12 protein-coding genes and 1 tRNA gene (1 of these 13 only partly in view) are annotated in these 57,671 nt (G+C 73.4%); 7 read left to right on the forward strand and 6 right to left on the reverse strand.

What is annotated here, in order from left to right; all coding sequences use genetic code 11:
• Positions 1-269: 269 nt before the first annotated feature.
• Complete coding sequence (locus tag ACFO0B_RS21065; protein WP_378614238.1) at positions 270-1,226, reverse strand: IS481 family transposase; 957 nt, start codon at positions 1,224-1,226, stop codon at positions 270-272.
• Between the two features lie 56 nt (positions 1,227-1,282).
• Here ACFO0B_RS21065 and ACFO0B_RS21070 point away from each other — a divergent pair.
• Positions 1,283-2,460 (forward strand): IS3 family transposase gene (locus ACFO0B_RS21070; RefSeq protein ID WP_378614239.1). Its coding sequence is split into 2 segments (ribosomal slippage): positions 1,283-1,567 and positions 1,570-2,460, totalling 1,176 coding nucleotides; the frame shifts between segments, so codons are not numbered across the junction.
• 465 nt (positions 2,461-2,925) lie between these two features.
• Here ACFO0B_RS21070 and ACFO0B_RS21075 read toward each other — a convergent pair.
• The 3 genes from ACFO0B_RS21075 to ACFO0B_RS21085 form a co-directional block, all read right to left on the reverse strand.
• Positions 2,926-3,001 (reverse strand) — tRNA-Arg (locus ACFO0B_RS21075).
• Between the two features lie 78 nt (positions 3,002-3,079).
• The gene (locus ACFO0B_RS21080) at positions 3,080-4,378 is read right to left on the reverse strand and encodes a hypothetical protein (protein WP_378614240.1); all 1,299 of its coding nucleotides are present in this window, start codon (positions 4,376-4,378) and stop codon (positions 3,080-3,082) included.
• Positions 4,379-4,449: 71 nt separating this feature from the next.
• The gene (locus ACFO0B_RS21085) at positions 4,450-5,913 is read right to left on the reverse strand and encodes a flavin-containing monooxygenase (RefSeq protein ID WP_378614241.1); all 1,464 of its coding nucleotides are present in this window, start codon (positions 5,911-5,913) and stop codon (positions 4,450-4,452) included.
• 506 nt (positions 5,914-6,419) lie between these two features.
• Between ACFO0B_RS21085 and ACFO0B_RS21090 the strand changes: the two genes are divergently transcribed.
• On the forward strand, positions 6,420-8,057 hold the full coding sequence (locus ACFO0B_RS21090; protein WP_378614242.1) for a long-chain fatty acid--CoA ligase: 1,638 nt from the start codon (positions 6,420-6,422) through the stop codon (positions 8,055-8,057).
• Positions 8,058-8,062: 5 nt separating this feature from the next.
• Here ACFO0B_RS21090 and ACFO0B_RS21095 read toward each other — a convergent pair whose 3' ends face one another.
• On the reverse strand, positions 8,063-8,632 hold the full coding sequence (locus tag ACFO0B_RS21095; RefSeq protein WP_378614243.1) for a hypothetical protein: 570 nt from the start codon (positions 8,630-8,632) through the stop codon (positions 8,063-8,065).
• Positions 8,633-8,759: 127 nt separating this feature from the next.
• Complete coding sequence (locus ACFO0B_RS21100) at positions 8,760-9,806, reverse strand: nitronate monooxygenase (protein ID WP_378614244.1); 1,047 nt, start codon at positions 9,804-9,806, stop codon at positions 8,760-8,762.
• Positions 9,807-10,022: 216 nt separating this feature from the next.
• Here ACFO0B_RS21100 and ACFO0B_RS21105 point away from each other — a divergent pair, with 216 nt between their 5' ends.
• From ACFO0B_RS21105 to ACFO0B_RS21125, 5 genes are all read left to right on the forward strand, one after another.
• On the forward strand, positions 10,023-10,856 hold the full coding sequence (locus tag ACFO0B_RS21105; protein ID WP_378614245.1) for a M23 family metallopeptidase: 834 nt from the start codon (positions 10,023-10,025) through the stop codon (positions 10,854-10,856).
• Positions 10,857-11,392: 536 nt separating this feature from the next.
• On the forward strand, positions 11,393-18,787 hold the full coding sequence (locus tag ACFO0B_RS21110; RefSeq protein ID WP_378614246.1) for an amino acid adenylation domain-containing protein: 7,395 nt from the start codon (positions 11,393-11,395) through the stop codon (positions 18,785-18,787).
• Positions 18,750-29,183: an amino acid adenylation domain-containing protein gene (locus ACFO0B_RS21115; RefSeq protein ID WP_449289800.1), complete on the forward strand. Its 10,434-nt coding sequence runs from the start codon at positions 18,750-18,752 to the stop codon at positions 29,181-29,183. The genes ACFO0B_RS21110 and ACFO0B_RS21115 overlap by 38 nt, the downstream gene beginning before the upstream one ends.
• A gap of 365 nt (positions 29,184-29,548) precedes the next feature.
• Positions 29,549-44,824 (forward strand): non-ribosomal peptide synthetase, encoded by a 15,276-nt coding sequence (locus tag ACFO0B_RS21120; protein WP_378614248.1) that lies wholly within the window; start codon positions 29,549-29,551, stop codon positions 44,822-44,824.
• A gap of 386 nt (positions 44,825-45,210) precedes the next feature.
• On the forward strand, positions 45,211-57,671 hold the 5' portion of the coding sequence (locus ACFO0B_RS21125; RefSeq protein WP_378614249.1) for a non-ribosomal peptide synthetase. Its footprint extends 2,740 nt past the window's final position; the window shows 12,461 of its 15,201 coding nt (coding positions 1-12,461); its start codon is at positions 45,211-45,213; the stop codon falls past the right edge of the window.

A 57,671-nucleotide genomic window follows, 5' to 3' on the forward strand; every position in this document is an offset into this window, starting at 1 on the left:
TCACTAATCCCGCGATCGACAACCCCACTCCAGCGAGGCCGACGAACAAGCTCAACACACTCGCCAGCTGATCACCACGCTCAAGCCCCAACCAGACGAACAATCCCACCCCAGCGCCCACCCCAGCAACACCGAAAGCGATTAGCACCCATCCCCACGCTTTCCCTGACATGCCCTCATTATTGCCGAAAGAGCGATCCGCACAGTCCCATGAACGACCGACAGCAGCCTCTGCGTAGACCTGAAGATCCGTCGACACCTCCACTGTGCTACTGACGATGGCCGGTGACAGTGTGGGCTTGGGTCTTCTGCAGCAGCCTCTCATAGGGCGTCTGTCCGGCGAGGCCACCGTGGGGGCGGTGGTAGTTGTAGTAGTCCTCCCATTCCTTGAGCTTGTCGTTGAACAGGCCGGTGTCGTCGATGACGACACCGTCGAGGAGGCGATAGAACTCCTCGGTGTCGATGCGGTGCGAGCGCTCCACCTTGCCGTTGAGGCGCGGAGTTGCCGGCTTGATGTAGGTGTGGCCGATACCCTGGTCGATCACGTGCCAGTGGAAGGCCGATTGGAACTCCGCGCCGTTGTCGGTCTGGATCTTCTCGACCTTGAACGGCAGCCGCGAGATGACGTAGTCCAGGAACTGGATGGCGGTCTTCTGGTCCGATCGAGGGTAGATTCGCAGCACCCGCAGCCGGGTGCAGTCGTCGATGGCGGTGTATTGGTAGAAGCGTTTGCGCCGCCCGGCCGCGGTGGTGATCGGCTCGATGAACTTCACGTCGACCTGCACATGGTGGCCGGGACGCTGCTTCTCGTAACGCTTCCATCGCTGCTTGTGGCGCTTGTAGCGCTGCGAGGCCGGCAGTCGATTCATGCTCAGCCGCTTGAGGATTCGCCACACCGTCGACTGGCTGATCGTCACATCGTGGTAGCGCTGCAGATACATCGCGATCTTCATCGGACCGAAGTGGTAGTGCTGGCGCAGGTGAATGATTTTCGTGACGACCTCGGGTTCGGTCACGGTCGGGCAGTGGTGCGGAGCGCTGGAGCGGTCTTTGAGCCCGTCGAGCCCCTCGTCCTCGTAGCGGCGCTTCCACCGGTAGAAGATGTTGCGGCTGATGCCGTAGTAGCGGCACGTCGCGGCGACGTTGCCGCTGACCTCCTCGGCGTGGCGAAGCACGGCCAGGCGCCGGTTCGCACGCCGGATCAGGTCTTTCTGGGACTGCTGCATGGGTTGGTGACATCTGATCTGTGGTGCCGTGGGGCACTGCTGGAAGGATGGACACCGTGCCCAAGCCCTATCCCAAGGAGTTCCGCGACGATGTCGTGCGGGTCGCTCGCAATCGAGAGCCCGGCCAGCTGCTCAAGCAGATCGCGGCCGATTTCGGGATCAGCGAGTCGTGCCTGGCCAGCTGGATGAAGACCGCTGACGTCGAGGACGGCATCTCGCCCGGGACCACCGCCGCTGAGAACGCTGAGCTGCGGGAAGCGCGGAAACGGATCCGGTTGCTCGAGCAGGAGAACGAAGTCCTGCGACGGGCGGCGGCGTATCTGTCGCAGGCGAACCTGCCGGGAAAATGATCTACCCGCTCGTCCGCGAGATGGCCGCTGACGGGATCGCTGTCGCGGTGACGTGCCGGGTCCTGAAGATCGCGCGCCAACCGTACTATCGGTGGCTGGCCGAGCCGGTCACCGCCGCTGATCTCGGGCGGGCGTATCGGGCGAATGCCTTGTTCGATGCTCACCGCGACGATCCCGAGTTCGGATATCGGTTCCTGGCCGACGAAGCGTCGGCCGCGGGTGAGCCGATGGCGGCGCGAACAGCGTGGCGGATCTGCTCGGCGAACAAGTGGTGGAGCAATTTCGGCAAGAAACGCGGCAGCAAACACGGCCGGTCGGGCCCGCCCGTGCACGACGATCTCGTCGCACGCAAATTCACCGCGGACGCTCCGAATCGGTTGTGGCTCATCGACATCACGGAACATCCGACCGGGGAAGGGACGCTCTACGTCTGCGCGGTCAAGGACGTGTTCTCGAACCGGATCGTGGGCTATTCGATCGACTCACGAATGAAGGCCCGCCTCGCCGTTGATGCCCTGGCCTCGGCCGCGGCCAGGCGCAGCACAGCCGGAGACGAGGTCGCCGGCTGCATCGTGCACAGCGACAGGGGGTCGCAATTCCGGGCCCGGAAATTCGTCCGCGCCGTGAATGCTCACGCGATGGCCGGGTCGATGGGCCGGGTCGGTGCCTGCGGGGACAACGCCGCGATGGAATCGTTCTTCGCCCTGCTGCAGAAGAACGTCCTCGACCGACGGTCATGGAGCACTCGCAGTGAGCTTCGGATTGCGATCGTGACCTGGATCGAACGCACCTACCACCGTCGTCGGCGCCAAGCCCGGCTCGGCAGATTGACCCCGATCGAGTACGAAGCAATCATGACCCAGGCAGCCACTCAGGCCGCCTGACCGAACCTGTCACCAACCCGTGCGGCAGTCCCGCTCGTCTGCGGCCGGGGTAGCGGAATCGTCTGGGCTGCTGCGGGATCAAGGGCTACAGTCGGGTCCACAGTTCATCGGTCAGGATCTCTTCACGCACCCCGACATCATCGATGCCGTTGCCGGACAGCGGAAGACGGCACGCCAGCTCATTCTGAACTGATCAGTTAGAGCTAGACCGAAACAGACTTCGTCCCCGGTCCGGGCCCCAAGACGTTCCAATCACCGCTATCGGTAGCTATCGCGACTGGAACTCGGCAGGGGAGCGGGAGACGGGCCAGTCCACGCCTCGTTGTCGGGGAAGGGCACATCCAGCCGTCTTGACGGCCCACTCAAAGCGAGTAAATAGCTCACTCTTCCTGACCTGCGGCAACGGTGGCTGGCGTACGTGTGCTCGCAATTGTGACCCGATTGGAACCGTTCCACGTGTCCCGCTGGTGCCCTCGGCAGGATTCGAACCTGCGACACCGGCTTTAGGAGAGCCGTGCTCTATCCCCTGAGCTACGAGGGCGGGGCCGGTGCCGCTGAGCGGTCCGGGTAGGCGGCAGTCTACCGGGTGGGGGTGCCGGGAGCCGCATCGTGGGTGGGGTCAGTAGGGCGGGTCGAGGCCGCCCGGGTCGTAGGCGCCGCCTTCGTAGCCGCCGAGGTCTTCGTAGCCGCGGGGGCCGTGCGGGCGGTGGCCGTTGCGGGTTGCGCCGTGGTACTCGACGCCGTTGTTGCCGGGGGCGGGGTGGTCGGCGGTGATGCCGTAGCCGTTGGCGCGGTACTGGGGGTCGTCGTAGGGGAGGTCTCGGTGGGCGGGGTCGGGGCCGTCGGCGCGGGTTCCGCGGTGGTCGGGCGTTGAATCTTGCGGTGAGGGTGCGGCTTCGGGAGCGCTGGGCGGGATGGGATCGGCAGGCGGGCCGGGGGCCGGAGGTGTCGGGCCGGCGGCTCGGCCGGGGGTCGGCGGCGCAGTGTCGAGGGGACGGCTGAAGGGTGGTGTGGGGCTGCGGCCGGGAGGTGGTGGTGCGGGGGTCGGGCGCCGGCCGGGTTCGGAGTGGGCAGGGGTGGCCGGCTCTTTGCGGTCGAGGCCGATTCCCGCTCCGGGACGGGGAGGTTCCGGGGCGTCGTCGGAGAAGAGTGCGGTGAAGAGGGCGTCGGAGCCGGGGGGCCAGGCGCCGTTGGCGAGGGCGGGGCGCCACCACTGCTCGGAGTACCAGCCGGCCGGGACGAGGCGGTCGGCGATTCTGCCGCCGGGGTGGTGGTGCGGGGTGGCGGGAGAAGGGTCGGGGGAGAGGTCGATCCGGTGGCCCTGGAAGGTGCGGGTTCGTGCTTCGGAGAGCTCGCCCGCTTCGGCTTGGGCGGGGAGGGGGGTGAGTTCGGGGCCGGGGTCCATGCGCATGGCTACCCGGGCGGCGCGGATGTAGAAGAGACCTTCGCGGGCGGTGAGTTCGGCTTGCTCGGTGTCGGCGCGGGCGAGGAGGAAGCCGGCTACGCGGCGGCGGTCGGCGGCGGCCTCCAGCGCCTGGCGGGCGGCTTCGGTGCGCGGGGTGTGCACGTCGAGTGCCTGGTTGAGCTGGGTGAGGGTGTGGTGGGCGGGGGACAGGGGGCCGGGGGTGTGCTCCGGGGTGAATCCGGTGCGTGGGGCAGGGCCGGGGCGGAGGGGGGCCGAACGGTCGGAGGATCCCGGACGCGCCGCAGTCGGATCGTCGGCGCGATGCCCCGGGGTATCGGCGAGGAGGCCTGGTTCGTGGGCGGAAGAGCTCGGATCGCCGGCGTGCGGCCCTGACTCGTCGGCGGAAAGCTCCGGATCGCCCCCGGGGGAATCACCCCGCCCGACCCCCCGCTCCCGCAACAGATACAACCCGAGCACGGCGACGATCAGCACAGCGAGCAGCACCCACAGCATCGCGCACCTCCTGGTCGGAACCGGTGCGGCTAAGATTACTGGAGAATTGCTACGTGGGTGCAGAACCGTAACTACGAGGACTTTGTGTATTCGCTGTAGTCGGCGGGGTCGAACCGGCGGGTGCGCCAGCGGTAGAGGACGGTGGCCCCGGGCCAGTTGTTGGTGATCCGCCCGGCGGCATTGCGGTACCAGCTGGTGCAGAAGTTCCAGGGGGTGTCCTTCAGGCGGCGCTGGAGGTAGTCGTCCCAGTCCTGCTCGGTCTCGACCCTGGCGGCGACGGCGGTGCCGGGGCGCTCGGCCAGGTGCCGGACCACCTGGCGGATGTAGCGCGCCTGGGATTCGAGCATGTAGATCACCGAGCCGGCGCCGATATTGGTGTTGGGGCCGTACATCATGAACAGGTTGGGGAAGTGCGGGACGGAGAGGCCGAGGAAGGCCCGCGCGCCCTCGGTGCCCCAGACGTCGGCGAGTTTGCGGCCGCCGGTTCCGGAGATGGTGATCGGCGCCAGGAACTCGGTGCCCTTGAAGCCGGTGCCGTAGACGATCACGTCGACCTCGTGCTCGACGCCGTCGGCGGTGCGGATGCCCGCGGGCGTGATCTCGGTGATGGCGGTGGTCTCGACGGTGACGTTCGGCCTCGCGAGGGCGGGGAAGTATTCGTTGGAGAAGAGGCCGCGTTTGCAGCCCGCGGCGTAGTCGGGAGTGAGCTTGGCGAGCAGCTCGGGGTCGGTGACCTGCGTCTTCCGGTGCCGGTCGGCGAGCGCGACGACGGGGGCCTTGATGGCGGGCAGATCGGTGAGGCCGAGGGCGAGGAACTCGAAGAGGGCCCAGATGGCGAAGCGCTCGGCCAGCCGGGTGGGGGGCAGGTACTTGAACAGGGCGTGGTGCACGGCGCTGTACTCGACGTCGGGCTTGGGCAGCACCCAGGCGGCCGAGCGCTGGAAGAGCGTGAGGTGCGCGGCCTCGGGGGCGATCCGCGGAATGTACTGCACGGCACTGGCTCCGGTGCCGATGCAGGCGATCCGCTTGCCCGTGAGCTCGACGGAGTGGTCCCACTCGGCGGAGTGGAAGGCGGCGCCGGTGAAGGTGTCGATGCCGGGGATGTTCGGCAGCGCGGGCCGGGAGAGCTGGCCGACGGCGGGGATCAGCACGTCCGCCTCCAGGCGGTCGCCCGCGGCGGTGCGGACGGTCCAGCGGGTGGTGCGTTCGTCGTACTCGGCGTCGGTCACCTCGGTGCCGAACCGGATGAAGCGCGCCAGGTCGTGCTTCTCCGCGATCCCGCGCATGTACCCGTGGATGTCGCGCTGCTCCGAGAAGCGGCGCGGCCAGTCGGTTTTCGGCTCGAAGGACCACGAGTAGAGCGGGGACGGCACGTCGCAGGCCGCGCCGGGGTAGGTGTTCTCCCGCCACACGCCGCCGAGGTCGGCCGCGCGCTCCAGGATGGTGAAGTTCTCCAGTCCGTTGCGGCGCAGCTCCAGGGCGAGACCGAGGCCGGCGAAGCCGGCGCCGATGACGATGATCGACGGCGATGTCATTCCTCCAGCGTAGGCGGCGAAGCCGCAGGTCCGAAGAGAACGCCGGACAGTGAATCGAGATTTTCGGCCATATCGAGGTCTTGCGTAGCGAGGTCCCCGCGAAGATTCTGCATGTGCATTTGTTCACGCACTCGGCCACCGTTCGGGGGGAAGAAACGGCAGGTCAGGAGATTTCGTGCTTTTTGCTTCCGGTCCGGTTCATCTCGATCAGGTCGCCCTCCGGCCAACAAGTGGCCGTCGTGGTGGCTGCCGGGTTACAACGGAACACGGCTCGACGGCCGGATCGGAAGTCGGCGGCGCGCAGGGGGTGTCGCCGGCCGCCGGTCCGGCTTGCCACCCTCCTCGGATCCGAGGGCGGCTGCCCTCAGCATCGGTACGGCCGTGTTGTTCTCACCGGTCGTCACATCAACCGCCTACCCTTCGGTAGCATCGCCGGTGTGATCTGGCTCATGCCCGAAAACCGCTGGTAGCGGCTGGGCGCGGGCCCCGAGAAGGGAGTCTTTCCAATGTTGAGCACCATGCAGGACGAGCCGTTGTCACTGGCGACGTTGCTGCGGTACGCGTCGACCTTCCTCGGGGATTCGACCGTCTCCACCTGGACCGGCTCCGGCGTGCGGAGCCTGACCTACCGCGAGCTCGGCGCCGAATCGGCCCGGCTGGCGAACGCGCTGCGCGGGCTCGGTGTCGACGTCGGCGACCGGGTCGGCACCTTCATGTGGAACAACAACGAGCACATGGTCGCCTACATCGCGGTGCCGGCCATGGGGGCGGTGCTGCACGCGCTGAACATCCGGCTCTTCCCCGACCAGCTGGTCTACGTGGCGAACCACGCCGAGGACCAGGTCGTCATCGTGGACGGCACGCTGCTGCCGATGTTCGCCCAGTACCTGCCGAACCTGAAGACGGTGCGGCACGTGATCGTCGCCAACGGCGACGCCGCCGCGCTGGAGGCGCCCGCGGGCGTGCAGGTGCACTCCTACACCGAGCTCCTCGCGGCCCAGCCCGACACCTACGACTTCCCGGTGATCGACGAGCGCTCCGCCGCCGCCATGTGTTACACCTCCGGCACCACCGGTGACCCGAAGGGCGTCGTCTACTCGCACCGCTCGAACTGGCTGCACGCCATGCAGGTACTCAGCCCGGCCAGCATGAACTTCTCCGAGCGCGACTACGTGCTCGCGATCGTCCCGCTCTTCCACGCCAATGCCTGGGGGCTGCCCTACGCGGCGCTCATGTCCGGCGCGAATGTGCTGATGCCGGACCGCTTCCTGCAGCCGGGGCCGCTGCTGGAGATGATGGCCGACCAGCAGCCGACCTTCGCGGCCGCGGTACCGACCATCTGGGGCGGCGTGCTCGCCGGGCTGGCCGCCAAGCCGCAGGACATCAGCCACCTGCGCTCGGTCGTCGTCGGCGGCTCCGCGGTGCCGCCCGCCATGATGAAGGCCTTCGAGGAGCAGCACGGCGTGAAGATCGTGCACGCCTGGGGGATGACCGAGACCTCGCCGCTCGGCAGCGTCGCACAGCCGCCCGCGCGGGTGACCGGCGAGGAGGAGTGGGCCTACCGGATCAGCCAGGGCCGCTTCCCGGCCGCGGTGCAGGCGCGGCTGGTGGACGATGCCGGCGCCGTCGTCGCCAACGACGGCAAGTCGCTCGGCGAGCTCGAGGTGCGCGGGCCGTGGATCACCGGCTCCTACTACGACCCGGACGGCGCCGAGATCGACCCGGACAAGTTCGACGACGGCTGGCTGCGCACCGGCGATGTCGGCATCATCAGCCCGAACGGCTACCTCACGCTGGTGGACCGGGCCAAGGACGTGATCAAGTCGGGCGGCGAGTGGATCTCATCGGTCGACCTGGAGAACGCCGTGATGGCGCACCCGGCGGTGGCCGAGGCCGCGGTGATCGGGGTGCCGGACGAGAAGTGGGACGAGCGGCCGCTGGTCGCCATCGTGCTCGCCGACGGCGCGCGGGCCGAGCCGGACGAGCTGCGCGACTACCTCGCGGACAAGTTCGCCAAGTGGCAGCTGCCGGAGCGCTGGACCTTCATCCCCGAGGTGCCGAAGACCAGCGTCGGCAAGTTCGACAAGAAGCGGCTGCGGGCGCAGTACGCCGACGGTGACCTGGAGGTCAGCACGCTGAGCTGAGCTCGTCACCACTCCAGCATGGGCAGCGGCGAGGTCGGATGGGTGCGCAGCCGCTGCCCGGCCAGGGTCACCAGGCGGCGGTGGAAGCCGGCGTCCGGGTAGCGGCGGGCGAGTGCGCGGTAGCCGCGGCGGCGCACGCCGAAGCGGCCGAGCAGCGCGAGTTCGACGTCGACGGCGTCGGCCCGGCGGAAGATCTCCACCGGGTCGTCGGCCGCACCGGCGTGCCGGAGCTTGTGGTGGTGCTCGATCATGGCGGTGACCGTCGGGATCAGCTCCGCCGCATCGGTTTCGCGCAGGTGCGCTTCGGCGAGCGCGATCGACGGCGGCAGGTAGTCGAAGGTGCCCGCCGACCAGATGCCGAGGTCGTGGAAGACGGCGGCGACCCGGAACTCGGTGCGGTCGCTCGGGCGCGGGACGCCGGGCGGGGCGACGAGGTCGCACAGTTCGAGTACGCGCAGCACGTGGTGCGTGTAACCGGTCTCGTCCGCGCCCATGGCGGCGGTCAACGGCGCGAGCAGGGCGCCGATGTCGGCGGCGAGCGCGTCGCCGGGCGAGGTGCTGTCGGTGCCGCTCATGCGCGGAGAATACGCGCGGTTTCGCGGGGATCGCATGTCGAGCGGGCGGCGCGTGCTCCTCCGCCACGCGGGCTCGGCGTGGCGACGGAGTCGCGCGCGGTCGCCTCTGCCCCGCGCGCGGGACGGTTCAGCGCGCCGGGAATCGGCGGGCGAGGGTGCGCTCGAGGGCGTTCTTCGCGTCGGCGGCGAGCTGCCCGGTGAGTTCGCCCGCGGGGAGTTCGGGTGCGAGCGAATGGGTTTGGCCTGCCCAGAGGTTCACGGCGTCGGGGTTGCCTTCGGCCCTGGCGGCGGCGCGGAGGCCTGCGGTGGCGTGGTGGATCTCCGGGTAGGCGACGGGGGCCGCGGCGCCGAACTCGTCCATGAAGGCATTGCGGATGCCGCGTGCCCTGCGCCCGGTGAAGGCGCGGGTGAGCGCGGTCGGCGCGGCCCCGCCGATCGCGGCGCGATGGACCGGATTGGTCCCCGCCTCCGGGGAGCGCAGGTAGGCGGTGCCGATCTGCGCGGCGGCCGCGCCCGCGGCGAGCGCCGCCGCGATGCCTGCGCCGGTGGTGAGCCCGCCGGTGGCCACCAGCGGCACCTCGACCGCGGCGGAGACCAGCTGCAGCAGCGCGAGCAGGGAAAGCGGATCGCCGGCGTCGTCGGCGATGTCGTCCCGGAAGACGGCGCGGTGGCCGCCCGCCTCCGACCCCTGCACGACCAGCACATCCGCCCCGGCGCCGACGGCGTGCTCGGCCTCGCCCACCGAGGTGACGGTCACCCACACCTCGCTCCCGGCCCCGTGCAGCCGCGCGATCTCGGCGGGCGACGGACAGCCGAAGGTCACCGTGACCACGGGCACCGGCGCGGCGACGAGCAGATCGAGCTTGGCGGCCCAGTCGTCGGTGTCGTGCCGCGCCGCCCCCACCTCGAAGCGGGCCCCGAGCGCCGCCAGGTACCCGGCGTACTTCTCCGGCGCGGTGGCAGGCCCCGGTGCGAAGAGATTGACCCCGAACAAGCCGGAGGTCAGCTCCCTGACCGCGGCGATCCGGGACCCGATCTGTTCGGCGCTCAGATACCCCGCGGCCAGGAGCCCGAGCCCGCCCGCATCGGTCACCGCACCGGTGAGCTCCGGCGTGGACGGCCCGCCCGCCATCGGAGCGAGCACCACGGGAAGCCTGATCTGGTCGAGGATCACGCCTCCATTCTCGCCCATGACCAGCGCTGATCGACATTCGAGGCCAGGGCGGGAATCCGAAGGTTGCGGAATGGTCACGACAGGGTAGAGTTCCCATCACGACGGATGCCGAAACGTTATCCGAACAGGTTTCGCCGGGCGCCCGTTCCTCTGTCGGTTCGAACGCAAGGACGAGCTTTGTCGCAGCACCGGGTTGGCCCCGATTCGATCACCGTCATGGACCTCATCGGCGCTGCCGAGTTCAGCAGGCCGACCCGGCATCGGGCCGAGATCTCCACGGTCGACCGCGTGAAGAACGCCGCGGGTGTCGCGGTCGCCGCGGGCGCCCTGATCGGCACCGCGGGCCAGATCGCCCCCGCGCTCGCCTACGCCGCGCCGCTGCTCCCCACGCACGACGACAACACCGCGTCCGAGCCGATCGCCTTCAAGAGCATCGCCGAGGCGCCGCTCGCCGAGCAGCTCGCCGCCGCGGTGCAGCCGGTGGCCCAGCCCGCCCCGGCGCCGCAGCCGGTGGCGCAGGCCGCCCCGGTCGCGCAGCCGGTGGCCGCGCCGTTCGGCATCAACAACCTGCCGCCGGAGCTCGCCGCCCCGCTGGCCCAGGTCGAGGACATGCTCAAGGGCGTCACCCAGCAGGTGGCCCCGGCGCAGGCGGTCCGCCCGGTGGCCGGTGCGGTCAGCTCCGGCTTCGGCACCCGCTGGGGCGCCTTCCACTACGGCGTCGACTTCGCCGACGCGATCGGCGCGCCGATCCACTCGGTCAGCAACGGCACCGTGATCGAGGCCGGGCCCGCCTCCGGCTTCGGGCTCTGGGTCCGGGTGCTGCAGGACGACGGCACCACCGCGGTCTACGGCCACGTCAACGAGATGCTGGTGCACGAGGGGCAGCGGGTGAACGCGGGCGACGTGATCGCCACCGTCGGCAACCGCGGCCAGTCCACCGGCCCGCACCTGCACCTGGAGATCTGGGATCAGGGCGGCAACAAGACCGACCCCATCGCCTACCTGGCCGCCAAGGGTGTGCCACTGCACTGGGGCCCGTCCGCGCACTGAGCGCGATCTGCGGCGCGACGGTTCGCGTCAGCGGGGCCCACGCGTGGCAGTTCGCGCCGATCTCCCCCGCACCGCGGGGACAATCGCCGCGTCGGGGCTCTGCGCCGCACCCCGTCGGCGCCACTGCCCTGGGGCTCACCGCACTCGGGCTCGCCGCCGCTGGGGCGAGCGAACCGCCGGGCGGCGGTACCCAGCTCGGCGGAACGCCGTGCGGCGGTGCCCGGCTCGACGGGACGCCGCGCGGCCGAACTACCGCCGCGCCGATCCCGCAGGAGCCGCCCGGGGTGACGCGCAGCCCGGCGGGCGCGGCGGGCCGGATCGGCCCCCGGTGACCTCGGTCACCCTCGGGCAACGGGCCGGGCCGCGCCCCCGATAACCCCCGGTCCGCCCGAGCAGCCCCGAGCTGGGTCAGTGCACCATGCCTTGCTTATATGATTGCCAGGCTGTGCCGACCGGGACGAGCACCTTTTCCCGGGGCTTTCCGGCGGACCCGTCGAAGTGTGGCAACGCTCGAAGTGAGAGGTGAGATCAGTCGAATGGATGGTGTCCGTCGTTCTGCTCGGGGCAATCGCCGACGGCGTCCGGGGAGCCCGCTGTTCGGCCAGTTGCTCACCGCGGCGGTGGAGTCCGCCGCCGACTCGGTGGCCATCCGCTACAACCCCACCGGCGACCCGGCCGACCAGCGCGAGCTGACCTACCAGCAGCTGGACCAGGCCTCCTCCCGGCTGGCACGGGAGCTGATCGCCCGCGGCATCGGCCCCGGTGACGTGGTGGCCGTTGGCATCGCGCGCAGCGCCGACTCGGTGCTCGCGGTGTGGTCGATCGCCAAGACCGGGGCGGCCTACGTCCCGGTCGACCCGGCCTACCCGGCCGAGCGGATCGGGCACATCGTCGCCGACTCGGGCTCGGTGCTCGGGCTCACCACCGCCGCGCACCGGGGCGCGCTCGGCGACGGCGTCGAGTGGCTGGTGCTGGACGACCCGGCCCAGGCCGAGCGGATCGCCGCGCGCCCGGGGCACCCCGTCTCCTACACCGATCGGGTGCGCCAGCTGGACGAGCGGCACCCGGCCTACGTCATCTACACGTCGGGCTCCACCGGCAAGCCGAAGGGCGTCGTCGTCACGCACGCCGGGCTGAACGGGCTGGTCGCGGCCGAGCGCGAGCACTACGGGGTCACCGGCGAAGCGCGGGTGCTGCACGTCTGCTCGCCCAACTTCGACGTCTCGGTGCTGGAGCTGCTGCTCGCCTTCACGGCGGGCGCGACCCTGGTCATCGCGCCGCCCGCGGTCTTCGGTGGCTTCGAGCTGGCCGACCTGCTGCGCCGCGAGCGGGTCACGCACATGCTGATCACCCCGGGCGCGCTCGAGTCGGTGGACCCCGACGGCCTGGATGAGCTGCGCACCGTCGTGGTGGCCGGTGACAAGTTCGGCCCGGAACTGGTAGGACGCTGGGCCACCGGCGAGCGCGCCTTCTACAACGGCTACGGCCCCACCGAGGCCACCATCCTGGCGACGAGCACCCCGCCGATGGATCCGGCGCAGCCGGTGACCATCGGCGCCGCCATTCCCGGCGTCGGTGCCTTCGTGCTCGACCACCGGCTGCGGCCGGTTCCCGCCGGGGTGGTCGGCGAGCTGTACCTGACCGGGCCCGCGCTGGCCCAGGGCTACCTGAACCGGCCGGGGCTAACCGCCGAGCGCTTCGTGGCCAGCCCGTTCGGCGCCGACTCCGGCAACCCGGGACTGCGGCTCTACCGCACCGGCGACCTGGTGCGGCGCGGCGAGACCGACGGCCAGGACGGCGGGATCATCGAGTACCTTGGCCGCTCCGACTTCCAGGTGAAGGTGCGCGGCTTCCGCATCGAGCTCGGCGAGATCGACAACGCGCTCACCGCGCACCCGGACATCGACTTCGCGGCCACGCTCGGCCGCACGCTGCCATCCGGCGCGACGGCGCTGGTCTCCTACGTGCTGCCGCGCGCGGGCGCCGCGCTGGACGTCCCGGCGCTGGACGCGCACCTCGCCGAGACGCTGCCCGGCTACATGATCCCGGCCGCCATCATGGCGCTGGAGAGCATCCCGCTCACGCCCGTCGGCAAGCTGGACCGGGCCGCGCTGCCCGAGCCGGTCTTCGCGGCCCGGGAGTTCCGCGCGCCATCGACCCCGGTCGAGGAGATCGTGGCCGAGGTCTTCGAGGCGCTGCTGCTGCCGGGCGCGCCGGACGAGGGCCGGGTCGGCGCGGACGACGACTTCTTCGAGCTCGGCGGCAACTCGCTGCTCGCCGCGCAGGCCGCGGCCCGGATCGGCACCGCGCTCGGCGCGCGGGTGCCGGTGCAGCTGCTCTTCGAGGCGACGACGGTGGCGGCGCTGGCCGAGCGGGTCGAGCACCACGCGGGCTCGGCGGTCGGCGAGGAGCTGACGGCCGGTGAGCGCCCGGACCGGGTGCCGCTCTCCTACGCGCAGCAGCGCATGTGGTTCCTGAACCGCTTCGACCCGGAGTCGGCGGTGAACAACATCCCGGTGGCGGTGCGGCTCACCGGCGCGCTCGACGTCGCGGCGCTGCGCACCGCCGTCACCGACCTGGTGACCAGGCACGAGGTGCTGCGCACGGTCTACCCGGAGGTCGACGGCGAGGGGTACCAGCTGGTGCTCCCGGTGCACGACCCGCGCGCCGTCCCGCTCTTCGAGCCGGAGCCGGCCGCCGAGGCCGCGGTGCCCGGGCTGGTCGTGGCCACCGTGACCGGCGGCTTCGACGTCACCGAGGCGCCGCCGCTGCGGCTGCGGCTGCTCCGGCTGAGCGAGACCGAGCACGTGCTGATCTGCGTGGTGCACCACATCGCGGGCGACGGCTTCTCCATGGGCCCGCTGACCCGCGACCTGATGACCGCCTACGTGCGCCGCCGGGACGGTGACACACCGGACTGGGCGCCGCTCGCCGTGCAGTACGCCGACTTCGCGCTCTGGCAGCGCAGGGTGCTCGGCACCGAGGAGCAGCCGGACTCGCTGCTCGCCCAGCAGATCGCGTACTGGCGGGAGACGCTGGCCGGGCTGCCGGAGCAGCTGGAGCTGCCCGCCGACCGGCCGCGCCCGCCCGCGGCGTCGAACCGCGGGGCGGTGCTCCGCTTCGAGATCGACGCGCACACGCACGCCGGGCTCACCGCGCTCGCGCACCGCGGCAACGCGACGCTCTTCATGGTGGTGCACGCCGCGCTCGCGGTGCTGCTCGGCAGGCTCTCCGGTACCTCGGACGTCGCCGTCGGCACCCCGACCGCGGGCCGCGGCGACGCCGCGCTGGACGACGTGATCGGCATGTTCGTCAACACCCTGGTGCTGCGCACCGAGCTCGACCCCGCGGCGTCCTTCGCCGACCTGCTCGCCGAGGTCAGGGCGAAGGACGTGGCCGCATTCGGCCACGCCGACGTCCCGTTCGAGCGGCTGGTGGAGCTGCTCGACCCGGTGCGTTCGCCCGCGCGGCACCCGCTCTTCCAGGTCATGCTGACCTTCCAGAACCTGGCCCGCACCGAGCTGGAGCTGCCCGAGCTGACCGTCGGCGGGCTCGACCTCGCGGTGCCGCTCGCCAAGTTCGACCTGCAGTTCGCGCTCGCCGAGCACATCGACCGGAAGGGCACCGCGCACGGCATCGCGGCCGAGATCACCTACGCCGCCGACCTCTTCGACGAGGCGACGATCCGGCGGGTGGCCGAGCGCTTCCAGCGGGTGCTCGCCGCCGTCGCGGCCGACCCGCGGGTCCAGGTCGGCGCCATCGAGCTGCTCGACGCCGACGAGCGGAAGGCCGTGCTCACCGGCTGGAACGCCACCGAGCACGAGCTGCCCGCCGACGAGACGCTGGTCTCGCTCTTCCAGGCCCGCGCCGCCGCCACCCCGGACGCCGTCGCGCTGGTCGGCGCCGACGGTGAACAGCTCACCTACGCGCAGTTCGCCGCGCGGGTGCACCGGCTGGCCCGGGTGCTCACCGCCGAGGGCGTTGAGCCGGATTCGCTGGTCGCGCTCGCGATCCGGCGTTCGGTGGAGCTGGTCGTCGCCATGTACGCGGTGCTAGAGGCCGGTGCCGGGTACGTCCCGCTCGACCCGGATCAGCCCGCCGACCGGATCGACTACGTGCTGGCGACCGCCCGCCCGGCCATGGTGCTCACCACCGCGCGCGACGAGTTCCACACCGACGCCGCGCCGGTCACCGTGCTGGACGCGCTCGACCTCACCGGCACCGCCGACACCCCGCTCACCGAGCCGGAGCGCGGCGGCCCGGTGCGCGCGGGCTCGATCGCCTACGTCATCTTCACCTCGGGCTCCACCGGCAAGCCGAAGGGCGTCGCGGTGAGCCACCGCGCCATCGTGAACCGGCTGCTCTGGATGCAGGACGAATACCGGCTCACCGCCGACGACGCGGTGCTGCAGAAGACCCCGGCCACCTTCGACGTCTCGGTGTGGGAGTTCTTCTGGCCGCTGCAGGCGGGCGCGCGGCTGGTCGTCGCCACCCCGGACGGCCACCGCGACCCGGTGTACCTGGCGGAGACCATCGCCGCGCGGGGGATCACCACGGCGCACTTCGTGCCGTCCATGCTGGCGGTCTTCGTCGCCACGCTGGACGAGGCGGCAGGCGTCGCGGGCAGGCACGCGGGGCTGCGCCTGGTCTTCGCCTCCGGCGAGGCGCTGCCCGCGCCGACCGCGGCCAGGCTGCGCGAGCTGACCGGGGCGCGGCTGCACAACCTGTACGGCCCGACCGAGGCCGCGGTCGACGTCACCCACCACGAGGTCGTCGCGGCCGACACGGTGAGCGTGCCGATCGGCCGCCCGGTCTGGAACACCAGCCTGTACGTGCTCGACTCCCGGCTGCGGCCGGTGCCGCCCGGCGTGCCGGGGGAACTGTACCTGGCCGGTCGGCAGCTGGCGCTCGGCTACCTGGGCCGCTCCGACCTCACCGCGGACCGCTTCGTGGCCGACCCGCATCGCGCGGACGGCAGCCGCATGTACCGCACCGGCGACCTGGTGCGCTGGAACTCCGGCGGCGAGGTGGAGTACCTGGGCCGCACCGACTTCCAGGTCAAGCTGCGCGGGCTGCGGATCGAGCTGGGCGAGATCGAGGCGGCGCTGCTCGAGCAGCCGGGCATCGACCGCTCGGTGGTCGTGCTGCGCAGGGACACCCCGGCGGGCGAGGCGCTCGTCGGGTACGTGGTGCCGGCCGCGGGCGCGCCCGTCGAGCCGGAGGCCGTGCGCACCGCGCTCGGCGCGCAGCTGCCCGGGTACATGGTGCCCGCGGCGGTGGTGGTGCTCGACGAGTTCCCGCTGAACGCCAGCGGCAAGCTGGACCGCAGGGCGCTGCCCGCGCCGGTCTTCGTCGGCGCGACCGGGTTCCGCACCCCGCGCACCCCGATCGAGCAGACCGTCGCCGAGGTCTACGCGAGCCTGCTCGGCGGCGGCGACGTCGGGCTGGACGACGACTTCTTCGCGCTCGGCGGCAACTCGCTGCTCGCCACCAGGGTGGTGGCCCGGGTGAACGAGGCGCTGCGCACCGATCTCTCGGTGCGCACCCTCTTCGAGGCGCCGACGGTCGCCGCGCTGGCCGGGCGGATCGTGCCCGGCGCCCGCACCGGCGGGCGCCCGGCGCTGGTTGCGGCGCCCCGCCCGGAGCGGATTCCGCTCTCGCCCGCGCAGCAGCGCATGTGGGTGCTGAACCGTTTCGACCCGGAGTCCGGCGTCTACAACATCCCGTTCGCGCTGCGGCTCACCGGCACGCTCGACCTGCCCGCGCTGGAGCGCTCGGTCTTCGACGTGCTGGAGCGGCACGAAGCGCTGCGCACCCGCTTCCCGGTGGCGGGCCAGGAGCAGCAGCCGGTGCAGGAGATCCTGTCGCCCGCGGCCGCGCTGCCCGGCGGGCTGCCGGTGGAACAGCCCGGCGACCTCATGGGCCGGGTGGTCGAGCTGATGTCGGCCGGGTTCGACGTCACCGCGGCGCCGCCGGTGCGGATCGCGCTGCTGGAGGGCGACGCGCCCGGCGAGTACCTGCTTGTCGTCGTGGTGCACCACATCTCCGGCGACGGCGCGTCGCTGGCCCCGCTGGCCCGCGACCTGATGACGGCGTACCTGGCCCGGATCGCGGGCGACGGCCCGAACTGGGCGCCGCTGCCGGTGCAGTACGCCGACTACGCGCTCTGGCAGCGCGCGGTGATCGGCACCGACGACGACCAGGCGAGCCTCGCCGCGCAGCAGCTCGGGTACTGGAAGCAGAACCTGGCCGGGCTCACCGGCGCGCTGGAGCTGCCGCAGGATCGGCCGCGCCCCGCGCTGCCGTCGATGCGCGGCGCGGCGACCACCTTCACGCTCTCCGCCGAGGTGCACGCCGGCCTGGCCCGGATCGCGCGCGAGCACAATGCCTCGCTCTTCATGGTGGTGCACGCGGCGCTCGCGGTGCTGCTCGCCCGGCTCTCCGGCAACCGCGACATCGCCGTCGGCACCCCGATCGAGGGCCGCGGCGAGCGCGCGCTCGACGACCTCGTCGGCATGTTCGTCAACACCCTGACGCTGCGCACCGCGGTCGACGCGGGCAGCACCTTCGACGCGCTGCTCGAGCAGGCGCGGGAGGTCGACCTGGCCGCCTTCGCCAACGCCGACCTGCCCTTCGAGCGGATCGTCGAGGTGCTGCTGCCCGGCCGCAGCGCCGCCTTCCACCCGCTCTTCCAGGTGGTGCTCGCCTTCCAGAACACCGAGCAGGCCACCCTCGACCTGCCGGGGCTGCAGGTATCGGCGCTGGACGCCGGGGCCGCGCAGGCCAAGTTCGACCTGCAGCTGAGCGTCTCGCCGACGCACGCCGCGGACGGCGCCCCCGGCGAGCTGGTCGCGCAGTTCACCTACGCCACCGACCTCTTCGACGAGGCCACCGTCGCCGGGTTCGGCCGCAGGCTGGAGCGGGTGTGCCTGGCGGTCGCCGCGGACTCGCAGGTGGTCGTCGGCGATATCGACATTCTGGACGAGGCCGAGCGGGACCGCGCGCTGGCCGCGCCGGAGCCGGAGACGGTGGCCGCGAGCACCAGGGGCACCGCGCTCACCCAGGCGCTCTCGCTCGCGGTGGAGGACGACCCGGAGGGGCCCGCGGTGGTCTCCGGCGAGGACGCCGTCACCTACCAGGTGCTGGATGCCAGGTCGTCGCAGCTGGCCAGGGTGCTGATCGGGCGCGGCTGCGGGCCTGGCGTCGGGGTCGCGGTCCGGCTGGAGCGCGGGGTGGAGCAGGCGGTCGCGCTCTGGGCGGTGCTCAAGGCAGGCGCCGCGGTGGTGCCGGTCGGCACCGGCGAGGCGGTGCTCCCGGCCGGTGCGGACATCAAGGTCGGGCTGGTGCTCGGCGCCGCGCCCGGGTCGGCGGAGAGCCTGGAGTGGATCGCGCTGGACGACCCGGCGGTGCGCGCCGAGATCGGCAGCGAGTCGGCCCGCCCGGTCACCTACGCCATCCGGACCAGGGCGCTGCGCGGTGGCGACCCGGTGTTCCTCGGCCCGGTGCCGACGGCGGCGGCCGACACCAACGGCGGAACCAGGTCGGTGAGTTACGACGGGCTGGCCGCGATCGTGGACCGGCTGCGCGCCCGCACCGAGCTGACCTTCGAATCGCGGACCTTCCAGCACGGGCGCCCCGAGGCGTTCGCCGCGGTGGTCGAGGTGACCGCGGCCGGGCTGGCCGGGGCCGCGCTGGTGGTGCCGGAGCACGGCCTCGGGGCCGACCCGGCGGCGGCGCTGGCCGACGAGTGGGTGACGCACCTGCTCACCGACCGCACCGGTTTCGACCGGATCGACAGCGCTCCGCTCGCCGACCTGCAGGCCGTCGTCCTCGATGAGGGTTCGGTCACCGATCCCGGGCGCTGGGCCGACGTTCCCGCGGTGCTCGGCATGCATGATCTCGCCGGTGGCACGGCGCCGTCGAGTAGATGAGTCTCCCCATGGCCCCGGTGCTCCGATGACCCGCCCCACCCGCACCCGCCCGACCCGGACGAGGGGCCCGCGCACGGTCACGCTGCCGCAGCTGCTGGCGACCGCGGTCGAGGCGAACCCGGAGGGCGCGGCGCTGGTCTTCGCGGCGGCGGAGGCGAGCGGCGCGCCGGTGGGCTACGCCGAGCTGGACGCGCGCTCCAGCCGGCTGGCCCGGCTGCTGATCGAGCGCGGCATCGGCCCGGAGGACCTGGTCGCGGTGGGGCTGCGGCGCTCGGTGGAGTCGGTGCTCGCGGTCTGGGCGGTCGCCAAGACCGGGGCGGGCTTCGTCCCGGTCGACCCGAACTACCCGGCCGACCGGGTGCGGCACATGCTCACCGACTCCGGCGCGGCGCTCGGCCTGACCGTCGCCTCGGCGCGCGCCGCGCTGCCGGACGACACCGAGTGGCTCGTCCTCGACGACCCGGCCACCCTCGCCGAGCTGGAGAACCGGCCGCCGGACGCGGTGACCCAGGCCGACCGGGTGCGCCCGGTCCGCGCCGAGCACCCCGCCTACGTCATCTACACCTCGGGCTCCACCGGGCTGCCGAAGGGCGTCGTGGTGACCCAGGCCGGGCTTGCCGGGTTCTGCGCCGAGCAGCGCGAGCGGTACGGGGTGGACGCCGCCGCTCGCACGCTGCACTTCGCGTCGCCCTCGTTCGACGCCTCGGTGCTGGAGCTGCTGCTCGCGCTCGGCGGCGGCGCGACCATGGTGGTGGTCTCGCCCGAGGTCTTCGGCGGCACCGAGCTGGCCGACGTGCTGCGCCGCGAGCGGGTCACGCACGCCTTCGTCACGCCCGCCGCGCTCGCCTCGGTCGATCCGGCCGGGCTGGACGCGCTGCGCGTGGTGGTGACCGGCGGCGAGGCCTGCCCGCCGGATCTCGTGCGGCGCTGGGTGACACCGCTGCCGGACGGTACGCGCCGCCGGTTCCACAATGCCTACGGCCCCACCGAGGCCACCGTCGCCACCAATATCAGCGCCCCCATGCTGCCCGGCGAGCCGGTGACGATCGGCGCGCCGATCCGCGGGATCGCGGCGCACGTGCTCGACGCCAGGCTCCTGCCGGTGCCGGACCGGGTGGCGGGCGAGCTCTACGTGGCGGGCCAGGCGCTGGCCCGCGGCTACCACGGCAAACCCGGCCTCACGGCGGGCCGCTTCGTCGCCGACCCGCTCGGCGCGCCCGGCTCCCGGCTCTACCGCACCGGCGACGTGGTCCGCGGCGCCGCCGACGGCGAGCTGGAGTATCTGGGCCGCAACGACTTCCAGGTGAAGATCCGCGGCTTCCGGATCGAGCTCGGCGAGATCGACGCGGTGCTCACCGAGCAGCGAGGCGTCGATTTCGCCGCCACCGTCGGGCACGAGCTGGACAGCGGCGCGACCGTTCTCGTCTCCTACGTGCACGGCGACGCGGTGGATACCGCCGTGCTGGCGAGCGCGGCCGGGCAGCGGCTGCCCGCGCACATGGTGCCCGCGGCGATCGTGCTGCTCGACGCGATCCCGCTCACCCCCGGCGGCAAGCTGGACCGGAAGGCGCTGCCCGCCCCGGTCTTCGCCGCGCGGGAGTTCCGCGCGCCATCCGGCAGGCTGGAGGAGCTGGTCGCCGGGGTCTACGCGGAGCTGCTGCGCGCCACCGAGATCGGCGCCGACGACGACTTCTTCGAGCTGGGCGGCAACTCGCTGATCGCCACCCAGGTGATCGCCAGGCTGAACGACGCGCTGGAGACCAGGATTCCGGTGCCGACGCTGTTCGAGGCGCCGACCGTGGCCGGGCTGGCGCTGCGGCTGGTCGAGTTCACCGAGAACCCGGTGCGGCTGGCGCTCACCGGCGGGCCGCGCCCGGACCGGATCCCGCTCTCCCCGGCGCAGCGGCGCATGTGGTTCCTGAACCGCTTCGACCCGGAGTCCACCGCCTACAACATCCCGATCGCGGTGCGGTTCCGCGGCGACCTGGATGTGACGGCGCTGCGCGCCGCCGTCGCCGATCTGGCCGCGCGGCACGAGGTGCTGCGCACCCTCTACCCGCAGACCGAGGACGGCCCGGTGCAGGTGGTGCTCCCGGTGGCGCAGTCGGTGCCCGAGGTGGAGTACCGCACGGTGGCCCCCGAGCGGCTACCCGACGCCGTCGCCGAGGTGATCGGCACGCTCTTCGACGTCACCGCCGAGGTGCCGGTGCGGGTGGCGCTGCTCGCGGTGCGGCGCGCCGACGGGCTGCCGCCGGAGGAGCACGCGCTGGCCATGGTGGTGCACCACATCACCGCCGACGGCTCCTCGGTCGGCCCGCTGACCCGCGACCTGATGACCGCCTACGTGGCGCGGGCGGGCGGCACCGCTCCGGACTGGGCGCCGCTGCCGGTGCAGTACGCCGACTACAGCCTGTGGCAGCAGGAGCTGCTCGGCAGCGAGCGCGACCCGGACTCGGTGGCGGCCAGGCAGATCGCCTTCTGGCAGGACGAGCTGGCCGGGCTGCCCGACCAGCTCGAGCTGCCCGCCGACCGGCCGCGCCCGGCCGTGCAGTCCTACGCGGGCGGCATGGTCGAGGTGCGGATCGACGCCGAGACGCACCGCGCGCTCGGCGAGCTGGCCAGGGCGAACGGCGCCACGCTCTTCATGGTCGTGCACACCGCGCTCGCGGTCTGGGCCGGGCGGCTCTCCGGCGCGAACGACGTCGCCATCGGCACGCCGATCGCGGGCCGGGACGAGCTGGCGCTGGAGCAGCTCATCGGCATGTTCGTGAACACCCTGGTGTTCCGGACCAGGCTGGAGCTCGGCGCGCCCTTCAGCGACCTGCTGAAGCGGCAGCGCGACACCGACATCCAGGTCTTCGCGCACGCCGACGTGCCCTTCGAGCGGCTGGTCGAGGTGCTCAACCCGGAGCGCTCCACCGCGCGGCACCCGCTCTTCCAGCTCGGGCTCTCCTTCCAGAACCTGGCCCCCACCACGCTGGAGCTGCCCGGGCTCGCCGTCTCCGCGGTCGATTTCGAGACCGCCATCTCGCAGTTCGACCTGCACTGGATGATCGGCGACGCCTACGACTCCGACGGCGCGCCCGCCGGGATCGGCGGCGTCGTCACCTACGCCACCGCGCTCTTCGACGAGTTCACCGTGCGCGGCTTCGTCGACCGGTTCCTGCGGGTGCTGCGCGCGGTCGCGCAGGCGCCGGAGACGCCGGTCGGCGACCTGCCGCTGCTCCAGCAGCACGAGCGCGACCGGCTGCTGCTCGCCCGCAACGCCACCGCGCACCCGGTGGACCCGGCGGCCACGCTGGTCTCGCTGTTCGACGCCACCGTCGCGGAGCACCCGGCCGGCACCGCGCTGATCGGGCCAGCGGGCAGCACGCTCGACTACGCCGCGCTCGGCGCCAGGGTGAACCGGCTGGCCAGGCACCTGATCTCGCTCGGGGTCGGGCCGGAAGCCAGGGTGGCGCTGGCGCTGCCGCGCTCGGTGGAGCTGGTCGTCGCCATGTACGCGGTCGCGGTGGCGGGCGGCGCCTACGTGCCGCTCGACCCCGCGCAGCCCGCGCAGCGCACCGGCCACATCCTGAGCACGGCGGCCCCGATCTGCGTCCTCACCGACCTGGCCACCGGCTTCAGCACCCCCGACGCCCCGGTGCTCGTCCTGGACGACCTGCGCCTCGACGGCTACGACGACGGCCAGGTTCGCGACGCCGAGCGGCTCGCGCCGCTGCACCCGGCGAACACCGCCTACGTCATCTTCACCTCCGGCTCCACCGGCAGGCCGAAGGGCGTCGCGGTGCCGCACGGCGCCATCGTCAACCAGTTGCTCTGGAAGCGCGCGGAGTTCCGGCTCGGCGCCGAGGACGCGGTGCTGCTCAAGACCGCGGCCACCTTCGACCTCTCGGTGTGGGAGTTCTGGTCGGCGGTGGTGTGCGGCGGCTCGCTGGTGATCGCGGACGCCGACGGCCACCGCGACCCCGGCTACCTGAACGAGCTCATGGCAAGGGAGAAGGTGACCACGCTGCACGCGGTCCCCTCCATGCTGGACGCACTGCTCACCGAGGCCGACGGCAGCCTGCCCGCCTCGCTGCTCCGGGTGCTCGCCATCGGCGAGGCGCTGCCGGCGGCGGTGGCGCAGCGGTTCCGCCGGGCGAACCCGGCCGAGCTGTTCAACCTGTACGGCCCGACCGAGGCCGCGGTCTCGATCACCGCGCACCGGGTGACCGGCGCCGACCAGCACACCGTCTCGATCGGCGACCCGGAGTGGAACTGCCAGGTCTACGTGCTGGACCCGCGGCTCAACCCGGTGCCGATGGGCGTGGCGGGCGAGCTGTACCTGGCAGGCGCGCAGCTGGCCCGCGGCTACTTCGGCAGGCCGGAGCTGACCGCCGACCGCTTCGTCGCCAACCCGTTCCGGGCTGGCGACCGGATGTACCGCACCGGCGACCTGGCCGCCTGGAACCCGCTCGGCGAGCTGGAGTACCGCGGCCGCACCGACTTCCAGGTGAAGGTGCGCGGCTTCCGGATCGAGCTCGGCGAGATCGAGGCCGCGCTGCTGGAGCAGCCGGACGTGGCGCAGGTGGCCGTGCTGGCCAGGCCGGGGCCGGACGGCACCGGCGAGCGGCTGGTCGCCTACCTGGCCGGGAAGGCCCCCGACGTCGAGCGGGTGCGCACGGCGCTCGCCGCCCGTCTGCCGAGCTACATGGTCCCCGCCGCCTTCGTGCTGCTCGACGCGCTGCCGCTGACCGTGAACGGCAAGCTCGATCGCGCCGCGCTGCCCGAGCCGCAGGCCGAGCAGGCCGTCTTCCGCGCGCCGGAGGGCCATGCCGAGCTGGTGCTGGCCGAGGTCTTCACCGAGCTCCTCGGGGTCGAGCGGGTCGGCGCCGACGACGACTTCTTCGCGCTCGGCGGCGACTCCATCGCCTCCATCCAGGTGGTGGCGAGGGCCCGCACCCGCGGCGTGACGATCAGCCCGCGCGAGGTGTTCGAGCACCGGACCGTCGCCGCGCTCGCCGCCGCCGCGACCGCCGAGCCGCCGGACGACGGCCTGCTCCCGCTCACCCCGGACGGGCTGCGGCTGCTCGCCGATGCGCCCGCCGGGATCGAGCTGCGCGCCATCGAACTCGACGTCCCGGTCGGCACCGCCACCGACCGGGTCTGGGCCGCCGCCGACGGCGTGCTGGCCAGGCACCCCATGCTCTCCGCGCGGCTGGTCCGCACCGAGGAGGGCGAGCCGGCCTTCGAGCTGGTGCCGCCGGCCGGCCGGGCCGAGGCGTACTGGCTGTTGGACGCGGCCGAGGTGGAGCCCGGCGAGTACGACCAGGTGGTCGAGGCCGTCGCCGCGCAGCTGGATCCGGCCGCCGGGGCCAATGTCCGGTTCGTGCTGATCACCCCCGCGCAGCCGGACCAGGGCGGCACGCTGCTCGTGGTGGCCAACGGCCTGGTGATCGATGACGCCGCCTGGCGGATCGTGGTGGACGAGCTGAGCGCGGTGTGGTCCGGCGGGCACGCCGCGCCCGCGGTCACCGGCACCGGGGCGAGCGGGCTGGTCCGCGCGCTCGCCGCCCGCGCCGCCGATCCGGCGACCCTGGCCGAGCTGGAGTGGTGGCGCGCCGCCGTCCCGCGCGGCGGCCGCCTGTACCCCGGCGACCTGCGCATCCGCGGCAGGCTCTCGGCCCGGATCACCAGGGAGGCCGCGGGCGCGGTCGCCACCGTCGCCGACGCCTACCACGCCACCGTCGACGAGGTGCTGCTCACCGCGCTGGCGCTGGCCCTCGCCGACCCCACCGCGCCGGAGCAGATCGGCACCGTCGTCCGGCTCACCGCCGACGCGCGGACCGGCGACCCCGCCGACTTCAGCGGCTCCGGCACCGCCGCCGCGGATTTCGTCGCCGCCTTCACCACCACCTACCCGCTCGCGCTGCGGCTGACCGGGATCGACTTCGCCGAGGTGCTCGACGGCGGCCCGGCCGCCGGCGTCGCGCTGGGCCGGGTCAAGGAGATGTGCCGGGCGGTGCCTGCGGGCGGCGTCGGGTTCGGGCTGCTCCGGCACGCCAACCCGGCCACCGCGGGCGAGATCGCCCGGCTGGACCGCGGCCTGCTCGGGCTGCGCTACCGCGACCTGCGACCGGCCCGGGTGCGGGTCGACTCCCCGGTCGACGACCTGGTCCTCGACCTCACCGTCGACGCCACCCCGGACGGCCTGGTCGCCCGGTTCGACTACGCCGCCGCCGTGCTCGACCTGCCCGACGTGCAGACCTTCGCCGAGCGCTGGGTGCGCGCGCTCGGCGGGCTCGCCGAGCACGGCAGGCACCCGGAGGCGGGCGGCCACACCCCGTCCGACTTCCCGCTCGTCCCGCTGGCCCAGCGCGATGTCGACCAGCTCACCAAGGGCTACCCGGAGCTGGCCGACGTCTGGCCGGTGACGCCGCTGCAGTCCGGCATGCTCTTCCACGCGCTGCTCGCCGCCGGTTCGGTGGATGCCTACACCATGCAGTTCGGGCTGCACCTGACCGGGCCGGTGGACGCCACCCGGCTGCGCGCCGCCGCCGAGCTGGTGCTGATCCGCTACCCGAACCTGCGGGTCGCCTTCGCCGAGGACGGTGCGGGCGACCCGGTGCAGGTGGTGCTGGACGCGGTCCGGCTGCCCTGGCGCTTCGTCGACCTCGGGCACCTGGCCGACGGCCCGGCGAACGCCGCGCGGGCGCGGGTGGTCGCCAACGACCTGGCCACCCCGTTCGACATGCACGAGGCGCCGATGCTGCGCTTCACCCTGATCCGCACCGCCGCCGAGCGGCACCAGCTGCTGGTGACCGCGCACCACATCCTGGTGGACGGCTGGTCGATGCCGCTGCTGCTTCGCGACCTGCTCACGGTGTACGCGCTGGTCGGGCGGGTGCGTCGGCCGCTGGGCGAGCCGATCGGGTCGTACCGCGACTACCTGCTCTGGCTCGCCGCGCAGGACCGCGGCGCGGCGCGCACCGCCTGGCGGGCCGCGCTGAGCGGGATCGACGAACCCACCGCGCTGGTGCCCGCGCTCCCGGAGTCCGGGCCGGGCGCGGCCGGGATCGGCGCGGCGGGGATCGGCGAGGCCGGGATCGGCGAGGCCGGGTTCACCCTCTCGGTCGCCCGCTCCGAGGGGCTGAGCCGGCTCGCCGCCGAGCTCGGCGTCACGGTGAACACCGTCGTGCAGGCGGCGTGGGGGCTGCTCATCGGGCGCAGCACCGACCGGGACGACGTGGTGTTCGGCGCCACCGTCTCCGGCCGCCCGCCGCAGCTGCCCGGGGTGGAGACGCTGGTCGGGCTGTTCGTGAACACCGTTCCGGTCCGGGTCCGGCTGGAGCCGGGCGCCACGCTGGCCGCGCTGCTGCGCACGCTGCAGCTGGAGCAGGCCGCGCTGCTCGACCACCACCACGTGGGGCTGGCCGAGATCCAGGAGCTCACCGGGGTCGACCCGCTCTTCGACACCCTGGTCGTCTTCGAGTCCTTCCCGATCGACAAGGCCGCGCTGGAGCGCGCCGGGCTGGAGCAGCCGGGCGGGATCGACGGCATGCACCTGGCCGGGGTCGACGTCGTCAACAACACCCACTACCCGATCACCGTCATGGTGGTGCCGGGCAGGCAGCTGCAGGTGACGCTGAAGCACCGCAGGGACGCCGTGAACGACGCCGCCGCCGCGCTGCTCGCCGAGCGCTTCGCCGCGGTGATCGACCGCTTCGTCCGCGACCGCAACGCGCGGGTCGCCGAGGTGGAGCTGCTGACCGACGCCGAGCGCGCCGCGCTCGCCGCGGCGAACGACACCGAGGTGCCGGAATTCCGGGACGAGGCCACCCTGCTCACGCTCTTCGACGCGCAGGTGGCCCGCACCCCGGACACCCCCGCGGTGATGTACGAGGACACCAGGCTCAGCTACAGCGAGCTCGACCTGCTCGCCCGCGCGCTGGCCCAGGTGCTCACCGAGCGCGGCGTCGGGCCGGGCAGCCTGGTCGGCATCGCCATGCGCCGCTCGCTGGAGCTGGTCGCCTCGATCTACGCCGTGCTCCGCACCGGCGCCGCCTACGTCCCGATCGACCCGGACCACCCCGCCGAGCGCAGCGAGTACGTGCTGACCAGCGCGGCTCCGATCTGCGTGCTCACCACCGCGCGGGACGGCTTCACCACCGACAGCGACGTCGAGGTGGTCGAGCTGGATTCGCTCTGGCTGCCCGACCCCGATTCGCTGCAGGCCGAGCCGCCCGCCTCCCCGGCGCTGCCGGACAGCGCCGCCTACGTCATCTACACCTCCGGCTCCACCGGGCGGCCCAAGGGCGTGGTGATCACGCACCGGCAGATGGTGAACCAGTTCCGCTGGGCGCAGTGGACCTACCCGCACGGCGCGGGCGACCTGGTACTGCACAAGACCCCGATCACCTTCGACATCTCCACCTGGGAGCTGTTCTGGCCGCTGCAGACCGGGGCGACGGTGCTGATCGCGGAGCCGGACGGCCACCGCGACCCCGCCTACCTGCTGCGCGAGCTCACCGAGCGCCGGGTCACGGCGGTGCACTTCGTGCCATCCATGCTCGCGGCGTTCCTGGACGAGCTCGCCGAGCTGCCGCGGGTCGAGCTGCCCGCGCTGCGCTGGGTCTTCGCCGCGGGCGAGGCGCTCACCGCCGAGCTCGCGACCCGCTTCGCCGAGCTGCTGCCGCAGGCCTACCTGGTGAACTGGTACGGCCCGGCCGAGGCGACGGTGGTGACCGCGTACGCGGTGAGCGGCCGGGCGCAGCGCGGCGGCATCCCGATCGGCGCCCCGGTGGCGAACACCGAGGCGCTGGTCCTGGATCGGCAGCTGGCGCCGGTGCCGTTCGGCGCCGCGGGCGAGCTGTACCTCGCCGGCGTGCAGCTGGCGCGCGGCTACGCCAACGCGCCGGGGCTGACCGCGGAGCGTTTCGTGGCGCACGGCGGCGGGCAGCGGCTCTACCGCACCGGCGACGTGGTGCGCTGGCGTCCGGATGGCGACGGCGCGCCGGTGCTGGAGTACCTGGGGCGCAGCGACTTCCAGGTCAAGCTGCGCGGCCAGCGGATCGAGCTCGGCGAGATCGAGAGCGTGCTGCTCGGCCACCCCGCGGTGCGGCAGGCCGTCGTCACGCTGGTGCGCGGCGAGAACGGTGACCGGCTGGTCGGCTACCTGGTCCCGGAGCCGGGCGCGGGCGAGGCGCGGCGCGCGGTGCTCGCGCACGCCAGGGCCGCGCTGCCCGCCTACATGGTGCCGTCGGCGCTGGTGCTGCTCGACGCCATGCCGCTGAACGCCAGCGGCAAGCTGGACCGCAGGGCACTGCCCGCACCGGAGCTCAGCAACAGGCCCTACCGGGCCGCGCTCTCGCCGCTGGAGCAGACCGTCGCCGGGCTCTTCGCCGAGGTGCTGGAGCTGCCCCGGGCCGGGATGGACGACGACTTCTTCGAACTCGGCGGGAACTCGCTGCTCGCCACCAGGCTGGTCGCGCGGCTGCGCGCGGTCACCGGCGTCGACGTCCGGGTGCAGTGGCTCTTCACCGACGCGACGGTCGCGGCGGTCACCACCCGGGTGCGCGCGGTCTCCGCGGGCCAGGACGAGCCCGAACACGATTCGGACGCCGCGCTCGGCGTGCTGCTCCCGCTGCGCCGCACCGGTCGCAGGGAGCCGCTCTTCTGCCTGCACCCCATGTACGGCCTGGCCTGGAGCTACGCCGGGCTCGCCGCGCACATCGACCAGGACCGGCCGATCCTCGGCATCCAGTCGCCCGCGCTCACCGAGGACGGCTACCTGGCCGGCTCGCTGCCGGAGATCGCCGAGCGCTACCTCGCCGAGATCCGCGCGGTGCAGCCGCACGGGCCGTACCACCTGCTCGGCTGGTCGCTCGGCGGCATCGTCGCGCACGCCATCGCGACCACGCTGCAGGCCGCGGGCGAAGAGGTCGCGCTGCTCGCCATGCTCGACAGTCACCACCAGATCGACATCTCCGACTTCCGCTCGGCGCTGCGCGCCGCGCTCGGCGAACTGGGCATCGACGACGCGGTGCTCGGCGCGCTGCCGGACGACCCGGACCACGACCTCACCGAGCTGCCGGACGAGGCGCTCGCCCTGCTGCACGCCGCTGTCCCGGCCGAGGCCGCGGTGCTCACCCCGGAGCGGGTCCGGCGGATCTACCGCAACGCGGTGCGCTCCGCCGAGCTCATCAACCGATACCGCCCCGAGGTCTTCCGCGGTGCGCTGCAGTACTTCAGCGCCGCCGTCGACCCGCGCCCCGGTGCGGCGGCGGCGTGGCGGCCGTACGTGGACGGCGAGGTCGTCGACCGGCCGGTGGACGCCACGCACGACCTGATGGCCGAACCCCGTGCGCTCGCCGAGATCGGGCCGCAGCTGAACCGGTTGCTAGATCGGCGCTGATCGGGTAGCTGGTCGCTCGCTGTTCACTTGCTACCGCAGATCCTGATCGGCTGCCGCGGAGATAGCAAGTCAGCCGGTCGTATGACATAGATCTCCGGGTCTGGCTTGCGTTCGCCCGGGCGCACCCGGCACTCTGGATGGCGATCTGCCTCGATCCTCGATCTCGATCAGGCGATTTATCCCCACATGAAGTGATGAATGGCGGGTAGGAGCCCATCGCAGGCGAATCGCGGCGATAGGGAACGTTCATCACCGCGTGCTCGCGTGGGGTCTCCGGTGCGTGCAGTGCTCTTCGATGATGGGCGGGTAAACGTGTTGCTGGGTGGAATGCGAGAAGGAAGCTCGATCATCGGGGGGGCCCGCGCATGACCAGCTCGACCAGGACCAGGCCCACCCGCACCCGCCGCGCCCGGCTGGTCGCGCTGCCGCAGCTCATGGCGGCCGCCGTCGAGGCGAACCCCGGCGGCACCGCCGTGGTCTTCGCCGGGGCGGAGCGGAGCTACGGCAGCCTCGGCTACGCCGAGCTCGACGAGCGCTCCAACCGGCTGGCCCGGCTGCTGCTCGACCGCGGCATCGGCCCGGGCGACCTGGTCGCCGTCGGCATCCCGCGCTCGCCGGAGTCGGTGCTCGCGGTCTGGGCGGTGGCCAAGACCGGGGCGGGCTTCGTCCCCGTCGACCCGCGCTACCCGAGCGATCGGGTGGCCTACATGGTGCGCGACTCCGGCGCGGTGCTCGGGCTGACCGTCACCGCCGAGCGCGCCGAGCTCCCCGGCGACGTCGAGTGGCTCGCCATCGATACCACCGCCGCGCAGCGCTTCTCGCTGGAGCCGGTCTCCTCCGCGGACCGGCCGCGCTCGCTGCGCCCGGCCGACGCGGCCTACGTCATCTACACCTCGGGATCCACCGGAAGGCCGAAGGGCGTCGTCGTCACCCAGGCCGGGCTGAAGGGCTTCTGCGACGAGCAGCACGAGCGGTACCGGGTCGGCACCGATTCCAGGACGCTGCACTTCGCCTCGCCCTCGTTCGACGCCTCGGTGCTGGAGCTGCTGCTCGCGCTCGGCGGCGCGGCGACCATGGTGGTGGTCGACCCGGCGATCGTCGGCGGCGCCGAGCTGGCCCGGCTGCTGCGCCGGGAGCGGGTGACGCACGCCTTCATCACCCCGGCGGTGCTCGCCTCGCTGGACCCGGCCGGGCTGGACGAGCTGCGCGTGGTGGTCGCGGGCGGCGAGGCGTGCCCGCCGGAGCTGGTGCGGCGCTGGGTGCAGCCGCGCGGCAACGGCCGATTCCGCGAGTTCTACAACGGTTACGGCCCCACCGAGACCACCATCATGACCAATATCAGCGGCCCGCTGATGCCCGGTGAGACGGTCACCATCGGGGCGCCGATCCGGCGGGTGCTGGAGTACGTGCTCGACGAGCGGCTCGGCCCGGTGCCGGAGGGGGTCGCGGGCGAGCTCTACATCACCGGTGCGCAGCTGGCGCGCGGCTACCACGAGCGGCGCGGCCTCACCGCGGCCCGGTTCGTGGCGAACCCGTTCGGCGAGCCCGGATCCCGGCTGTACCGCACCGGTGACCTGGTACGCAGGCTGCCGTCCGGGGAGATCGAGTACCTGGGCCGCAACGACTTCCAGGTGAAGATCCGCGGGTTCCGGATCGAGCTGGGCGAGATCGACGCGGTGCTGGCCGCGCACGAGTCGGTCGACTTCGCGGTGACCGTCGGCGTCGAGCAGGCGACCGGTGCCACCGTGCTGGTCGCCTATGTGCACGCGGCGGCCGACGCGATCGAGGTGGCCGCGCTGACCGAGTGGGCGGAGTCCAGGCTGCCTTCGCACATGGTGCCGACCGCGATCGTCGTGCTCGACGCCATCCCGCTGACCCCGGTCGGCAAGCTGGACCGGGCCGCGCTGCCCGCGCCGGTGTTCGAGCACCGCGCCTACCGCGCCCCGGAGACGCGGGTGCAGCGGGTGGTCGCCGAGGTGATCGCGGGGGTGCTCGGCGCCGAGGAGATCGGGCTGGACGACGACTTCTTCGAGCTGGGCGGGAACTCGCTGCTCGCCACCCAGGTCGCGGCGCGGGTCGGCGCGGCGCTGGACACGAACATCCCGGCGCGGGCGCTCTTCGAGAACACCACGGTGGCCCGACTGGCCGTCGCGGCCGAGCGGCTCGCAGGCCGCGGCGCCGGGCCCGCCCTGACCGCGGGGCCGCGGCCCGCGCGGATTCCGCTCTCGCCCGCGCAGCAGCGCATGTGGTTCCTGAACCGGTTCGACCGCGGCTCGGCGGCGTACACGATCCCGGTCGCCGTGCGGCTGCACGGCGAGGTCGACGCCGCGGCGCTGATCCTGGCGATCGCGGATGTGGTGCAGCGCCACGAGGTGCTGCGCACGGTGTACCCGGAGACCGATACCGGGCCGGTGCAGGTGGTCATGCCGGCGAGCGCGGTCAGGGAGCCGGTCGTTCGCCGACTCGCCGCCGCGGAGGTGCGCACCGCGCTGACCGAGCTGATCGCCGCCCCCTTCGATGTCACCACCGAGGTGCCGCTGCGGATCGCCCTGTTCGAGCTCGGCCCCGACGAGTGGGTGCTGGCCATGGCGATCCACCACGTGAGCGGCGACGGCTCCTCGATCGCCGCGCTGACCAGGGATCTCGTGGTCGCCTACAGTGCCCGCGCCGCGGGGGAGGCGCCGGGCTGGGCGCCGCTGCCGGTGCAGTACGCCGACTACAGCATCTGGCAGCGCGCGCTGCTCGGCGCCGAGGACGATCCCGGCTCGGTCGCGGCCGCGCAGATCGCGCACTGGCGGACGGCGCTCGCCGACCTGCCCGACCAGCTGGAGCTGCCGACCGACCGGCCGCGGCCGCCGGTGCAGTCCGTCGCGGGCAGCGCGGTGCCGGTGCGGATCCCGGCCGAAACGCACCGCGCGCTCACCGAGCTGGCCCGCGCCGGTGGCGCGACGCTCTTCATGGCGCTGCACACCGCGCTCGCGGTGCTGCTGGCCCGGCTCGCCGGCACCGACGATGTGGCGGTCGGCACGCCGATCGCGGGCCGCGGCGATGCCATCCTCGACGACCTGATCGGCATGTTCGTGAACACCCTCGTCCTGCGCACCCGGCTGGCGCCCGGCGACCGCTTCGACGAGGTTCTCGCCAGGCAGCGGGAGAGCGACATCCAGGCGTTCGCCAACGCCGACGTCCCGTTCGAGCGGCTGGTCGAGGTGCTCGACCCGGCGCGCTCGCAGAGCAGGCACCCGCTGTTCCAGGTCGGGCTCTCCTTCCAGAACTTCGGCACCACCGAACTCGAGCTGCCCGGGCTCACGCTCTCCGGGCTCGACCTCGATATCACGCTGTCCCAGTTCGACCTGCACCTCGTGGTCAGCGACGAGTACGCGCCCGACGGCGCGCCCGCGGGCATCTCCGGCGTCCTGACCTACGCCACCGCGCTCTTCGACCGCGCGACCGTCGAGCAACTGGTGCGCCGCTTCCTCCGGCTGCTCGACGCGGTCATCGCCGATCCCGGCATCCCGGTCGGCGACATCCCCCTGCTCGACGCCGACGAACAGCGAAACACCCTCGCCTGGAACGAGACCGCGCACCCGGTGCGCTGGACCCGGCTGCACCAGGGCTTCGACGAGCGCGCCGCCGCCGACCCCGCCGCGGTGGCGCTGGCAGGCGAGTTCGGTGAGATCGGCTACGGCGAGCTGTCGGCCGCCGCGAACCGGGTGGCGCGGCTGCTGCGCGCGGCAGGCGTCGGCCCGGAGGTCTCGGTGGTGCTCGCGCTCCCGCGCGGGCCGGAGCTGGTCACCGCCATGCTCGGGGTGCTGCGGGCCGGGGGCGCCTTCGTCCCGCTCGACCCGGGACACCCCGCCGACCGCGTGCGGCACATCCTCGACACCACCCGCCCCGCGGTGCTGATCGCCGAGCCGGGCGCGCGGCTCCCGGTCGAGGTGCACCCGCGGACCACCCGCCTCACCGTCGCCGACGCGGCGCAGCACTCCGCGGACCCGCTGCCGCAGGACACCGTTCCGGACCGGCGGCACCCGGCGTACACGCTGTTCACCTCCGGCTCCACCGGGCGGCCGAAGGGCGTGACCGTGCCGCACCGCGCCGCCGCCAACCAGATCGCCTGGATGGTGGCGGAGTACGGCATCGGCCCGGCCGACGGCTACCTGCAGAAGACCGCGCCCACCTTCGACCTCTCCATCTGGGGCTTCTTCGTGCCGCTCGCGGCGGGTGCGCGCATGGTGCTCGCCGAGGAGGGCGGGCAGCGCGACGCCCGCTACATCGCCGAGCTGATCCGGCGGCACGGCGTCACCGTCACCGACTTCGTGCCGTCGCTGCTCGCGGTCTTCGCCCAGCACGCGCGGCCGGAGGAGCTGGCCGGGCTGCGCGACGTCTTCGTCATCGGCGAGGCGCTGCACCCGGAGACGGTGGCGGCGTTCCGGCGGGTGAGCCCGGCCCGGCTGCACAATCTGTACGGCCCGACCGAGGCCGCCGTCTCGATCACCGCCCACCCGGTCACCGAGCTCGACACCGCGGTGGTGCCGATCGGCGCGCCGGAGTGGAACAGCACCGCCCACGTGCTCGACGCCAGGCTGCGGCCGGTCCCGCCCGGCGTGCGCGGCGAGCTCTACCTCGGTGGCGCGCAGCTGGCCCGCGGCTACGCGGGCCGCCCCGAGCTGACCGCGGAGCGCTTCGTCGCCGACCCGTTCGGCGCCGGAGCGCGGCTCTACCGCACCGGCGACCTGGTGACCAGGCGCGCCGACGGCGAGCTCGTCTACGCGGGGCGCGCCGACTTCCAGGTCAAGTTCCGCGGGCAGCGCATCGAGCTCGGCGAGATCGAGACCGCGCTGCGGGCGGTGCCGGGCGTGGCGCAGGCGGTCGTGCTGGTGGCCGACGGCGACGTCGGCCAGTTCCTGGCCGGGTACGTGACGCCGGCGCCCGGCCGCGACCTCGACGGCGACGCCGTCCGGAGCGCGGTGCGCGGTGCGGTGCCCGGGTACATGCTGCCCGCGGTGGTCACCGTGCTGCCCCGGCTCCCGCTCAACCCCTCCGGCAAGCTGGACCGCAGGGCGCTGCCGATTCCCGCCTTCCGGGCGCGGGAGTTCCGCGCGCCGGTGACCCCGATCGAGCAGACGGTGGCGCGGGTCTTCGCCGAGGTGCTCCGGCTGGAGCGGGTCGGCCTGGACGACGACTTCTTCGAACTCGGCGGCAACTCGCTGCTCGCCACCCAGGTCGCGGCGCGGCTCGGCGCCGCGCTCGACACCACGCTTCCGGTGCGCGCGCTCTTCGAGGCGGGCAGCGTCGCCGCGCTCGCCGCGCGCGCCGAACAGCACGCGGGCAGCGGCGGCCGCCCCGCCCTGACCGCGGTGCGGCGGCCCGATGCGGTGCCGCTCTCGCTGGCCCAGCAGCGCATGTGGTTCCTGAACCGCTTCGACCCGGCCTCCGCGGTCTACAACATCCCGATCGCGGTCCGGCTCAGCGGCGAGCTCGACACCGCCGCCCTCGCCGCCGCCGTGCGCGACCTGGTCGCCAGGCACGAGGTGCTGCGCACCGTCTACCCGGAGACCGCCGACGGCCCGGTGCAGCGCGTGCTCCCCGCCGACGCGGCGGTCGGCGGGCTCTACCCGGTGGCGGTGCGGCCCGCTGAGGTCGCGGAGCGGGTGACCCGGATCGCCACCACCGGTTTCGACGTGACCGCCGAGGTCCCGCTGCGGATCGCGCTCTTCGAGGTGGCGGGGACCGCCGAGTACGTCCTGGTCTTCGTCGCGCACCACATCGCCGCGGACGGCTGGTCGGTGGGCCCGCTGACCCGCGACCTCATGGTGGCCTACGCCGCGCGCTCGGCCGGTGCCGCACCGGAGTGGGCCCCGCTGCCGGTGCAGTACGCGGATTTCAGCGTCTGGCAGCGGGAGTTGCTCGGCGCCGAGGACGACCCGGCCGGCCTGCTCGCCATCCAGACCGGGTACTGGCGGACGACGCTGGCCGACCTGCCCGACGAGCTGGCGCTGCCCACCGACCGGCCGCGGCCGAACGTCTCGCACTTCGCCGGTGCCACCCTGGATTTCGAGATCCCCGAGGAGCTGCACCGCGGGCTGCGGCAGCTCGCCACCGAGCACAGTGCCACGCTCTTCATGGTGGTGCAGGCCGGGCTGGCCGTGCTGCTGGCCCAGCTCTCCGGCAGCGACGACATCGCCATCGGCACCCCGGTCGCCGGCCGCGGCGAGGCCGAGCTGGACGACCTGATCGGCATGTTCGTCAACACCCTGGTACTGCGCACCGAGGTCGCGCCCGCCGACGGGTTCGGCACGCTGCTGCGCCGGGTGCGGGACACCGATCTGGCGGCGTTCGCGCACGCCGACGTGCCCTTCGAGCGGCTGGTCGAGGTGCTGTCGCCGCCGCGCTCGCAGGCCAGGCACCCGCTCTTCCAGACCGCGCTGACCCTGGTCAACGCCCCGATGACCGAGTTCGAGCTGCCCGGCCTCCGGGTCACCGGCATCGAACCGCCCGCGCAGCCGGCCAAGTTCGATCTGCAGTGGACGCTGCAGGAGCGCCGCGCGGGCGCGGGTGCCCCCGCGGGCATGGCGGGTTCGGTGATCTACGCGACCGAGCTCTTCGACGCCGACACGGTGCGCGCGTTCACCGAGCGCTTCGTGCGGGTGCTGGCCGCTGTGGTGGCCGACGCCGAGGCGCCGGTGGGCTCGGTCGAACTGCTCGGCCCCGCCGAGCGCGCCGACCTGATCTCGCGGGCCTGTCCGCCGCCGCCGGCGCAGCGGCTGCTGCCCGAGCTGTTCACCACCGGTGCGCCCGCCGCGACCGCCGTGATCTACGACGGGCAGACCCTGAGCTACCGGGAGCTGAACGAGCGCGCGAACCGGCTGGCCCGGCTGCTGATCGCCGCAGGCGTCGGCGCCGAGGACGTGGTCGCGCTCGCGATCCCGCGCTCGCTCGAGTCGGTGGTCGCGCTCGCGGCCGTCGCCCGCACCGGCGCGGCCTTCCTGCCGATCGACTCCAGGCTTCCGATCGACCGCATCGCCTTCATGATCGCCGACTCCGGCGCCCGGATCGGGCTGACCACGAGCGACGTCCGCCCGGCGCTGCCAGGCACGACGTGGTGGCTGGTGCAGGGGGACCTCGATACCCGCGGCTTCGACGCCGCGCCGGTCGCCGACGCCGACCGGCGCGTGCCGCTGCACCCGGATCATCCGGTGCACGTCATCTACACCTCGGGCTCGACCGGGCGCCCGAAGGGCGTGGTGGTGAGCCACCGGGCGCTGGCGAACTTCGCCGCCGACCAGGACGGGCGCTTCGGGCTGAGCGCGCGGACCCGTGCCATGCACTTCGCCTCGCCCTCGTTCGACGCCTCCCTGCTCGAGCTCTTCCTGGCGATTCTGCGCGGTGGGACGCTGGTGGTCGTGCCGCAGAGCGTGTACGGCGGGGCGGAGCTTTCCGAGCTGATCCGGGAGCAGCGGGTGACCCATGCCGTCATCCCGCCCGCGGCCCTGGCGACCTTCGACCCGTCCGGGCTGCACACGCTGCGCGTGGTGATCGCGGGCGGTGAGGCCAGTCCGCCGGAGCTGATCGCCAAGTGGGCGGTCCCGCTGCCCGACGGCACCGTGCGCGCCTACTACAACGGTTACGGCCCCACCGAGACCACGGTCGACAGCAACATCAGCGCGCCGCTGGTGCCGGGCGCACGGGTGACGATCGGCGGACCGCAGGGCGGCATGCAGTCGCTGGTGCTGAACGCCAGGCTGCAACCGGTTCCGGTCGGCGTCGCCGGTGAGCTGTACATCGCGGGGGTGCAGCTGGCCCGTGGCTACCACGCTCGCCCCGGGCTCACCGCCGACCGCTTCGTCGCCCATCCGTACCGCAGCGGCGAGCGCATGTACCGCACCGGCGACGTGGTCCGCTGGACCAGGGGTGGCGAGGTCGAGTACGTCGGCCGCTCCGACTTCCAGGTCAAGATCCGCGGCTTCCGGATCGAACTCGGCGAGATCGACGCCGCGCTGGCCGCGCACCCGAGCGTGGATTTCGCGGTCACCGTCGGCCACCGCGGCGAGACCGGGGTGGCCGACCTGGCCGCCTACGTCGTCGCCGCCCGCGGCCGCACGGCCGACACCGCCGAACTGACCGCGCACCTGCGCGAGACGCTGCCCGGCTACATGGTCCCTGCCGCCATCACGGTGCTCGACCGGCTCCCGCTGACCACGGTCGGCAAGCTCGATCGCAAGGCGCTGCCCGCGCCGGTCTTCACCTCCGAGGTCGCCTTCCGCGCCCCGCGGACGCCGGTCGAGCAGATCGTCGCCGACGTCTTCGGCCGGGTGCTCGGCGTCGAGCGGGTCGGCCTGGACGACGACTTCTTCACCCTCGGCGGCAACTCCCTGCTCGCCACCCGGGTCGCGGCCCGGCTCGGCTCCGCGCTGAACTCCCGGGTGCTGGTCCGCAGCCTCTTCGAGACCTCGACGGTCGCGGAGCTCGCCGCGGTGCTCGAACGGGAATCGGGCACCGGCGCCCGCCCCGCCCTGGTCGCGGGTGCGCGCCCGGAACGGATTCCGCTCTCGCTCGCGCAGCAGCGGATGTGGTTCCTGAACCGCTTCGACCCCGATTCGGCGGTCTACAACGTGCCGATCGCGGTCCGGCTCACCGGTGAGCTCGACACCGCCGCGCTGGCGGCGGCGATCGCCGATCTCGTCCGGCGGCACGAGGTGCTGCGCACCGTCTACCCGGAGACCGCGGACGGCCCGGTGCAGCGGGTGCTCGACGTCGAGCAGGCGATCGGGGCCGGGCTGCCGGTGTCGGAGGTGCCGCCCGGCGAGCTCCCCGAGCGGGTGGCCGCCGTCGTCACCGCCGGGTTCGACGTGACGACGGAGGTGCCGCTGCGGGTCGCGCTCTTCCGGGTGGCGGGCGCGGACGAGTTCGTGCTGGTCTTCGTCGCGCACCACATCGCCGCCGACGGCTGGTCGGTGGGGCCGCTGACCAGCGACGTCATGGTGGCGTATGCGGCGCGGGCGGCCGGAACGGCGCCGGAGTGGGCGCCGCTGCCGGTGCAGTACGCCGACTTCAGCGTGTGGCAGCGGCAACTGCTCGGCGACGAGTCCGATCCGGCGAGCGTGGCGGCGGTGCAGACCGAGTACTGGCGGAGCGCGCTGGCCGGGCTGCCGGTCGAGCTGGAGCTGCCGCTGGACCGGCCGCGTCCGGAACTCGCCACCTTCGCCGGCGCCGGGCACGCCGTCGTCATCGACGCCGAGCTGCACCGTGCCCTGCGCGAGCTCGCCGCCGACCACACCGCGACGTTCTTCATGGTCGCCCAGGCCGCGCTCGCGGTGCTGCTCGCGCGGCTCTCGGGCAGCACGGACATCGCCATCGGAACCCCGGTGGCCGGCCGCGGCGAGGCCGAGCTGGACGACCTGGTCGGCATGTTCGTCAACACCATCGTGCTGCGCACCCCGGTCGCCGGGCAGGACTCCTTCGAGGCCGTGCTGCGGCGGGTCAGGGACACCGATCTGGCGGCGTTCGCGCACGCCGACGTGCCCTTCGAGCGGCTGGTGGAGGTGCTCGACCCGCCGCGCTCGCAGGCGCGGCACCCGCTCTTCCAGGTCGCGCTCTCGCTCGCCGACCTGCCTGCCGCGGAGTTCACGCTGCCCGGGCTGACCATCGCCGGGGTCGAGGCGGACGCGCACGTCGCCAAGTTCGACCTGCACTGGAACCTCACCGAGCTGCCGGAGAACGGCGGCATCGCCCTCGGCATCAACTACGCGACCGACCTCTTCGACGCAGCGACCATCGAGACCTTCGCCGAGCGGTACCTGCGGGTGCTGCGCGCCGTCGTCGCCGACGCGGGCGCGCCGACCGGCGACATCGACCTGCTCGACGACCGTGAACGGGCCCTGGTCACCGGGAACCCGGCGGGCGCCGGAGCCACGGCCGACCCCGGCGGCACCCTGCTCGATCTGTTCGCCGCCGCGGTGGCGGAGCACGGGCGGGCGCCCGCGGTGACGCACGGCGCCGAGACGCTGACCTACACCGATCTCGACCGGCGCTCCACCGTGCTCGCCCGGCGGCTCGTCGCGGCGGGCGCGGGCCCGGAGACGCTGGTCGCGGTGCTGCTCCCGCGCTCGCCGGAGCTGGTCGTCGCGCTGCTCGCGGTGCTGAAATCCGGCGCGGGGTACGTGCCGATCGACCCGGCCTACCCGGCCGAGCGCATCGCCTACGTCCTCGCTGACGCACGCCCCGCGAGCGTCGTGCTGGCCCCCGGCGCCGAGGTCGAGCTGCCGCCCGGCCTGCCCGTTGTCGAGGCCGCGAACCTCGACGAGGGCGATGCCGCGCCGATCACCGGTGCCGCGCCCGATCCGGACACCATCGCGTACGTCATCTACACGTCGGGCTCCACCGGCCGCCCCAAGGGCGTCGCGGTGCCGCACGGGAACGTGGTCCGGCTGCTCGCCAACACCGCCACCGACTTCGGCTTCGGCCCGGAGGACGTGTGGACCCTGTTCCACTCCTTCGCCTTCGACTTCTCGGTCTGGGAGCTGTGGGGCGCGCTCGCCTTCGGCGGCGAGCTGGTCGTCGTCGACCAGGACACCGCGCGCTCGCCCGAGCAGCTGCTCGAGCTGCTGCGCGCGAAGCGGGTGACCGTGCTCAACCAGACGCCGTCCGCCTTCTACCAGCTCGCCGAGGCCGAGCGGAGCTGCGCCGCGCCGCCGCGGCTGCGGTACGTGATCTTCGGCGGTGAGGCGCTGGAGCCGCGCCGGCTGGCCGGCTGGGTCGCCAGGCACGGCGACCGCGCGCCGCGGCTGGTGAACATGTACGGCATCACCGAGACGACGGTGCACGTCACCTACCGCCCACTCGACGCCGCGACCATCGACGCGGGCGCGGGCAGCGTCGTCGGCCGGGCCATCCCCGGCCTCGGCCTGGAGCTGCTCGATGACCGGCTGCGGCCGGTGCCGATCGGGGTCGCGGGGGAGATTTACGTCGGCGGCGGCCAGCTGGCCCGCGGCTACCTGGGCCGGCCCGGCCTCACCGCCGCCCGCTTCGTCGCAGGCCCGGACGGCACCCGCCGGTACCGCTCCGGCGACCGCGCCCGCTGGACCCGCGGCGGCGAACTGGAGTACCTCGGCCGCGCCGACGACCAGGTGAAGGTGCGCGGCTTCCGGATCGAGCTCGGCGAGATCGAGGCGGCGCTGCTGGGCAGGCCCGGGATCGCGCAGGCCGCGGTGGTCGTGCGCACCGACCGGCCCGGCGACGCCAGGATCGTCGCCTACGTCGTCCCGGCCCCCGGCGCGCCCGCACCCGACCAGGGTGAACTCCGCGCCGGGCTCGCCTCGCTCCTGCCCGGCTACATGGTCCCCTCGGCCTTCGTCCCGCTCGACGCCGTCCCGCTGACCGTCAACGGCAAGCTCGACCGGCGCGCCCTGCCCGCCCCCAGCTACGCCACCCACGAGTTCCGCGCACCGTCGACCCCCGCCGAGGAGACCGTCGCCGCGGTCTTCGCCGAGGTGCTCGGGGTCGAGCGGGTCGGCGCCGACGACAACTTCTTCGAGCTGGGCGGCAACTCGCTCGTCGCCACCCGCCTGGTCGCCCGGCTCGGTGCCGCGCTGGGAGCCGTGGTGCCGGTGCGGACCGTGTTCGAGGCGTCGACGGTGACCGAGCTCGCGAGCGGGATCGACCGCACCCGTGGCCGGGACCGGGCCCCGCTGACGGCGCTGGAGCGGCCGGCGTCGATCCCGCTCTCGATGGCCCAGCAGCGGATGTGGTTCCTCAATCGCTACCGGCCGGAGTCGGGGCTCTACAACGTCCCGATCGCGGTACGGCTGACCGGGCTGCTCGATGTGGCTGCGCTGGCCGCCGCGGTGCGCGACGTCCTCGCCAGGCACGAGGTGCTGCGGACCAGGTACCCGGAGACGGCCGACGGCCCGGAGCAGCAGGTGCTGCCCGTCGACGCGGTGCTGACCGACCTGCCCGCCGTTCCGGTGACCGCCGCCGCGCTCCCCGCGGAGCTGCACGCCATGGTGTCCGGCGGGTTCGACGTCACGGCGGCGGCCCCGCTGCGCGTCGCGCTGTACGCGCTCGACAGCCGGCCGGACCGGGACCCCGAGCACGTGCTGGTCTTCGTGGCGCACCACATCGCCGTCGACGGCTGGTCCGTCGGGCCGCTCACCCGCGACCTGATGGTCGCCTACATCGCGCGGAGCGGGCAGACGCCGCCCGGCTGGGAACCGCTGCCCGTGCAGTACGCCGACTACAGCATCTGGCAGCGCCGTGTGCTCGGCGACGAAGCCGACCCGGACAGCGTCCTCGCCACCCAGGCCGAGTACTGGCGCCGCACGCTCGCCGGGCTTCCCGACGAACTCGGGCTGCCCGCCGACCGGCCGCGGCCGGTGGTCGCCACCTTCGCCGGCGGCCGCACCCCCTTCACCGTCGACGCCGAGACCCATGCCGGGATTCTGCGGCTGGCGGCGGAGCGCCAGGTCACCGTGTTCATGGTGGTGCAGGCGGTGCTGGTGGTTGTGCTGTCACGCCTCTCGGGGGCCTCGGATGTCGTGCTGGGGACGCCGGTGGCCGGGCGCGGCGAGGCGGAGCTGGACGATCTGGTCGGGATGTTCGTGAACACGGTGGTGCTGCGGACCCCGGTCGCTCCGGACGACGATTTCGACACCGTGCTCGCCCGGGTGCGGGAGACCGACCTGGACGCGTTCGCGCATGCGGATATTCCGTTCGAGCGGCTGGTGGAGTTGTTGGACCCGGTGCGCTCCCAGGCGCGGCACCCGCTCTTCCAGGTCGCGCTCTCGCTGACCAACCTGCCCGCCTCGACCTTCGAACTGCCCGGCCTGCGGCTTGCCGCGGTGCCGACCGACGAGGTCGTCGCCAAGTTCGACCTGCAGTGGACCCTCACCGAAGAGCGCACCGCGGACGGCGCACCGGCCGGGATCGGCGGCCTGATCGACTACGCCACCGACCTCTTCGACGCCGCCACCGTCGCCTCCTTCGCCGACCGCTTCCTGCGGGTGCTGCGCGGCGTCCTGGCCGACCGATCCACCACCGCGGGGGCGGTGCCCCTGCTCGGCCCTGCCGAGCAGGCCGATCTGGTGGCAAGGACAGGGGCACCCGCGGTGCCGCCGGTGGTGCTCTCCGAGCTGTTCGGGCGCGGTGCGCCGGAGGCGCCTGCGGTGGTGTTCCGCGGGGAGACGCTCACCTATCGGGAGCTCGAGGCCCGGTCCGATCGGTTGGCGCGGTTGCTGGTCGCGGAAGGGATCGGCGCCGAGGAGCTGATCGCCGTCGCTGTGCCGCGGTCGCCCGATTCGGTCCTGACCGCCGCGGCGGTTGCCAAGGCGGGCGCGGCATTCGTGCCCGTCGACCCGGGTTACCCGGCTGAGCGGATCGCGCACCTGGTCACCGACAGTGGCGCACCCATCGGGCTGACGGTGCGGTCGGTGCGCGCCGGGCTGCCGGAGTCGGTGCGCTGGCTCGTGCTGGAGGACCTGGACCTGTCCGGCTTCGACGACACGCCGCTGACCGACGCCGACCGGGTGCGGCCCGTGCGGCCGGAGCATCCGGCCTACGTCATCTACACCTCCGGCTCCACCGGTGTCCCGAAGGGCGTCGTGGTGACGCACTCGGGGCTGGCGAACTTCGCCGCGGAGCAGGCCGAGCGGTACGGGCTCGGCGCCGGCACCCGCGCACTGCACTTCGCCTCCCCGAGCTTCGATGCCTCGATCCTGGAACTGCTGCTCGCCCTTGCCGGGGGCGGGGCATTGGTCGTGGTGCCGCCGGGGGTGTACGGCGGCGATGAGCTCGCCGCGATCATTCGCAGCGAAGCCGTGACGCATGCGTTCGTCACCCCGGCCGCGCTGGCCACCTTCGATCCCGCCGGCCTCGACTCGCTGCGGGTGCTGGTGGCCGGTGGCGAAGCGTGTCCGCCGGAGCTGGTGGCGAAGTGGGCGGTCCCGCTGGCGGACGGCACGATTCGGGCCTTCCACAACGGCTACGGCCCGACGGAGACCACGATCATGACCAACATCAGCGCTCCGCTGCGGCCGGGGGAGCCGGTCACGATCGGCCGCCCGACCCGGGGGATGCAGTCGCTGATCCTGGATTCGCGGCTGCGGCCGGTGCCCGCCGGTGTGACGGGTGAGCTGTACCTGTCGGGTATCCAGCTGGCGCGGGGCTACCACGCGCGACGCGGTCTCACGGCGGCGCGGTTCGTGGCGAATCCGTACGTGCCGGGTGCGCGGATGTACCGCACCGGTGATGTGGTGCGCTGGACCCGGACCGGCGAGGTGGAGTACGTGGGCCGCTCGGACTTCCAGGTGAAGGTGCGCGGCTTCCGGATCGAGCTGGGCGAGATCGACGCCGCGCTCGCGGCGCACGAATCGGTCGACTTCGCGGTCACCGTCGGGCACCCCGGCGCGACCGGCGCGACCGTGCTGGTGTCGTACGTCGTCGGAGCGCGGGGTCGCGTTCCCGACCCGGCCGCGCTGACCGCGCACCTCGGGGAGCGGCTGCCTGGCTACATGGTCCCCGCTTCGATCATGGTGCTCGATCGGGTCCCGCTGACCCCGGTCGGCAAGCTGGATCGCGCGGCACTGCCCGCTCCGGTCCTCGAGCTCGTCGAGTTCCGCGCGCCGTCGACCCCCGCCGAAGAAACTGTGGCGGAGGTCTTCGCCGAGGTGCTCGGCATCGAGCGGGTCGGCGCCGACGACAACTTCTTCGAGCTGGGCGGCAACTCCCTGATCGCCACCCGGGTCGTCACCCGGCTGCGCGAGCGCACCGGCACCGAGATCCGGGTCGCCGTCTTCTTCGACGACCCCACCGTGGCAGGCATCGCGGCCAGGGTGGTCGCGGCGCACTCGGGCGACGATGCCGCCATGGGGGTGCTGCTGCCGATCCGGCACCGGGGCAGCAGGCCGCCGCTCTTCTGCTTCCACCCCTACACCGGCCTGGCCTGGAGCTTCGCCGGGCTGAGCCGCTTCCTCCCCGCCGACCAGCCCATCTTCGGCCTGCAGACCCCCGCGCTCACCGAGGACGACTGGCGGCCGGAAACGCTCGACGACTTCGTCACCAGGTACGTCACGGAGCTCAGGAAGGTGCAGCCGGAGGGGCCGTACCGGCTGCTCGGCTGGTCGATCGGCGGGGTGCTCGCGCACGCCGCCGCGGTGCGGCTGCAGCGGGAGGGCGCCGAGGTCGAGCTGCTCGCCGTCCTCGACGGCACCCCCGCCGTCGACCTCGGCGACTTCCGGCGGGCGGTGCGCTCCGCCTTCGCCGAGGTCGGGATCGCGCCGGAGGCGCTGCCACCCGAGGCCGACCTGGGCGACCTGGGCGACGAGGCGCTCGCGGCACTGGCCGCATCGATCCCCGCCGAGCTGGCGGTGCTCGACGCCGCCCGATTGCGGCGCGTCTATCGCGGCGCCATGTCCGTCGTCGAGCTCGCCACTCGGCACGACATCGGCGTCTTCCGCGGTCGGATCGAGTTCTTCCGCGCCACCCGGCTGGACTCGGGCGGGGTGCTCGTCGACCCCGCCGAGTGGCAGCCCTACACCGACACCCCGGTCGCCGACCACCCCGTCGACACATCGCACCTGCTCATGACCGCTCCGGAGGCACTCGCCCGCATCGCACCCCGATTGACCGAAATCCTCGATAAATAGCGCCGCGCCCGGCGCTGTGAACTGCATCTCGCGCGGCATTGTTGCGATGCTGTGCGGATGCCCTGCACCCTTGAGTGCGTAGCGTCCGCCAACTGGCCCGAGTGCCCGGAGCGCGGTTTCCCCATGGAGCCCGCGCCGCGCGGACGCCGCTCGGCTGTGCCCGCATCGGTGGTAACGGACCACGTGTCCGCATTCGATGCTTGTTCTGGGGGCCAGTCGGTGTTGACAGGGGAGCGGACGATCGGTGGGTGTGACGTGCTGGCTGGTAGGCGACGGGGAGACGGGGCTGTCGGGGTGAGCTGGGAATGACCAGTCCCGCCCGGCCCAGGGCTGCGCGTACTCGCAGGTCGCGCCTTGTTTCCCTGCCTCAGCTGATCACGTCGGCGGTGGAGGCGAATCCGGACGGCACCGCGGTGGTGTTCGCCGGTGCCGACGAGACCTACGGCAGCCTCGGCTACGCCGAGCTCGACGAGCGCTCGAACCGGCTCGCCCGGCTGTTGCTGGAGCGCGGGGTCGGTCCAGGCGATCTGGTCGCGGTCGGTATTCCGCGCTCGCTGGAGTCGGTGCTCGCGGTGTGGGCGGTCGCCAAGACCGGCGCCGGGTTCGTTCCGGTGGATCCCAGGTACCCGCGGGAGCGGGTCGCCTACATGGTGCGCGACTCCGGCGCGGTGCTCGGGCTCGCGGTCGGCGCGGTCCGCGCCGAGCTGCCGGAGGCGGTGGAGTGGATCGCGATCGACGCCGACCTGGATCTGGAGGCGTGGTCGCCGGAGGGGGTCACCGCCGTCGACCGGCGCCGCGCGCTGCGCCCGGAGGACGCCGCCTACGTCATCTACACCTCGGGCTCGACGGGGCTGCCCAAGGGCGTCGTCGTCACCCAGGCCGGGCTGAAGAGCTTCTGCGACGAGCAACGCGACCGGTACCGGGTCGACAGCGATTCCCGCGCACTGCATTTCGCCTCGCCCTCGTTCGACGCCTCGGTGCTGGAGCTGCTGCTCGCGCTCGGCGGCGCGGCCGCGCTCGTCGTGGTCGACCCGGCCGTCTTCGGCGGTGACGAGCTGGCCCGGCTGCTGCGCCGGGAGCGCGCCACGCACGCCTTCATCACCCCGGCGGTGCTCGCCTCGCTGGACCCGGCCGGGCTGGACGAGCTGCGCGTGGTGATCGCGGGCGGCGAGGCCTGCCCGCCGGATCTGGTGCGGCGCTGGGCCTTCGGCGGCCGCGAGTTCTACAACGGCTACGGCCCCACCGAGACCACCATCATGACCAACATCAGCGATCCGCTGGTGCCGGGTGAGCCGGTGACGATCGGCAGGCCGATCCGCAACATCAGCGAGTTCGTGCTGGACGAGCGGCTCGGACCGGTGCCGAACGGCGTGGTCGGCGAGCTCTACATCACCGGCGCGCAGCTGGCCCGCGGCTACCACGCGCGGCCCGCGCTCACCGCGGCGCGCTTTGTCGCGAATCCGTTCGAGGAGAACGGCTCCCGGCTCTACCGCACCGGCGACCTGGTGCGCAGGCTGCCGTCCGGGGAGATCGAGTACCTGGGCCGCAACGACTTCCAGGTGAAGATCCGCGGCTTCCGGATCGAGCTCGGCGAGATCGACGCGGTGCTGGCCGGGCACGACGGGATCGACTTCGCGGTCACCGTCGGCCACGAACTCGACAGCGGCGCCACCATTCTCGTCTCCTACGTGCACGCCGCCGCCGGGGCATCGGTCGACACCGCGGCGCTGAACGAGCTGGCCGAGGCGCGGCTGCCCGCGCACATGGTGCCGACCACGATCATGGTGCTCGACACCATCCCGCTCACCCCGGTCGGCAAGCTGGACCGCCGCGCGCTGCCGGAGCCGGTGCTCGACCACAAGACCTACCGCGCACCGGAGACGCCGGTGCAGCTCGCCATCGCCGAGGTGCTCGCCGAGGTGCTCGGGGCCGAGCGGGTCGGGCTGGACGACGACTTCTTCGCGCTCGGCGGCGACAGCATCACCGCCATCCAGGTGGTGTCGCGGGCCCGCGCCCGCGGCGTCGTCTTCACCCCGCGCGAGGTGTTCGAGAGCCGGACGCTGGAGGCGCTGGCCGGGCGCGCGCACACCGCGGAGCCGGAGGCGCCCGAGGCGGAGTTCGCGCTGGCCCCCGTTGCGGAGGCCGAGCGGGAGCGGCTGGCGCTGCGCTACCCCGGGCTCGCCGAGGTGTGGCCGCTGACCCCGCTGCAGTCCGGGATGCTGTTCCACGCCCTGCTGGCCGAGGCGTCGATCGATGCGTACATGACGCAGTTCGTGATCGATCTGGGTGGCCGGGTGGATGCCCAGCGGCTGCGTGGCGCGGCCGCCGCGGTGCTCGACCGGCACGACAACCTGCGGGTCGCCTTCGCCGAGGACGGCGCGGGCAATCCGGTGCAGGTGGTGCTGGACCGGGTGGAGCTGCCCTGGCGGGCGGTCGACCTCGGTCATCTCGATCCCGAGACCGCGGCGCTGGAGACCGATCGCCTGCTCGCCGCCGACCTGGCCGAGCGTTTCGACATGCGCCGCCCGCCGCTGCTGCGTTTCGCGCTGATCCGGACCGCGCCCGACGCCTGGCGGTTGCTGGTGACCGCGCACCACATCCTGATCGACGGCTGGTCCATGCCGCTGCTCATGCAGGACCTGCTCGCCGTCTACGCGCTCGGCTCCGCGGCCGCGCTGCCCCCGGTGCGCTCGTACCGCGAGTACCTGGCCTGGCTGGCGCAGCGCGACCAGGGCGCGTCCGTCGACGCCTGGCGCACGGCGCTGGCCGGCTTCGACGAGCCGACGCCGCTCGCGCCCGCCCGGCGCGGCCGCGAGCTGGCCGACGGCATCGGCGAATTCGCGTTCGCGCTGAGCGCCGAGCAGACCGCCGGGCTCGCCCGGGTGGCGAGCGAGGTCGGCGTCACCGCGAACACCGTGGTGCAGGCGGCCTGGGGGCTGCTCGTCGCCCGCTCGGTCGACCGCGACGACGTGGTCTTCGGCGCGACCGTCTCCGGGCGGCCGCCGCAGCTGCCCGGCGTCGAGTCCATGGTCGGGCTGTTCCTGAACGCCATTCCGGTGCGGGTGCGGCTCGGTGCGGACAGCACGCTCACCGAGGTGCTGCGCGCGCTGCAGGCCGAGCAGGCCGCGCTGCTCGACCACCACTACGTGGGGCTGAGCGAGATCCAGGCGGCCGTCGGGGTGCCGGATCTCTTCGACTCGCTGCTGGTCTTCGAGTCCTTCCCGATGGACGCGGCCGCGTTGACCGCGGCCGCCGACGCCCTGGACGGGATGGTCATCACCGGTGCGGCCGGGGTGAACGGCTCGCACTACCCGCTCACCGTCATGGTGGTGCCGGACCGGGAGTGGCAGCTGCAGATCAAGTACCTGCGCGAGGTCTTCGACGACGAGCAGGTGCGGGTGCTGGCCGACCGGTTCGCCGCGCTGCTGGCGAGGTTCGTGACCGAGCCGGGTGCCAGGGTCGCCGAGATCGATGTGCGCACCGACGCCGAGCGCGCGGTGCTGGCGCGGGTGAACGACACCGCCGCGCCGGAGTTCGCGGACGGGGCGACGCTGGTCTCGCTCTTCGACGCGCAGGTGGCGCGCACCCCGGATGCCGCCGCGGTGATCGCAGGCGACGAGACGCTGACCTACCGCGAACTGGACGCGCGGTCCCGCGCGCTGGCCGGGTACCTGGCCGGGCGCGGGGTCGGGCCGGAGTCGCTGGTGGCGGTGGCCATGCGGCGCTCGGTGGAGCTGGTCGTCGCGGTCTACGCCGTGCTGCGCACCGGCGCCGGGTATGTGCCGATCGACCCGGACCACCCGGTCGAGCGCAGTGAGTACGTGCTCGGCAGTGCCGCGCCCGCGCTGGTGCTGACCACCGGGCGGGACGGGTTCGCCACGGCGGCCGACGTACCCGTGGTCGCGGTCGACGACGTTGCGGGACAGGCGTTCTCGGGTGGATCGCCGCAGCCGGGCAATGTCGCGTACGTGATCTACACGTCCGGGTCCACCGGGCGGCCGAAGGGGGTGGTGATCACCCACCGGCAGATGGCGAACCAGTTCCGCTGGGCGCAGCGGGAGTACCCGCACGGTGTCGGGGACGTGGTGCTGTTCAAGACGCCGATCACCTTCGACATCTCCACCTGGGAGTTGTTCTGGCCGTTGCAGACCGGGGCGGCGATCGTGGTCGCGGAGCCGGAGGGGCATCGGGATCCGGCCTACATCGCGCGGGTGCTGGCCGAGCGGTCGGTGACGGCGGTGCATTTCGTGCCGTCGATGTTGGAGGCGTTCCTTGATGCGGTGCCGGAGGTGTCGCTTCCGACGCTGCGGTTCGTCTTCGCCGCCGGTGAGGCGCTCTCCAGGGAGACGGCGGTGCGCGCCGCGGCGCTGCTGCCCGGCGTCCGGCTGGACAACTGGTACGGGCCCGCCGAGGCGACCGTGGTGAGTGCCTTCCCGGCCGCCGCAGCGCGCGGGGGGACGAGTGTGCCCATCGGGGCTCCGGTGGCCAATACCGGTGTCGCCGTGCTGGATCGGCAGTTGGTTCCGGTTCCGGTCGGCGCGGCCGGTGAGCTGTATGTGTCCGGTGTGCAGCTGTCGCGCGGGTATGCAGCGGCGCCCGGGCTGACCGCGGAGCGTTTCGTGGCGGGTCCGGACGGGACCCGGCTCTACCGGACCGGTGACGTGGTGCGCTGGGTGCACGCCGGTCCCCGGCTGGCGCTGGAGTATCTGGGTCGCAGCGACTTCCAGGTGAAGCTGCGCGGTCAGCGTATCGAGCTGGGCGAGATCGAGAGCGTGCTGCTCGCGCACCCGGCCGTGCAGCGGGCCGCGGTGCAGCTGGTGCGTGGCGCTACCGGTGACCGGCTGGTGGGTTATGTGGTTCCCGCACCGGGTGCGGAGATTTCCGGAAGCGGTCGCACCCCGGGCGACGGGACCCCGCCCGTCTCCGAAGCCGAGCTGCTGGCGCACGTGCGCGCCGGTGTCCCGTCGTACATGGTCCCCTCGGCTCTGGTCGTGCTGGACTCCCTCCCGCTCAACCCCAGTGGAAAGCTCGACCGCCGCGCCCTTCCGGTCCCGGAGGCGGCGGCGCGCGCCTACCGCGAGCCTGCGACCGAGGCCGAGCGTGCGGTGGCGAGTGTGTTCGCCGATGTGCTCGGGGTCGAGCGGGTCGGCGCGGACGACGATTTCTTCGAGCTGGGCGGTAATTCGCTGGTCGCGACGAGGGTCGCGGCCCGGCTGGGCGCGCTGACCGGCGCCAGGGTGCCGGTGCGCACGGTGTTCGAGCGGACCACGGTCGCCGGTCTCGCCGCGGCGCTGCCGAGTGGCGAGACGGATGAACGGCCTCCGCTGGTGGCGGGGGTGCGCCCGCCGCGGGTGCCGCTCTCCCTCGCCCAGCAGCGCATGTGGTTCCTGAACCGCCTGGATCCGGAGTCGGCGGTCAACAACCTGCCGGTCGCGGTCCGGCTCACCGGAACCCTGGACACCGCCGCCCTCGCCCGCGCCGTCGCCGACGTCGTGGCCAGGCACGAGACGCTGCGCACCGTCTACCCGGCCGATGCCGACGGCATCCCGCACCAGGTGGTGCTCCCGGTGGACCGGGTCGCTCCGGCGCTGGCCCCGATCCCCGCCGTCGACCTGCACGAGCAGCTCGCCGAGGTGCTCGGCACCGGCTTCGACGTGACCGTCGATCCGCCCTTCCGCGCCGCCCTGCTGGAGCAGGGCGCCGGGGATTACGTGCTCGCCTTCGTCGCGCACCACATCAGCGCCGACGGCTGGTCCATGGGCCCGCTGACCCGCGACATCATGCTCGCCTACGCCGCCCGCGCCGCCGGGCAGCCGCCCGCCTGGACGCCGCTGCCGGTGCAGTACGCCGACTTCAGCCTCTGGCAGCGCGCGGTCCTCGGCGCCGAGGACGACCCCGGCAGCCTGCTCTCCGCCCAGGCGGCGTACTGGCGCGACCGGCTCGCCGGGCTCCCCGCCGAACTCGCGCTCCCCGCCGACCGCCCGCGCCCGGCCACCCAGTCCTTCGCGGGCGGCAGCCACGAGTTCCTGATCGACCCGGCCCTGCACACCGCGCTGACCGAGCTGGCCCGCGCGCACGGCACGACCCTGTTCATGGTGCTGCACGCCGCCCTCGCGGCCCTGCTCGCCCGGCTCTCGAACAGCCTCGACATCGTCGTCGGCACCCCGGTCGCCGGGCGCGGCGAGGCCGAGCTCGACGACGTCATCGGCATGTTCGTCAACACCCTCGTGCTGCGCACCGAGATCACCCCCGACGCCGGCTTCGACACCCTGCTCGCGCAGACCCGCGACCACGACCTGGCCGCCTTCGCGCACGCCGACATCCCCTTCGAGCGGCTGGTCGAGATCCTCGACCCCGAGCGCTCCACCGCGCGGCACCCGCTCTTCCAGGTGATGATCTCGCTGCAGAACCTGCCCGCCACGAGCCTGGAGCTGCCCGAGCTGCGGGCCGACGCCGTCGATTTCCCCATCGACACCGCCAAGTTCGACCTCATGCTCGCGCTGCGGGAGGCGGGCGAGCACGGCATCGCCGCCGAATTCTCCTACGCCAGGGATCTCTTCGACCCGGCGACCGTCGCCGGTTTCGCCGAGCGCTACGTCCGGCTGCTCACCGGCGTCACCGCCGACCCCGCCGCCCCCGTCGGTGACATCCCGCTGCTCTCCGCCACCGAAGCGGCGAACCTGCCGCACACCGTCGCCCCCCGTGACCTCGGCCCCACCCGGCTGCTCCCGGAGCTCTTCACCGAGCAGGCCCGCCGCACCCCGGACGCCACCGCACTGGTCGACCCCGACGGCGGCACCCTCACCTACGCCGAGTTCGGCGCCCGGGTGCATCGCCTCGCGCGTCGCCTCGTCGAGGCGGGCGTCGGCCCGGAGACCCTGGTCGCGCTCGGCCAGCGACGCTCGGTGGATCTCGTGGTCTCCGCCTACGCGGTGCTGGCGGCGGGCGGCGGCTACGTCCCGCTCGACCCGGACCAGCCCGCCGACCGCATCGGCCACATCCTGGACACCGCCGCCCCGGTGCTGACCCTCACCGGCGAGGGCTTCGACGCAGGCGCACACGCCGCGCTCGACCTCGGCGCCGTCGACCTCACCGGCTATCCGGACACCCCGCTCACCGATGCCGACCGGATCGCGCCGCTGCGCCCGCACAATCCGGCGTACGTCATCTTCACCTCCGGCTCGACCGGCCGCCCCAAGGGCGTCGCGGTGCCGCACGCGGCGGTGGTGAACCAGGTCCGCTGGATCACCGCCGAGTACGGCATCGGCGCGGACGACGTTGTGCTGTTCAAGACCCCGGCCACCTTCGACGTCTCGGTGTGGGAGCTGTTCGGCCCGCTCAGCGTCGGCGGCCGGATGGTCGTCGCGAGCCCGGACGGCCACCGCGACCCGCGCTACCTCGCGGAGGTGATCGCCGAGCAGCGCGTCACCATGACCTCGTTCGTGCCGTCCATGCTGAGCGTCTTCGCCGCGAGCGCCGACCCGGCGGCGCTGACCTCGCTGCGGGCGCTGCTGCTCGCCGGTGAGGCGCTGACCGGCGCCGTGGTGGACGCCGTCCGCCGGATCACCCCGGCCGCGCTCCACAACCTGTACGGGCCGACCGAGTTCACCGTGCACGCCACGCACACCCCGGTCCCGGCGACGGTGCCCGGCGCGGTGCCGATCGGCACGCCGGTCTGGAATGCCGCCGCCTACGTCCTCGACGCCAGGCTGCACCCGGTGCCCGCCGGGGTCGCGGGGGAGCTGTACCTGGCGGGGACGCAGGTGGTGCGCGGCTACGCGGGCCGCCCCGACCTCACCGCCGACCGCTTCGTGGCCGATCCGTTCGGCCCGGCAGGCACCCGCATGTACCGCACCGGCGACCTGGTCCGCCGCGGCCCCGACGCCGCCCTGACCTACCTGGGCCGCACCGACTTCCAGGTGAAGCTGCGCGGCCTGCGCATCGAGCTCCAGGAGATCGAGGCCGCGCTCACCGCGCACCCGGAGGTCACCCAGGCGGTCGTCGTCCTGCACACCGACCCGCACACCGGCGACCGCCTCGTCGGCTACGTCGTCCCCGCCGCGGCCGACCCCGCCGCGCTGCGGGAGCACCTCAGCGCCCGGCTGCCCGGCTACATGGTGCCCGCCGCGCTGGTCCCGCTGGACGCCATGCCGCTGAACGCCAGCGGCAAGCTGGACCGGAAGGCCCTGCCGGAGCCGGTCTTCGAGAAGGCGGCCTTCCGCGCCCCGGTGACCCCGGTGGAGCAGATCGTGGCCGGGGTCTTCGCCGAGGTGCTCGGCACCGAGCGCCGGATCGGGCTGGACGACGACTTCTTCGGCCTCGGCGGCAACTCGCTGCTCGCCACCCAAGTGGTGGCCCGGATCGGGGCGGCGCTGGACGCGCACATCCCCGTCCGGGTGCTCTTCGAGATCGCCACCGTCGGCGGGCTGGCCGCCCGCGCCGAGCAGGCCGCGGGCGGCGGCGCCAGGCCCCCGCTCACCGCCGCGCCGCGCCCGGCGCACATCCCGCTCTCGCCCGCGCAGCAGCGCATGTGGTTCCTGAACCGCTTCGACCGCAGCTCGGCCGCCTACACCATCCCGATCGCGGTCCGGCTGCGCGGCGCACTGGACGCCGCGGCCCTGCGCGCCGCCATCGCCGACGTGGTGGAGCGGCACGAGATCCTGCGCACCGTCTACCCGGAGACCGCCGACGGCCCGGCCCAGGTGATCCTGGCGCCGGAGCAGGCGACGCCGAAGCTGCGGATCCGCCCGCTCACCCCCGACGAGATCCCCGGCGCCCTCGCCGAACTCGTCACCACGGCCTTCGACGTCACCGCCGAGGTCCCCCTGCGGGTGGTGCTCCTCGAGCTCGCCCCCGACGACTTCGTGCTGGCCATGGCGATCCACCACGTGTCGGGCGACGGCGCCTCGGTCGCCCCGCTCACCCGCGACCTGATGATCGCCTACGCGGCCCGCACCCGGGGGGAGGCCCCCGGCTGGGCGCCGCTGCCGGTGCAGTACGCCGACTACAGCATCTGGCAGCGCGACCTGCTCGGCGCCGAGGACGACCCGGAGTCGCTCGCCGCCGAACAGCTCGCCTACTGGACGCGCACCCTCGCCGGGCTGCCCGATCAGCTCGAGCTGCCCACCGACCGCCCGCGGCCCGCGGTGCGCTCCTACGCGGGCGGCATCGTTCCGGTGGAGATCGACGCCGAGACGCACGCCGCGCTCACCGACCTGGCCCGCGAGCAGGGCGCCACCCTGTTCATGGTGGTGCACACCGCGCTCGCGGTGCTGCTGGCCCGGCTGGCCGCCACCGACGACGTGGTGATCGGCACCCCGATCGCAGGCCGGGCCGAGCCGGGGCTGGACGACCTCATCGGCATGTTCGTCAACACCCTCGTGCTGCGCTCGCGGATCGCCCCGCACGAGCGCTTCACCGAGCTGCTCACCCGCCAGCGCGCCACCGACATCCAGGCCTTCGCGCACGCCGACGTGCCCTTCGAGCGGCTGGTCGAGGTGCTGAACCCGGCCCGCTCGCAGGGCAGGCACCCGCTGTTCCAGGTCGGGCTCTCGTTCCAGAACTTCGCCGCCGCCGAGCTGGAGCTGCCCGGGCTGAGCCTGGCCGGGGTCGAGATCGACACCGCGCTCTCGCAGTTCGACCTGCACCTGATCGTCGGCGACAACTACGGCGCCGACGGCGTCCCCGCCGGCATCGTCGGCGGCCTCACCTACGCCACCGACCTCTTCGACCGCGCCACGGCCACCGAGTTCGTCGCCCGGCTGCAGCGGGTGCTGCGCGCCGTCGTCGGCGACCCGGCGAGCACCGTCGGCGACATCCCGCTCGCGGGCGCCGCCGAGACCGAACGGGTGCTGCGCGAGTGGAACTCGACCGCGCACCCGGTGCGCTGGGAACTGCTGCACCAGGGCTTCGAGGAGCGGGTGCGCGCCGAGCCGGAGGCCGTCGCGCTGGTCACCGACACCGAGCAGCTGACCTTCGCGGAGCTCTCCGCGCGGGTCGAGCGGCTGGCCAGGGTGCTCGCGGCGCGCGGGGTCGGGCCGGAGGTGCCGGTGGCACTCGCCCTTCCGCGCGGGGTCGAGCTGGTGGTCGGGATGTACGCGGTGCTGCGGGCGGGCGGCGCCTTCGTGCCGATCGACCCGACGCACCCGGCCGAGCGGATCGGCCACATCCTCGACATCGCGCGCCCCGCGGTGGTGCTGATCTCCGCCGCGACCGGCTTCCCTGTCCAGGTCCAGGCACCGCTGGTGGTGCAGGAGCTGGACGACGAGCCCGGCTTCGACGGCCCGCTTCCGGTGCCGTCGCCGGACAACCCGGCCTACACCCTCTTCACCTCCGGCTCCACCGGCCGCCCCAAGGGCGTCACGATCACGCACCGGGCGGTGGCCAACCAGATCGACTGGATGGCCGCGCACTACGGCTTCGGGCCGGACGACGTCTACCTGCAGAAGACCGCCTCCACCTTCGACGTCTCGATCTGGGGCTACTTCCTGCCGCCCGCGACCGGCGCCCGGCTGGTGCTCGCCGCCGACGGCGCGCAGCGCGATCCGAGGCACATCGCCGAGCTGGTGCGCGCGCACCGGGTGACCAGGACCGACTTCGTCCCCTCCATGCTGAACGTCTTCGCGCAGTACGCGGCAGCGGCGGACCTGGCCACGCTGCGCGACGTCTTCGTGATCGGCGAGGCGCTGCCCCCGGAGACGGTGGCGGCGCTGGCCAAGGTCTCCGACGCCGCCGTGCACAACGTCTACGGCCCGACCGAGGCCGCAGTCTCGGTGACCTACCACGAGGTCACCGCCGCCGACACCGCCGTCGTCCCGATCGGCGTCCCGGAGTGGAACTGCACCGTCTACGTGCTGGATTCGCGGTTGCGGCCGGTTCCGGCCGGAGTCTCCGGCGAGCTGTACCTGGGTGGGGTACAACTGGCGCGCGGCTATGTCCGGCGCCCCGACCTCACCTCGGATCGCTTCGTGGCCGACCCGTTCGGCCCGCCCGGATCCCGCCTCTACCGCACCGGTGACGTGGTGTCCTGGCGGGCCGACGGCGTACTGGTCTACGGCGGCCGGGTCGACTTCCAGGTCAAGTTCCGCGGCCAGCGCATCGAGCTCGGCGAGATCGAGACCGCGCTGCTCGGCGTCGAGGGCGTCGCGCAGGCCGCGGTGCTGGTGGCGGCGGGCGCGACCGGTGAATTCCTGGCCGGGTACGTCATGCCCGCGCCGGGCGCCGAGCTCGACCCCGACGCGGTGCGCGCCGGCGTCACCGCGGCGCTGCCCGGGTACATGGTGCCCGCGGTGGTCACCGTGCTGGCCGAGTTCCCGCTGAACACCTCGGGCAAGCTCGACCGCAAGGCGCTGCCGGTGCCGGAGTTCCGCTCCCGCGGCTTCCGCGCGCCCGCCACCCCGATCGAGGAGATCGTGGCCGGGGTCTTCGCCGACGTGCTCGGCATGGAGCGGGTCGGCGCGGACGACGACTTCTTCGCGCTCGGCGGCAACTCGCTGCTCGCCACCCAGGTGGTGGCCAGGATCGGCGCCGCGCTGGACGCCACCGTCCCGGTGCGCGCCATCTTCGAGGCGGGCAGCGTGGCCGCGCTGGCCGCGCGGGCCGAGCAGCACGCGGGCTCCGGCGCGCGGCCGCCGCTGGTCGCGGTGCAGCGGCCGGCGCAGCTGCCGCTCTCGCTGGCGCAGCAGCGCATGTGGTTCCTGAACCAGTACGACCCCGGCTCCGCGGTCTACAACATCCCGATCGCGGTCCGGCTCACCGGCGCGCTGGACGTGCCCGCGCTGGAGCAGGCCGTCGCCGACCTGGTCGGCAGGCACGAGGTGCTGCGCACGGTGTACCCGCGCACCGACGCGGGGCCGGAGCAGCGCGTGGTCTCGGTGCGCGAGGCCTTCGACGGCCTCGCCGCGGAGCTGGTCACCGTGGACGACCTGCTGCCCTGCGTGCAGTCGGTGGTCACCGACGGCTTCGACGTCACCACCGAGGTGCCGGTGCGGGTCGAGCTGTTCCGGATCGTCGGCACCGACGAGCACGTCCTGGTCTTCGTCGCGCACCACATCGCCGCCGACGGTTGGTCCGTCGGGCCGCTGACCAGGGATCTCATGGTCGCCTACACCGCGCGCGCGGCCGGGGCGACCCCGGCGTGGGCGCCGCTGCCGGTGCAGTACGCCGACTACACGCTCTGGCAGCGCCGCGTGCTCGGCGCCGAGGACGACCCGGAGAGCGTGCTCGCCGCGCAGGCCGGTTTCTGGCGCACCGAGCTCGCCGGACTCCCGGACGAGCTCGCGCTGCCCGCCGACCGGCACCGCCCCGGCACCGCGAGCTTCGCCGGTGCGCGGGAGCCGTTCACCGTCGACGCCGAGCTGCACCTGGCGCTGCGCGCGCTGGCCGCCGAGCACAACGTCACGCTCTTCATGCTGGTGCACGCGGCGCTCGCGGTGCTGCTGGCCCGGCTCTCCGGCGGCGACGACATCGCCGTCGGCACCCCCATCGCCGGCCGCGGTGAGCCCGAGCTGGACGACCTGGTCGGCATGTTCGTGAACTCGCTGGTGCTGCGCACCGGCATCGAGCCGGCCGAGCCCTTCACCGAGCTGCTCGCCCGGGTCAGGGACGTGGATCTGGCCGCCTTCGCGCACGCCGACATCCCGTTCGAGCGGCTGGTCGAGCTGCTCGACCCGGTGCGCTCGCAGGCCAGGCACCCGCTCTTCCAGGTGGTGCTCTCGCTGGCCAACCTGCCCGCCACCGAGTTCGAGCTGCCCGGGCTGCGCATCGCCGGGGTCGAATCCGACACCGCCGTCGCCAAGTTCGACCTGCAGTGGACGCTCAGCGAGCTCCGCGACTCCAGCGGCGCGCC

The sequence above is a fragment of the Nocardia jiangsuensis genome (assembly GCF_042650385.1).
Classification (GTDB): domain Bacteria; phylum Actinomycetota; class Actinomycetes; order Mycobacteriales; family Mycobacteriaceae; genus Nocardia; species Nocardia jiangsuensis.

What these genes read in the sequence shown, in the direction of transcription:
- ACFO0B_RS21065 (WP_378614238.1), bottom strand. Translation starts at nt 1,226, where the DNA reads ATGCAGCAGTCCCAGAAAGACCTGATCCGGCGTGCGAACCGGCGCCTG.
- ACFO0B_RS21080 (WP_378614240.1), bottom strand. Translation starts at nt 4,378, where the DNA reads ATGCTGTGGGTGCTGCTCGCTGTGCTGATCGTCGCCGTGCTCGGGTTG.
- ACFO0B_RS21085 (WP_378614241.1), bottom strand. Translation starts at nt 5,913, where the DNA reads ATGACATCGCCGTCGATCATCGTCATCGGCGCCGGCTTCGCCGGCCTC.
- ACFO0B_RS21090 (WP_378614242.1), top strand. Translation starts at nt 6,420, where the DNA reads ATGTTGAGCACCATGCAGGACGAGCCGTTGTCACTGGCGACGTTGCTG.
- ACFO0B_RS21095 (WP_378614243.1), bottom strand. Translation starts at nt 8,632, where the DNA reads ATGAGCGGCACCGACAGCACCTCGCCCGGCGACGCGCTCGCCGCCGAC.
- ACFO0B_RS21105 (WP_378614245.1), top strand. Translation starts at nt 10,023, where the DNA reads ATGGACCTCATCGGCGCTGCCGAGTTCAGCAGGCCGACCCGGCATCGG.
- ACFO0B_RS21110 (WP_378614246.1), top strand. Translation starts at nt 11,393, where the DNA reads ATGGATGGTGTCCGTCGTTCTGCTCGGGGCAATCGCCGACGGCGTCCG.
- ACFO0B_RS21115 (WP_449289800.1), top strand. Translation starts at nt 18,750, where the DNA reads ATGATCTCGCCGGTGGCACGGCGCCGTCGAGTAGATGAGTCTCCCCAT.
- ACFO0B_RS21120 (WP_378614248.1), top strand. Translation starts at nt 29,549, where the DNA reads ATGACCAGCTCGACCAGGACCAGGCCCACCCGCACCCGCCGCGCCCGG.